Consider the following 57,671-nt stretch of genomic DNA (forward strand, 5'->3'; position numbering starts at 1 on the left):
CGCCTGGCATCGGCAGCCATGTGGCGCTGGTGTTCCTCGTGCTGTTCATCGGCATTCTGACCTACGCCATTCGCGGCCTTTACTGGTCGTTGCTCGACCGCTGCAACGTGCCGGTCGAAACGATGGGCCTCGCGATTGGTTTGATCTCGGTACTGGGCTACTCGCCGGACGTCTTCCTGCCGCTCATCAACGGCTACCTGACACAGACGTATCCCGGCGTATTCGGCTATCAACTCTACTTTGGCTATGTAGCCGCAGTGGCAGCGCTCGGTGGCTTTGCCGCGCTTGCGCTGAGAAACAGGCTTAACAGGAAAGAAGGTGCGTAAATGAAAGTTGTTTCGCTCGAAACGCATATTGTCGCTGTACCGCCGCCGCATCTGGGCGGCATGTACTGGATCTTCGTCAAGCTGAAGACGGCTTGCGGAATTGAAGGTGTCGGTGAAATCTATTCGGCGACGTTCCATCCGGATGCGATGACACACATCATCGACGACGTGTTCGGCCGTTATCTGCAGGACAAGGATCCGCATCACGTCGAGCGGCTGTGGCGCGAGGCCTATTCGAGCGGCTTCACGCAGCGCCCCGATCTGACCATGATGGGCGTGGTCAGCGGTCTCGAGATGGCGTGCTGGGACATCATCGGCAAGGCGGCGGGCAAGCCGGTCTATGAATTGCTGGGTGGCATGGTCAACGAGCGGCTTCGTTCGTATACCTACCTGTACCCGAAGAACAGCCGCGGCGAATACGATTACGACGACCCGGATCTGGCCGCCGAATGCGCGGTGGAGAACGTGAAGCGCGGCTTCACCGCAGTCAAGTTCGACCCGGCGGGGCCGTACACCGCCTATTCGGGCCACCAGTTGTCGATGGAAGTGCTGGACCGTTGCGAGCTCTTCTGCCGCAGGGTGCGCGAAGCCGTGGGCAGCAAGGCCGATCTGCTGTTCGGCACGCACGGTCAGATGGTGCCCTCCTCGGCCATTCGTCTCGCCAAACGCCTCGAGAAATACGACCCCTTGTGGTTCGAAGAGCCGGTGCCGCCAGGACAGGAAGGGGCCATGGCCCAGGTCGCGAAGCACACCAGCATTCCGATCGCGGCAGGCGAGCGGCTGACCACCAAGTACGAATTCTTCAAGCTGCTCGAAGCGGGCGCCGCGTCGATCCTGCAACTGAATGTGGCGCGCGTGGGCGGTCTGCTCGAAGCGAAGAAAGTGGCGAGCATCGCCGAGGTGTATTACGCGCAGATCGCGCCGCATCTCTACAACGGCCCGGTCGGCGCTGCGGCCAGCATCCAGCTGGCGGCTTGCACGCCGAACTTCCTGATTCAGGAAAGCATCGGTACGTGGGGCGGTTTCCACGCGGAAGTGTTGAAGACGCCGATTCGCTGGGAAGACGGCTACATCATTCCGTCGCAGGAGCCGGGTCTCGGTGTGGAGTTGAACATGGACGTGGTGCGGCAGCATTCACCGTACACGGGCGAACGGCTGCATCTGCAGATGGCCGCGAAACCCGCGGACGTCAAGGATCTCGCGCCGGCCAAGGGTTGAGCTTGAGACTTACTTTCGCATTCACTGAAGCGGACGCCGTCGGGCGAGATAGACCATGAACTACGACTACATTATTGTCGGCGCGGGCTCTGCGGGCTGCATCCTCGCCAATCGCCTGACGGCGTCGGGCCAGCATTCCGTGCTGCTGCTCGAAGCGGGCGGCAAGGACAGCTCGTTCTGGTTCAAGATTCCAGTGGGTTTCACCAAGACGTACTACAACGAAACCTATAACTGGATGTATTACAGCGAGCCCGAAAAGGAACTCGACAACCGGCCGATCTATTGCCCGCGCGGTAAAGTCCAGGGCGGCTCCGGTTCGATCAACGCGATGATCTTCGTGCGGGGTCAGCCGCACGATTTCGACGACTGGGCTGCCGCCGGCAACAAGGGCTGGTCGTTCAAGGACGTGCTGCCGTATTTCCGCAAGCTCGAGTCGCATCCGTTGGGCAACACCGAGTATCACGGCGCCGATGGCCCGATTCGCATTTCGCCGATGAAGGACGCCGTGCATCCGATCTGCCACGTGTTCCTCAAGGGGTGCGAGCAGGCCGGGTATCAGCGCACTCAGGACTTTAACGGCGCGCAGTTCGAAGGCTCGGGCATATACGACGTGAGCACGCGCAATGGGCAGCGTTCGTCGAGCAGCTTCGAATATCTGCATCCGGTGCTGGACCGCCAGAATCTGACGGTCGAACGTGAAGTGCTGGTGAGCCAGGTGCTGTTCGACGGCAACAAGCGCGCGACGGGCGTAGTGGTCAAGCAGAACGGCGGCGCGCGCACCTTCACCGCGAACCGCGAGGTGATTCTCGCGGCAGGCGCGGTGGATACGCCGAAGCTTCTGCAACTGTCCGGTGTGGGCGACAAGGCGCTGCTCGCGCAGCATCGCATTCCGCTCGTGCATGAACTGCCGGCGGTAGGGCAGAATCTGCAGGACCACCTGTGCGTGAGTTTCTACTATCGCGCCAACGTGAAGACGTTGAACGATGAAATGCGGCCATTGCTTGGCAAGCTCAAGCTGGGCCTGCAGTACCTGCTGACGCGCAAGGGGCCGCTCGCGATGAGCGTGAACCAGTCGGGCGGCTTCTTTAAGGGCAACGATCAGCAGGTGGAGCCTAACCTGCAGCTCTATTTCAATCCGCTGTCGTACCGGATTCCGAAGAGCAACAAGGCGAGCCTCGAGCCGGAACCGTATTCGGGCTTCTTGCTGGCCTTCAATCCCTGCCGGCCGACGAGCCGCGGTTCGATTGAGATTGCTTCGAACCGGGTCGAAGATGCCGCCAGGATTCGCATCAACGCGCTGACCACGGAGAAGGATATCGACGAGGTCATCCAGGGGTGTGAGCTGGTGCGCAAGGTGATGGCAACGTCCGCGCTGCGGGGCATCACGGTGGAGGAGATTTCGCCGGGGCCGCAGGTCAACACGCGCGATGGCTTCCTGCAGTACTTCCGCGAGCAGTCGGGCTCGATCTATCACCTGTGCGGATCGTGCGCGATGGGGGCGGACGTGCAGACGTCAGTGGTCGACGAGCGCTTGCGCGTGCATGGGCTGACGGCTTTGCGGGTGGTCGATGCCTCCATCTTCCCGAACATCACGTCCGGCAATATCAATGCGCCGACGATGATGGTGGCGGAGAAGGGCGCCGAGATGATTCTCGAAGATGCGCAGGCGGATGCCGTGGGCAAGCGGGCCAAGCCGGAGCTCGTGGCGACGCATTGAATGCCGGCGGCTGGTGAATGAACGCGCGAGGGGCCGTGCCGATTTCGTATCGGGCGGCTCCGTTTCTTTTGGGGCTTGCGTGTCGGCCAGGCTAGCCCGCGCGCTTCAGTCTTCTTCCGGAAACACCGCGCGCCCCTGCGTCATATCCCGCAGCGCCTCACGTGCCCCTTGCACGGCCGTGACGGGCATGGTGACCGTCAGGCGCACTTCCATTTCGTAGCCGCTATTGGCGAGCGTGTAGCCCTCCTGTTCAATCCAGCGGCGCACGCGCGCCTCGTCGGGATACGCGATTTGCACCGTCAGCAAGGTCTGGGCAATCCGTTCGACGCGCGGCGCGTCCTGCAGCACGCGGGCAATCGCGTCTGTATAGGCGCGCACCAAACCACCCGCACCGAGTTTTACCCCACCGTAGTAGCGCACCACGGCCGCTAGCACGCCGTCTAGGTCGTGATGCCGCAGCACTTCGAGTATCGGCCTGCCGGCGGTGCCGGACGGTTCGCCATCGTCCGACATGCCGGACTGGCCGCCCGCCAGCAACGCCCAGCAGACGTGCGTGGCGGTGGGATGCTCTTCACGCAGACGGCGCAGTTCGGCCATCGCCGCATCGCGGTCCGCGACGGGGATTGCGTGGGCGATGAAGCGGCTCTTGCGGATTTCGATTTCTTGTTGGCACGCCGTAGCGAGGGTGTGGCTCATGCGGATTTGCAGTAAAGTTTCCAGGAATATCTACGAGTTCAACATTCCTGGTTACGCTGCCTCGGTACGGGTAGCCACGATTATCCCATTCACCGGATCCGATGCGCCGGCAAGCGCGCATTCGTTGGTGGGCCTGTTCGTCTATCGCAGAGGCGCTACGGGCTTGCTTTCCGTGGCAATCAGTCTTTCAGCGGCGTCCCACGCTTCACTCGCCGCGGTTTTTCTGTCGCCGGCCATCGCCGACAGAATGGCGCCATCCAGCAGCATCACCATCTGTCGGGCCATCAGTTCCGCTGCTGGGCGCCGCGCTATGTCCAGCAGCAGGTTCTTGATGAAAAGCCGAAGGCCGGTCTTCTGGGCAATCGTGATACGCATGATCTCCCCAGGTTGAGAGCGGAACTCGGAAAATGCTCCAGTGAACATGCAACCCGTAAAGTCTCTCGTCTTGAACCACCGTTCATGCCACGCGAACACTTCGCGAATCTTGTCCATCGGATCCGATTTTTTATTCACAGCATCGGTTAGCGAAGCGAGCGATTGCTGCATTCTTTGAGCCAATACTTCGGATACGAGGTCGACCTTCGACGGAAAGTGCCGGTACATGGTCATCTTCGCCACACCGGATTCTTCAATGATCCGGTCCATACCTACCGCGTGATAGCCGTCCATGGAAAAAAGGCGTGTCGCTGTTCTGACGATATCCTGCTTCTTGGCGGTCATGGTCGTGTTGTCAGTTCAATTAAGTAAGAACATCCGTGACAAGAATACTACTGCGGAAAATAATTGAACAGACCGGTCTATCCTTGAGCGGCGCTTCGATTGCGTTATGGCATACGTCTCCTACCGCAATGCAGAAAAGTCCGTCGGCGTCAGAAAGTAATTTTCGACTCGCTCGACAATCGGCCTTTCCGCTTCGGTTGCGATGCGCTTCGCGATCCACTCCGCGTCCGCCTGGAATGCGTTCCACTTCTGCTCGCGCTCCGCGAGGTTCTCCCACTTCACCATGTAGGTCAGCGTGTGATTGCTCGGGCCGATCAGCGTCGTCCAGAAGCCGATCTGCTCGATGCCGTATTTCTCGAAGAAACCGAGCGTTATCGAGGTAAAGCGGTCGAGCAACGCCGGCAGGCGCGTGGGCAAGCAGTGATAGATGCGCATTTCTACGATCATGTTGTTCTCCATGTCAGGTTGTGCATTTACGTGTCATAGCAGTCGACGAGGTCAATCGTCAAGTCCTTCGGGGGCGATTCATCGTTAAGAAAAAACTGCAAACAACAAAACTACATTTGCAAATTACCCCATGCGCATAACCTGAAAACTCGCCGGATGCCATTCGGTATCCTTATTTGTTATGACTGAAATAGCCGATCGAAGCTTCATGTTCCTATTGATTCACGACATGCTCCAGCGAAATTGATCCGCAAGGATCGCCCGAAGAGATCGACACCCACACTAACGAACGGTGAGAGTTATGAGCCGCATCTGGTACACACGCTGCCCGGCCCCCACGCCCTTTGGCATCACGGTGCAAAAGGGTTGGCTACAGGAAGAGTTTGCTGCGGACGGTATCGATATCAAGGCACTGCAGGACGCGGACGACGTGTTGATCCGGCGCTCGCATTTCACGCACAGCCAGCCGTGGTCATTCCGGCAAGGCGGCAACATTCCCGCGTTGTGGGCGCGCGCACAAGGCAGCGATACGCGCCTGATCGGGCTTAGCTGGGTTGATGAATTCCAGGCGCTGATTACGCTCGACAGAGACCTTACCCTGGCACCTGCCGCAATCGCCAGGCGCCGCTTCGGGTTGCCGCGCAATACACATTCGAGCGTGGTGGACTTTCATCGGGCAACCGCTTTGCGTGGCATTTCATCGTTACTTGACGCGGCAGATGTGCCGTTTAACGGCATCGATCTCGTCGATTTACCGCACACCCCTCGTGGACTGGAGGACGTCAAGCCGCCGGACGAAGCGCCAATTGGCGAGTGGCTGGCGAGTCAGCGCACCCATGAGTTTGCGCGCGAGGCTCAGGCCTTGTTGCGGGGAGAGGCTGATATCGTCTTTGTCAAGGGTGCTACGGGGCTCGACATCGCCAATCTGCTCGACGCAAGAATCCTCGTTGAAATCGGCGCACAAACCAATCGCCAGGCACACGCCAACAACGGTACGCCGCGCCCGCTTACCGTGGATGCCCAACTGCTACGCGAACGGCCCGATCTGGTGGAGCGTGTCCTGTCCCGCACATTGGCGACGGGTGATTGGGCACAGGCGAATCCGGACGAAGTGACCGCCTATATCGCCCGTGAGACGCGCAGCGCCGAGCATTGGGTGCAGCACGCATATGGTGCGAACCTGCATCGTCAATTGACGATTGGACTCGATCCGGACGCACTCGCGGCACTCGCTGACTTCAAGACTTTCCTGTTCAGGTGGGGCTTCATTCCCGCGGACTTTGATTTCGACCAATGGGTCGATCCCGCACCGCTTGCCGCTGCTCTCAGACGTCGGCAGGTATCTCAACCCGTGCTGGTCTAGACACGGCAATATATCTTCGCACTTCGAAAAAAATGATCATCAATACGTCGCAGAGTGGTGGATTCAAATATCTCAGGAGCGTGCTGTGGATCGTGTTGGCACTGACGCTGGCACAGGTGGGGCAGGAAGCCGTCGCACAGGTACGCGGAGGGACACTCAATTTCGTCGTGACGCCTGAGCCGACAGCACTGGTCGATCTGACCACCACGGCTATCAATGTTCTCAAGGTCAGCCCGAAGGTCACTGAAGGGCTGCTCGACTACGACCTGAACCTGCAACCGAAGCCGTCGCTAGCAACCTCATGGGAGGTTCGCGACGACGGCCGCCAATACGTGTTCCACCTGCGTCATGGCGTCAAATGGCACGACGGCCAGCCGTTTACTTCCGCTGACGTCGCGTTCTCTCTTCAGACGCTCAGGGCCGTTCATCCGCGCGCAAAGGTCACCTTCGCGAAGGTCACTGACATTGAGACGCCGGATCCATACACCGTCGCGATTGTGCTGTCGAAGCCTGCGCCGTATCTGATCAAAGCGTTTTCCGCATCCGAAACACCGATTATCCCGAAGCATCTCTATGACGGCTCCGAGGTGGGTTCCAATCCGGCCAACAACGCCCCGATTGGCACAGGCCCTTTCCGCTTCGTCAAATGGGTGCGCGGGAGCTACATTGAATATGCACGTAACGACAATTATTGGGGCAAGGGCAAACCGCGGATCGACCGGATTATCGTCAAGATCATCGACGACCCCGCCGCGCGGACGGTCGCATTCGAAACGGGAGCGGTAGATCTGGGCGGCGATACGCCGGTACCGTTATCGGATCTCGCCCGGTTAAGGGCGCAGTCGAAGCTGGGGATCGAGACGCGGGGTTACGATTTCGCGGCCGGCCCGACCCGTATCGAGTTCAACCTGGACAACGCTTACCTCAGGAACCTGACGGTGCGACAGGCCATCGCATCGGCTCTGGACCGGGACGTGATCCGTAAGGTGGTCGCTTATGGCTATGCCGTGCCGGTTGCGAGCCCGATTATTCCCAGTAGTCCGTATTACGATCCTGCACCCAATCCCTATCCCTACAACGTCGAGCGTGCCAATTCGCTGCTGGACGAAGCCGGCTACCCACGCAAGGCCGATGGCACGCGCTTCGCCCTGACGCTCGACCCATTGCCAATGGGCGATCTTCCGGTCCGCACGGCCGCGTACGTGAAAGCCGCGCTGTCACGCGTGGGCATTGCGGTCACCGTGCGCAACCAGGATTTGCCTGCTTATCTGAAGCGGGTCTATAGCGACCGCGACTTCGACTTTACCGTCAATGTGATGAGCAATCTGTTCGATCCGGTGGCGGGCGTTGCCCGGCTCTACACCACCGAAAGTTTCCGGCGCGGTGTGCCTTTTACCAATGGCTCGCATTACAGCAATCCACAGATCGACCAACTGTTTGCGGAGGTCGCACAGGAAACCGACGAGAGCAGGAGAAAGCAGTTGTTCTTTCAGATCCAGCGGATTCTCGAACACGATCTGCCGGACATCAATCTTATGGTGACGCAGTCCGTGACGGTGTACTCGCAGGCGGTGCACGAGCATACGGTTTCGCCCGATGGTACGGCCGGTAGCTTCGCCGATCTGTGGTTGCAGCGATGAGAGGCGCAGGCCACACGATGAGCGTGCTGCCATTGGCGCGCGCTACCCCCGCGCACGACGTATTGATCGAAAAGGCGGGGGAGCTTGGCCGCCTGTTTGGCAACAGTGCGGCTGAGCATGACCTCACGGGCGAGCCGCCCGCGCACCAGTTCGATGCCTTGCAGGCGGCCGGGCTATTACGACTCACCGTCGCCGAGTCGGATGGCGGATACGGGGCGGGTCTCGCCGTGGCATCGGCCGTCGTTGGCGCCGTGGCCCTCGGGGATCCTGCCGTGGCCCTCATCCTGTCAATGCACTACAGCCAGCACGCGGCTATCGTACGATCCGAACGCGTGGGTTCTGACGACTGGCCCGCGCATCTTGCGCGGCGTTTGAGCCGCGAATCCGTCGAAGGTCAGTCGCTGATCAACGCGGCGCAGGTTGAGCCGGCGCTGGGATCGCCCTCGCACGGCGGTCTGCCGGACACGATCGCACGACGGGTTGGGAGCCAGTGGCGGATTTCAGGTCACAAGATTTACGTCACCGGTGTGCCGCTGCTCTCGTGGATCAACGTACTGGCGCGAACCGATGAGGATGAGCCTCGTCTGGGCCATTTTCTCGTGCCCGGCAACGCCGAGGGCGTACGGGTTGTGGAAACGTGGGATCCGATCGGCATGCGCGCCACGGCGAGTCACGATGTTGTTCTTGAGAACGTGACGATTCCGATTGCCGACGTTGTCGCGCTCAAGCCTGCCCGACTCGGATTGCAGCGGGACGCTCACGGAGCCACCTGGTATTTCAGCCTGGTGGGCGCTGTCTACGACGGTGCGGCGCGGGCGGCGCGCAACTGGCTGATCGAGTTTCTCAACGAGCGCCGCCCGAGTTCGCTGGGTGGCGCCTCGCTGGCGAGTTTGCCGACGGTGCAGGAAGTCGTCGGACACATCGAGGTTCTGCTCGCCACCAACGACTGGTTGATGCGAAGTCACGCCGAACACTTCGACGCAGGCGATGCTCCAGACGCGCTATCCGGTGTCGTCAAGCATGTTGTCATCGACAACGCCGTGCGGGTCGTGGAACTCGCGATCGAATTGGCAGGCAACCACGGCCTCGCCCGGCGTAATCCGCTGGAACGGCACTATCGAAACGTGTTGTGCAGCCATATCCATGCCCCCTCCAACGCATTGCTGCGGGGTAACGCCGGGCGTGCGGCGCTCAGTGCGAATCGTCGGCCGGAACATCCTCATCCACAAAGCAGTGCAATGAAGTGCTGAAAGGCGTGGATCTGGCGCATCGCCACCTTTATCAAGGACGTTCATCTTGCGTGAACTATCCTGACGGCACTCAGCGCGCCAGTGCAAGGTCGGAAAAATTACCGAGGAGTACCTGGTTACCGCCGAAATTAAGGACTTCGCACCGGGCCACCGTGACCGTGTGCGGTGCGAGCAGTGGAATTCTCGGCAGGTCTGTCTGCACGATGCGCTGGAATTCTGCGTAGATGGCGCGGCGCCGCTTTGGATCGGTTTCGGTTTGCCCTTCCTCGAGCAGGCGGTCAACCTCAGCGTTCCGGTAGTTCGACGCATTCGAAAATGCCACGCCTCGCTTGAAGTTCTTCGACCAGTAGAAGCGCTGAACACCGATTGCCGGATCGGGACCCGCGTTCGCGCTATAAAAGACGGTGTCGAAATCTCGCGCTGTATAGGTACGGTCGACGAAATTGCCGAAGTCCGATGTGTGGATCTGGACGCACACGCCAATTTTGCGGAGGTTCTCGCGTAGATGCACGGCCAATACGCCAAGTGCGCCCGTAGGCTCAGGATAGGCGGTGAGCGTGAGGCGCACGCCGAGCGCATCGCGCTTGAATCCCGCTGCTTCCAGAAGGGCTTCGGCTCTCGCGAGGTCGAATGCATAACGCGGTACGGCATCGGAGTGGAAAGCGGGAAACGCCGGCGGAATCGGTGTTTCGGTCGCTTCGGCATGGCCGTGCCAGATATCCTTGACGATGACGTCCCGATCGAATGCGTGAGCAAACGCCTGTCGCACGCGGAGATCCTTAAAGATCGGGCGGTCCAGGTTAAATTCGAATGCGGCCACCCACGTGTTATACGTTGAGGGATGGCTGGTCACAACAAGGTTGGGATCGCGGGACAAGCGCGCGATGTTCGGGAAGCTGACGCCGTAGTCGTCGGCCAGATGCAGTTCACCGTTCTCAAGCGCCGAACTTGTCGCAGCGGGATCCGCGATAAACCGGAACAGAAGCTTGTCGAGCCATGGTCGCGGAGCGTCCCAATAGTCGGGGTTTCGTTCAAGCAATACATGGTCGCCGGGTTCCCAGCGAACGAATCGGAATGGCCCCGTGCCGATCGGCGCGGCGTTCGCGGGGTGGGTCCTCACATCGGTACCCGCATAGATATGTTCAGGGATCACCTGGGCTTCGAGTGAAGACGTCAGCGCACCCAGCAGGTACGGTGCGGGCTGACTGAGGCGCAAGACTGCTGTCAACGAATCCGGCGTATCGACCGACACCACGTTTGCAAAAGTAGTGCGTCCCCGGCTGTGATACTTTTTCCAGACTTCCATCGCGGAGAAGGCGACGTCTCGGGACGTAAAGGGTTTCCCGTCATGCCAGGTTACGCCGCGACGCAGATGAAGCGTCAGGGACAGCCCGTCTTCGGCGATGTCCCAGCTCGTCGCCAATTGCGGCTGCGGGCCGAAATGTTCGTCGTATGACAATAGACCGTCGAACAGCTTGGCGGAAATGATCTGCGCCGTACCTGCCGACGTCACCGCGCTTGTGAGACCGCTGTGCATCTCCGGGCCAGCGCCGATAACCAGCGTGCCACCACGTGGAAGCGCCGTCATGCGCGTACCTGTGCTGGCGCTACAGGGTTCGCACCCGGCTGGTTTTGCGGCAACGCAGCCTGGAAAGCGGCATGCTCGAGGCAGTGTTGGGCAATGCGCGGGAGAACGCTTAACGACTCCAGCGAAACGCCATTAGCCAGCGCGCTGACGAACTGGGGAACAATGAATGCGTCAGCGAGCGTCGCTGTATCCCCGTAGCAATAGGCGCCGGTCAGGCCGGACCGTTCCAGGATTGCGTCGATTGCCTGGAGTCCTTCCAGTATCCAGTGTTGGGTCCATGCCTTGCGGCTTTCGGCGTCGATATGAAGCTGGCGCTCGAGATATTTTGTCACGCGTATCGCGTGCAAAGGGTGGATGTCGCAGGCAGCGGCGGCCATCAGGGCTCGAACGTATGCCCTTGCTTCCGCGCCTCGCGGAAGCAAGGGGGGCGACGGATAGCGCTCTTCGAGATATTCGCAGATAGCGCCTGATTGAATCAGCGTGTAACCGTCGTCAGTCACGAGGGACGGGACGAGGTGCTGAGGATTGACCTTGCCATAGGAGGGGCTGTTATTCTCGCCGTCCTCCCTCAGCAGGTTGATCGATATCGTGCGATAGGACAGGCCCTTTAACGCGAGAGCAATCCGCACACGGAAGGAAGCTGTTGATCTGAAGAACGAGTACAACTCCATGACGTGTTCCCCTGTGTTAGTCAGGAAGCCGAATAAGTCAACTGTATCGGCTTGTCTTGATCCGCGCGAGCGAGATTGCCGAGCGCAGCGTTTTGCGGCAGGTTCTGCAAGACGATCAACTCCAGCGGCACCGTACCTGCGCGGTTGTCGATGGCGTGAACGCACCATGCGGGCACGAACAGCCAGTCGCCCGTATGCAGGGACTGCAGGTCCCGCTCGCTATCGATCGCGATATGTCCTTCGCCTCGTTGAACAAAGTACAGATGCCAGAACGAATGGCTATGCACCGGTGCATGCGTGCCCGGCTCGACGATCTGGGCTGTCAGGGACAGGCCCGGAGCGATTGCGGTCTTATCGGCTGCGCTGTCGCGCGTCAATGCAACGGACCCTCTCGCGTGTCCGCCGTGCTCGTTTGCTGCCGCCCAGATGTCGCGGCTGTGCCAGATCACGGGTCGCTCGCGCTGCGGTCGCGCGCGTTCGAGGTACTCGACGAAGGGGATAAGTCTGCCTTCCTGAACGATCATGGATTGCCTCCTTGTTCTCTGGGTTGCCGGTCGGCTATTGAGGACTCACCCGACAACCGGGGCAGTGGATGCGTGTGTGGCCGCCGGGGCAGTTTCTCCCGCAACATCGCCTGCGCCCAGCAACTGGAAAATGCCTTGTACGCAGATCTCCGCGTCGAGGGTCAGGCGTGATTTCCTGCCCGGGCGCGGCAGCTCCTGGGTGTAGTAGTGAGGCCCTTCTACCGGATAGCCGATGGCCCACAATCGTGGGTTCACGTTCCCCTCTTGCCCGATAACATTGTTGGACGGGCTGATATCGATTCCGCCTGGGTGGTACGGTCCGTTGCGGTAGCTGCGTATGAGTCCCCGTGAAACGAGATTCGCAACCAGTTCAGACTGATCCCGTTCGGGGCTGAATACGTCGATGCGCGAAATCACCAGAACGTCCGCGTAGCGCCGTTCCGTCTGCGTGCCGAACGCGGTTTCGATTGCGAACTGTGCACGATCCCGCTGGGGAAAGACGGCGGCGCCGGGACCGCCGGCAATCTCGATCACACCCTGATCGAGCAGCGTCAGCAGCTCAAGGTTTCTGTGCCTGGGCGGCCCGAAGACGATGCGGTTGAGCGTGTTCACGAACTGCCCGCTGAACACCTTGTCCGAGTCGGGGGTGAAACCACGATATTCAGCCGCTCGTCTGAATTGCTCGCGTACGTCACGCAGGACATCGGTTGCCGCTTTGAGCGGGCTTTTTACATTACCCTTTTCGACCTCGGCGAGATCGTCGAGGAGAAACTGCCGAAAGAAGCGGCGGAAATCAGCCAGATCGGAGAAGGTGCGGGCGCCGATCGGATCGAGGATCGCCTGGATGGCGGCCCGCGCGGCATCGTCGAACACGAACTGCTCGGGAGGAGGCGCCGAGCCGGATAAGGCAACATGCCTTGCATAGGCCATATCGGCCATCACCAGCGGCATGACCTCGTTGACAAAGTCGATCTGGGTATTGCCGCGCAACGCCAGCGCGCGCTCACGGAGCGCCGCTATCGCGCTGACGGTGAAGAAGTGCGGGATATAGCGTCCGGCCGCACCCTTCTGATTCACAGCCCGGGCGGAAAACGGCAGGCCGCTGCGGGAGAACAGCAGGATGGCAGGTTCCCGCCCAGACCGTTCGTAGTGCGACTTTCCTGCACGCCGGACGAATCGGCCGCCCCTGCCGACAGTAAGGTGCGAGATGACGTCGTGTGCGGTGAGGCCAATCCCCTGTATCGCAACGGTTGCGTCCGGTGAGATCCGTCCAAGCTGCTCGACGGGATAAGCTCCTGGAAAGAAATCGAGCTTGTCGTTCGAGCTGGCGTACGCCCGTACGAACTCGGCGTGGTCTGCGTCCGTCCCGTCGTACTTGCGTTTTCCATGTCCCGTCGTGAGGATGAGGTAGTCGGTGTGGAATGTTGCGCCACCATCGACATGGACGCTGAAACCGCCTTCGGTTGCGGCGGTGACGTCTCGCGCAGCACGCCGGTGATGATGCACCGAGACGTTGCGAGGAAGCGTTTTCACCACGAGATCGAAGGCAGCGGAGAAGTACCTGCCGAGCAGATAGCGCGGAAGGTAGTGCTGTTCGCCGATCTCTTCGCCATGCGACGACCCGGTGGGATAGAACGCCCCGTCGAAATGCCGGTATCCGGCCTGGCGCGCCCAGTCGATGAAGGACGGTGCGTTGGCGCCTCCCGCGACGCTGTCGGGCGGGAAGATGGTGACCTGGTTAGCCAGCGTGTTGGTGAGCAGATGCGGCGGCTGGGTGTCATAGTGCGTGCCCTGGCCGCATTCGCCCGGATCGACTAGCTCGACACGGATCGCGTCGCGCCAGCCGAGGATGTGCACGAAATGGGCGACACGCTCGAGGACGCTGAGGCCACGTGGACCCATGCCGATAATGGTGAGTGTGATGGGCTTCATTGCACGGCTTCCGGCGATGTCTCTACTGCCGGCTTCAAGTCGGCGCCGAGGGGCGATTCCCGGTTCAGCGGCAGTTCGTGAAGCAGCGCGATATCGCGATCGTCAGGCAAGGTGGGAAAGCGGCTCAGCACGGCGGGATCGTGCCCGGGAATGACGTGGTCGGGCCCATCGGCGAGGGCGTCGATGCGCGCGTACCCTTCGAGCATCAGGGCCACATTGGCGACGAGTGGAAAGGGCTTGCGTTCGCGGATGTTGGACCAGTAGTGCGCACCGTCGCTCGCCAGAACGACCTGACCGCGCTTTGTGTTGACGCGAACCACCTGCTGTCCCAACGTATGACCGCCGATCAGATGCAGCGTCACGCCCGGAAGCAGTTCGGCGTCGCCATCGTGAAACACGATGCGTCCTTCGTACAGGTGCCGCACCGCGGACAGCACATCCTCCACCTCGAACGGGCGTCGCAGCAGATCGTGGCACATGCACCGCCCGGTGCAGTATTCCATCTCACTGTCCTGCAAATGAAACACTGCGCGCGGAAACTGACCGAGATTACCCGCGTGGTCATAGTGCATGTGCGTGATCACAACGTCACGCACCGACGACGCGTCAATGCCTATCTTTGCCAGCGCGGCCACGGGCGTTCGCAGGAACGTGCGCTTGCGCTTGACCGCCATGTCCTCGGCGAAGCCGGTATCGACCACGATCACGCGTTCTCCTGCGCGGATAGCCCAGATGAAATAGTCCTGCGGCATAGGAGCATCGTGTCCGTCGTAGAAGAGATAGTTCTCCCTGGCAGTGCGGTCGTGCTGAACCGCGTAGCGCAGCGCAAAGACCTCATAGTTCGGCGTAGGCTCGGAAACCATCGGGCATCACCTCCTGTCGGGTGCGTCGTTCGGGACGCCTCCTTGTGGCATTGAAAAGAAAGCCGCTGCAGCACGGGGTGCTCCGCTCGCGCAGCGGCGCAGCAGAAAAATTAGTGTTTCCTGAACACGTACAGATAGAGGCTGCTCGAGACCTTGAGCGAGCCGGTTCGCGCGAGGTGCGCCTCGACGACATCGCGGACGGCATTACGCAAGGAATCGTCGCCGAGCCGCAGGGCGACATTCCGGTACCGCATCGTATGGGTGTAGAAGTTGAGCAGGGCGTCGATGTCGGGGAAGTCCATGGTTCCGTCGAACCAGGGTTTGCGGATCAATTCGAGCTTGCTGGGCGCATGGAGCAGGATGTTCGCATCGCAAAAGCGATTGGTGCCCGGTGCGGTAAGAGCGGCATGGTCGTGCGCAAAGCCGAGTTTCAGGAGCGCATGATCCTGAAAGCGGTTGAGTTCGCTCATCCAGTCGAAGTCGGGCGTGAGCAACGCAATGTGGCCGCCGGACTTTAGCAGGCGGGCAAGCTTGTCGAATGCGCCCTTGATATCGGGGACATGGAACAGCACCAGGTTCGCCAGGATCAGGTCGAAGCTGCCGTCATCGAACGGCGCGTCTTCAATGGACGTCTGCAGGAACCGATGTTTTCCCGGCACGGGGTCGATTCGCTCGCGCGCTGCTTCAACCATGGCGTCGGCGATGTCGATGGCAGTCACGTCAAGCGGACGGGAACGGGCAAGCGCATAACTGAACCTGCCGAGACCGCATCCGGCATCCAGCACGTTGCTGAATTTCAGGTCCTTTAGCTGGTCCACATACCACTCAGAGATGGATCGACTCGCCAGCGACTCCCAGGCGTCCGACCGGACCTTGAAGTCTTCCGTCGTGGCGTAACTATGCTGCACCAGATGCTGCCGGTCGAAGTAAACGCTCATGTCCATAATCGATGCTCCTCGTTTAACAACCCGAACGGGTTTGGGTGAATGTAAACAACTTCGACGATTTCGAAACAGGTATACAGATTCGTATACCTGAATATAAATAACCAATGAATGCGCGATGATTTTTTAAGGACGTGTTGCTTGCGAAAGCAAGGCTAAGTACAGCACATATATCCAGGTTTTCAAGGCGTTTTTAAACTTGACATCGATATATCCTGACCTAGAGTAGACGGGCTGGTATATGCGTGGCTGTGAAAGAGAACGATCAATGCGAGTAAATCACGATCTGGTATATCTAAATATTTTTTAGGAGTACATCATGAGTGGCAGGTCTAGTTCAGCAGCATTATTCGCACGCGGCAGGAACAGCATCCCGGACGGTGTCAATTCACCGCTGCGTTCGTTTCAGCTGGTTGGGGGCGATCCGCTCGCGGCACGTGAGGCCCGAGGCTCGCGCGTGATCGACGTTGACGGGAAAGAGTACGTCGACTTCCTCAACGGCTTCGGCGCGCTGATCCTGGGTCATGCGCATCCGGAAGTGGCGGACGCAATCGGACAGCAAGCGAAGCGCGGCACGTCATACGGGTTGTCGACCGAAGCAGAGTATGAACTGGCCGAGCGGATCGTCGCCAGCACGTCCGCTATCGAAGCGATTCGCTTCGTGTGCAGCGGCACGGAGGCGGTCATGACCGCCACACGCATTGCGCGTAGTCATACGGGACGGAACCTCATTCTCAAGTTTCGCGGCTCGTATCACGGTCACTCGGATGCGCTGCTTGCCAGTCCGCTGAATCTTCAACAGGGCGAGTCGAGTTTGAAAAGCGTCAGCCGGGGTATTACGCATAATGCGAACCGGGACGTCCTGCTTGCGGAATATAACGATGAAGAGGAAGTGGCGAAGATATTCAGCGAGCATGGAGATTCCATTGCAGCAGTGCTGGTCGAGCCGCATTCGACCAACATGGGCTTCGTGAAATCGCGCCCGGGCTTTATCAAATCCTTGCGGGATATTACGCATCAGTACGGCGCGCTACTGATCTTCGACGAGGTGGTATCCGGGTTCCGCTTTAATTTCGGTGGCGTCAGCAACCTGTTTGGCATCGATCCGGATCTGACCACATTTGGAAAGATCATAGGAGGTGGGACGCCCGTGGGGGCATTCGCCGGCAAGGCCCTCTACCTCTCCCAGGTGGCTGCCGGCGGCGGGGTCTTTCAATCGGGCACGTTTGCGGGCAATCCCCTGACGACGGCAGCCGGAATCGCCACGCTGAAGGTGCTTTCCCGTCCGGGCTTCTACGACCAGCTCGAAGCAAAGGGCGCGTGGGTCGAGCAGCAACTGACCAGCGGATTCGCCGGGCATCGGATTCCGTTCCGGGTTAGCCGGGTTGGGTCGGTGCTTGGCATCGCGTTCAGGGATAGTAGCGAGCCACTGAAAGACTACCGCGACGTAAAAACTCAGGACTACGAGACTTTCACGCGATTCCATCGGCGCTTGCGCGACGCTGGCTTCCTGCTTGCGCCGTCGCTTGAAGAGCCGATCTTCCTGTCTGCCGCGCATACGGATGCCGATCTGCGAGCGTTTACCGAGGCCACTGTGGACGCATTGCGCGAACTTTATAGCGCCGTCGCGGGATAGGGCAACGTCCCACCCGATGATTTCTGTCTAAACATCTTACGAGGAATGACATGGACGCTGATATTCAGCTTGAGGACGCGCGACTGGAGGAAGCGGTAACTCGCTGGTACGCCAACGCCACGGTGCGCAACAGTCCCCGCATCTTTGTACCCGCCAACATCGCAAGCGAAAACATCTTCCCGAAGTCGCGCCAGCTATTGGCCGGCCACCAGATCGTGACGTCGCTGGGTGGCGATGCAGTTGCTTACGTGCTCGCGCAGTCGACGTACAAATATATGTATGAAATCGGCCTGCTCGAGACGAGGTTCGTGATCGACTGCTCGTTGAAGATCGTGAATGGCGAGATCATCGCGGGCGTGACGGAAGAAGACCGGCGCGAGGCCATTACCATCGTCATCGACGAGGGTTACCACGCCTATGTGGCGCTCGACTTCATTATTCAGCTCAAGAAGAATTCGAGGATCGAGCCGCTATCCGTTCCGCAGACCAATGGCAATCTGGATGCGGTGCACCGCGGATACGCGAGCTTGCCGGCAGCGCTGCACGCCCCTTATCAGCTGCTTGCCACCTGCCTCGCGGAGCACACGTTGACCAAGGACCTGCTGAGCATCGGCCGGGAAAAGGAAGCCACCCGTACTTTCACGCAGGTCATGACCGATCACGTCTCGGACGAAGGCCGGCACGCCAACTACTTCGCGCGTCTGGTACGTGAGCACTGGGCGACGTTGGGCAAGGCGACCCGCGAGCGGATCGGCGTGTTCCTGCCGGGATATCTCGACGACTATCTCGCGGCCGATTTCGAGCGTCGATTCGATCGCGCGGTGCTGTCGCAGCTTCAGCTCTCGGCCAGCGAAATCGACACCGTGCTGCAGGAGACCAACGAGCGGTACGCAGCAAGCGCAACGGACTATATCAAGGTGACCCGCAGCAATCTCGTGAAACTCCTGGAGCGCACTGGTGTGCTTGACGAGGCGGCAGTCAGGCATGCCTTCGTCGACCACGGCCTGCTGACGGCCTAAGGGACCTCGGCGCCCCTGTCCTTGCGACGGACGGCCACACCGCGCTTGAGCGGTCTGGCCGGCGCCCCGCGCATGCAACAAAGACAGCGTTCTTCTGGGAGCACACATGCTGCTGAATCAGATACTTCGTCACTCGCTTGAACAGCCGGATCAGCTCGCCGTATACGATGGAAATCGAGGGCTGACATACGCCGAACTCGAGAGGGTGAGCGCATGGATCGCAGAGCAGATCCATGCGATGCCCGTCACGCGCGGAGCGCTGGTGGCGGTCTACCAGGACCGGGGGGCCCTGATGGTCGCCAGCATCGTCGGAATCTGGCGAAGCGGCGGCGCGTACACGGTTGTTGAAGCCGAGGGTATTGCAGAGGAGCACTACCATCGGCTAGGGGTGATCGGACCGGACGTGGTGCTGACGACCGAGGAGCATGCCACGGCCCTGGTCGAGCGTGGCTTCCGGGTCTGCATTGTTGACCGGAACGAAGCGGCGCGTGCCGGCGTGGCCGCATCGAGCGGTGCGCTAGCTGTCCCGCAGCGGACCGGTGGCGGCGTTCCCGACACGGCCGATCTTGCGTACGTGCTATTCACGTCCGGCTCGACGGGGGTGCCAAAAGGTGTGATGGTCACGCACGGAAATATTGCCCACTATGTCCGCGCGCTGATCGAACGGCTGGACGTGCGCTCCGGGTTGACCTATGCCCACGTCAGTACGATGTCGGCGGATCTCGGGAACACCAGTCTGTTCCTGTCGCTATGGACCGGCGGCACCTTGCATGTGATCGACGACAGTCGTCGAAAGGATCCGTCGGCCTTGCTTGCGTATCTGCAGGACCAGCGGATCAAGGTGCTGAAGATCACGCCGTCGCACTGGGAGGCGATTTTCTCGTTGCTGGGTTCGGCCGGGGCGCCGCAGTTCGCACTCAAGTATCTGATTCTTGGTGGCGAGGCACTCTCGGTGAAGCTGGCGCGAGCGGTGCTCGATGCGGGGATTACTGAGCGGCTGGTCAACCACTACGGACCGACTGAGACCACTGTGGGCATTACGGCCTATCCCATCCCGGATGGCGACCCGTCGGCACTGCCGGCCACAGGGACCGCGCCGATCGGCCTGCCGCTCGGTGAAACGAAGCTGATCGTGCAGACGTCCGACGGCTCATTTGTGGACACCGGCGCACAGGGCGAACTCTATGTCGGAGGTCCTTCCGTTTCAGCGGGCTATCGCAACAACGCGCAAGCCAATGAGAAAGCGTTCGTCGCCGGCCCAGGCGGTCACGGGCGCTTCTATCGAACAGGAGACATCGTCCGCATCGATGAGCGCGGCGTTGTTCACTTTCTTGGGCGGGTGGACCGTCAGGTGAAGGTGAACGGTTACCGGATCGAGCTCGAGCAAATCGAACGGGCGCTGAAGTCGCTCGACGGATGCGAGGGTGCGGCCGCGTTCCTGATCGATGTGCGCGAGCGCCCCTCGATCGCGGCCGCCGTGCTGGCGCGTGGGCAGGTAACAGGCGAGGAATGGAAGACGCAACTCGGCGGGATACTGCCCGCTTATATGATTCCCCGCGAGTTGCAGGTCTTTTCGGATTTTCCACTGACGCCGAATGGGAAGACCGATCTTGCGCGTTTGAGAGCACTGCTTGATGAGCGCATCAAGGTAAGAGGGCAAGCGTCCGTCCGCGATGCGGATGGGAGCGACGATGCAGTGACAGCGGTACGGGAGGCATGGCGACAGTGCCTGGGACATGACAGGTTTACCGACAGCGACAACTTCTTTTCCTTGGGCGGGGACTCGCTCGACGCGATCGGGGTGATAGCAAGACTGCAGGCCGGCGGCTATCGTGTATCGGCACGTTCCTTTCTGAAGGAGCCCACGGTTCGCGCGTTGGCACGCAGCGTTCGTGCGGCATTGGACGATGCGCCGGTATCGGCAGCGGACAACGCGAGCGTCACTGGCGCGATTCAGGCCGAGCGCTTCTCGGCTGCCCAGCGTACCTTTTTTGCGCAGCGCCTGGCCCGGCCGGATCACCACAACCAGGCACTGATGTTCGACGTGGCAGGCCCGCTGTCTGTTGACATACTCAGGCAGGCGTTTGAACGGGTCCGGGACTGGCATCCCTTGTTGTCGACGCGGTATCGGTGGATCGACGACGTATGGACGGCTGAACAGCAGTCGAAAGACCGATTGAAGCCGGTACTGGAAATCACTGAGATTCCAGCGACACAGGATCCCGACGACGTTGCTGTTCTCGTCCGCCGCACAAGTCAGGCTTTGCAGGCGTCGTTGAGCCTGGAAGCGGGACGGGTGTTCGCGGCGCATCTGTTTCGCCGGGAGAGCGGCGCCAGCCACCTGGTGCTTTGTGCGCATCATGTGGTGGTGGACGCGGTATCGTGGCGAATCCTCGTCGACGACGTCTCGCGTCTGTACAGCTCGCTTCTGCGAACGGGGACGGAGCCCACTGCGCCTGTTTCCGGCTCGGCCTGGGATTGGGCCGAACACGTTGCCTCGAGCGGTACGCTAGAGTCCGATCTGGACTTCTGGCGCAAGCTTCCGGCGAGCGTCGTGCAGGAGCGCTTGGGGTTGCGGGTCAAAGGCAATCTCGAACGCCATGCCAAAACAGTATGGCTGTCGTTTTCCCGCGAGCGGACGAGCGAACTGCTCAGGGACCTGCCGGAGCAATTCGGCGCCCCGTTTCATCATGTTCTGCTCGCGTCTTTCCTCCACGCGTTCGATGAGGCGGCGGCGTCGCGACAGAATCATCTGGTCGAAGTGGAGAGCCATGGACGGATGACCTTCGACGACGACATCGACGTTTCGCGTACGGTGGGATGGTTCACCTCCGCCTATCCGGTGGTTGTGTCTTCGGTGAGCGGCGAGCTGGCGGGAACCGTCGGCCTGGTCGACGCGGCGCTCGGCGGCGTGCCGCGCCTTGGCATTGCCTACGGTGTTCACCGGGACATCCTGGAGCGGGAATGGGGTGGCGTTCCGGCGGCGCGCTTTTGCTACAACTATCTCGGGCAGTTCGAGTTCGGAGACGGCGATGCATTGACGCTGAGACCGTCTACGCTGTCTCCCGGCTTCGCACGGGGATACGATAACGATCGCATGCACGAATTCAGACTGACCGGACGGATCATTGATGGACGGCTGATCTGCGATCTGGGGTATAGCGGCGAGCGGCACGATCCGGCCACCATCCATGCGATCGTCGAGCGCACGGCGGTACTGCTGAGCACGGCGTTGACAGCGGATGCAGGTGACCCCGCGGTACGCGAGGGCGCCCGGCCTGGCTCCGAACACGCCCGTGTCGCGAAGGGGTTCAGCACGTTCATCGAGGCCGGAAGTAGCGCCGGATTGCTCACGTATCGTCCCACAGGGCTGCATAGAGGCGAGAGCGATCCGGGAGGTTCGCGCGATCGTCGACGGTATCGCCATGTGCTGATGTCAGGGGCGACGGGGTTTCTCGGCGCCTATGTATTGCGTGAGTTACTGCTGGCGACGGGCGCCCGTGTCCACTGCATTGTGCGCGCGGCGACGGATGACGAGGCCGCCACCCGGCTGGCGGCGGCGTTCGACTGGTACTTCCCGGACACGCCGCTGACGGGCTTCGGTGCGAGGGTGCAGGCCTATTCGGGGGATGTGGCGGAGGAACGGCTTGGGCTCGGGAAGCAGACCTATGAGTCGCTCGATCGGGAGATGGATGCCATTTATCATTTTGCCGCGGATACGCGCCTTTTTGCCGACGAAGACGTACTCGAACGGCAAAACATCACCGGCACGCGCCGACTGGTCGAACTGGCATCAGGAAGGCATCCTAAGGATCTTCATCATATGTCGACGCTGGCCGTCTGCGGCGTCAACCAGAGCGGCAAGGCGATTGTCTTCAGCGAGTCCACGTTAGATGTGGGACAGGACTTCCTGAACGCCTACGAAAGAACGAAGTTCAAGGCCGAAAAGCTGGTGCGGGAGTTTGCATTGCGGGGCGGCCGGGCCTTCATCTACCGGTCCGGCAATGTCTCCGCGGACTCGCGTAGCGCACGATTCCAGCGCAAGGCGGCTGACAACCGTTTTGTGCAGCTTTTGCGCGCGGCGGTGAAAATCGGCAGCCTGCCGGCCCATGTCGGCGAACCGGTCGCGCTGAGCCCGGTCGATGTCGTAGCGCGCGGCATTGTGGCGCTGTCCCTCGACCTCGTGCAGGGTGGTGGTGTCTATCACGTGGACACCCCCTGGACGATCTCGATGGAGGACGTTTTCGACACGCTACGGGAGCTTGGCATCCCCTTCGAAGTCACTTCGCACGCCACGTTCGCAGAGCTCTTTCGCAGCGGCTCGGTATCGAACGACCGGGATGTTGCGTTGGGCTATTTCTGGGCATCGAGGCCGGAGCGAGGTATAGCGTTTGACCATTCGCGAACCCTGCGGATTCTGTCCAGAATGTCCCGCGATTTTGAGCATCCCAAACGGGAATGGCTACGGGCGTTTCTCGCGCATCTGGTGGCGGCAGGGGTGCTATCCGGGCAGTCCGCGCTGCCCGCGTAGTTCGCGGCAGGAGGTTTGTCGCTGCGCACGGCGGCGAGCGTCGACGCTGAGGGCGGCCTCGCCGGGAACCCGCTGAGGCCGCATCGAAGCGGTGGTGAGAACGACTGTCGATTTCGCAAGGAATACGATGAGACAAGAACCAGCAGGCATGGCGACATGGCTTAATGCATGGCAACTGGTGTGGACGTCCACGCTGACGGTTGCCGGTATCGCCGCGATTATCCTGATACGGCAGACTGATCTCGTCGGCGTGCGAAGTGTCATTGCCATGTCGGCACGCACGTCGCTCGTGTTGTTCTGCCTGGCGTTCAGCGGCTCGTCGGTCCACCGGCTCTGGCCTGGCCGCTGGAGTCGATGGCAACTGCGCAACCGGCGTTATCTCGGACTGTCGTTCGCCGCCTCGCACACCATCCACATCGCGGCGCTGATTGTCTTCGGGGTGGTGGCGCCCGCCGTCTACGCGACCGTGGGTACGTGGACGAACGGCATGCTTGCCGGACTCGCATACGTCTTTCTGCTGGCGATGGCCGCGACGTCGTTCGATCGCACGGCGGCGTGGCTGGGGGCCGCTCGCTGGCGGGCACTTCATCTGGTGGGCAGTTACTACATCTGGCTAATATTTCTGATTGCGTTCGGGAAACGCATGATGCGACATCCCGTCTCGTTCTATCCGGTCGCCGTGGCGATTCTGGTGTTGAGCCTGGCCATACGACTGGTTGCCGGCCGGTACGCACGGCGGCGTACCCGCGCGCAATCCTTGCCGCAGACTCTGCCCAGTGACGCGGTCGAACCGCGGTTGAGCCGCGAAACATGAGCAAGAGCGGCCCAGGATTCGATTTGACTCATCAGTTCTCCCTGGCGAATTGGCTCTCGGAATGGCGGCTTTTTGCCCTTCTGGTGGCGACACCGATATCGATGGCCGCAAACGTGGCGCTCTTTCATCGAGACGTGGATGGCGTACGCACCGTGGTCATCCTGACGGTGCGCTATACGTTGGTGCTGTTCTGCCTCATTTTCAGCGTGTCGGCACTGCAGCGTTTGTGGCCGAACGACATCTTCCAATGGCTGTTGCGGAATCGCAGATATATGGGGCTTTCATTTGCAGCGTCGCACAGCGTGCATATTGCCGGCCTCGCCGTATTCGCGCTGATTGCGCCGGCCTCTTACGCGCGGGAGAGTCGGCTCTTTAGCGAAATCGTGGGGGCGATTGGGTATTTTTTCGTGCTCGCCATGGCGAGCACTTCGTTCGACGTGACAAGAGCGTGGCTCGGGGACGCCCGCTGGAGGACTCTGCATTCGGTAGGGGGGTATTGGATCTGGGGCGTCTTTGCGTACATGTTCGGGAAGCGCAGCCTCGCTTACCCGTCTGTTCCGCTATACCGGGTCGCCTTGTTGCTGTTGCTGCTATCCCTCGCGTTGCGGCTGATTGCTCGAGAGCGCCGCCGCAAGGATAGGGGCGGGCTTCCAACGGTGGCGGTCCCCGAGCGAAGATGACAATCGCCCGGTTCGCTGCGCATTCTTAACCGCTGTCCTGGTTACCGTAGCCGTGAATTGGTGATATCATAATTTTATGATATCAGCATTCCAGCATAACAAATCAGGATGGATGATATGCCCACTCTTGACGTCGATTCCGTAAGCGCGTTCGTGCTGGTGGCCGATCTGGGCAGCTTCACGAAGGCTGCCCATGCGCTGGGCACATCGCAGGCCGTCATCAGCGTGAAGGTGAAGCGCCTGGAGGACCGGCTGGGCTACCGGTTGCTGGAACGCACGCCCAGAAAGGTCAACCTGTCGCAACGAGGCAAGACCTTTCTCCGCCCGGCCAGAAACTTTATTGCGGCGCATCAACTGGCGATCGCCGGGCTCACCAGCACCCCGAAGCGGCTGGTTATCGGCATCAGCGACCAGGTGGCCGGCCCCGGTTTGCCGGCTCTCCTCGCGCAGTTGAGTGCCTACGATCCCAGTCTGGTGATGGAAGTCCACATCGATGCCTCGCACACACTCATGGATGCCTTCGATAAGAGCGCGATAGACGCGGCGATCGTGCGGCGGGAGGACGACCGGCGCGACGGCGAATTGCTGGTTCGCGAGCGTTTCGGCTGGTTTGCGTCGTCGCGCTGGGAAAATGGCGAGGGCCAGGCGCTGCGTCTGGCGTCTCTGGCGTCGTCTTGTGCCGTTCGGGCGTTAGCGACGCAGGCATTGGATGCCGCCGGGATCCCCTGGACGGAGGTGTTCATCGGTGGCGGGATGGCGGCGGTGGGCGCGGCGGTGTCGGCGGGTCTTGCGGTCGCTCCGCTCGCGTATAGCGTCGCCCCGGTCGGCACGATCGATGTGGGCGCGCGATATGGCTTACCGCGTTTATCCGAGTCCGATGTCGTTCTTCACGCCGCGGTCACCGATCCGCTCTCGCAAGGTGCGATCAGACGCTTGGCGGCGTCGTTCAGAAGCGGGGAGACCGGGGCGGCAATCGCCCTTGAGCCGGCTTCCAGCGCCATGGTTGCCTGACGTCGCCGGGTACCGCCTTCCTCAGCCGGTCAACCTGTCAGCCGGTCTCTGCCGGCAATCACTCTCAGAGTCTCCGAAGTCGCCGGAACCGGCGCGTGGCGGGCGTCAGCGTCCTGTGCGGGCGCCTTGAGACATCCATAAATGATATTTCTGAAATATCCTTTCATATCTTCCCTTTATAGATCCCGCCCTGCAGACTACAGGCATTCCAGCTAGGGGATGCGGGCGGATGGCCCGGCCGTCCTCGCCAGACTGTCAGGGACAACATGAGCACGAAGGGATACACGGGGGCACTGGAGGCATCTGTCACGGCCGGAGCGGAGCCCGATCCGCGACGGTGGTTCGCGCTCCCGATTCTGCTGATGGGCGCATTTCTGCCGCCGCTCGACTTCACCATTGTGAATCTCGCTTTGCCTTCCATTCGCCAGAGTCTGGGCGCCACGTCGAGCGAGGTGCAGTTCGTAATCTCGGCCTATGCCGCCACGTATGCGGTGTTCCTCGTGACGGGCGGACGGCTTGGCGATCTGCGCGGCCGCAAGCGGATGTTCATGACCGGCATTGTGGGCTTTACGCTGGCATCCGTGCTGTGCGGGGCCGCCTGGTCCCCAGGTGTGCTGATCGCCGGGCGTATCTTGCAGGGGCTGATGGCGACGGTGATGGCGCCGCAGGTGCTGGCTTCGATCCGCGTACTGTTTCCGGCGCACGAGCAGGGGCGGGCGCTGGCCTTTTACGGCGCCACGTTTGGTCTCGCCAACATCTGCGGCCAGATATTCGGCGGGGTGCTTGTTTCGGCTCATCCGTTCGGCTTTACCTGGCAGACCATATTTTTTGTCAACGTCCCCATCGGCATCGCTGCGTTGGCGGGCAGCGCTGTGTTCCTTGGCGACTCGCGGGCACAAGAGGCACAACGGCTGGATCTCGGCGGCGTCGTGCTTCTGTCGGCGACGCTAGGGTTGCTGGTTTATCCGCTTGTCGAGGGGCGCGAAACGGGGTGGCCGGTCTGGATCATCGCCATGCTGGTCGCCTCCGTCTTCGCGTTGGTCGCGTTCATCGGTTTTGAAAAGCGGTTCGCGGCTCGGGGTGGGTCCCCGCTGGTCGATTTCTCGCTGTTCCAGAACCCGGGGTTTGTCGCCGGCATTGCGATGGCGGTGCTGTTTTATATGCAGAACGCCTTTTTTCTGACGTTCTCCGTTTATCTGCAGAACGGGCTGCGCCTGACGCCGTTTGACGCAGGGATGGCGACCCTGCCGTATGTGAGCGGTGGCTTCGTCGCCTCCCTGGCTTCGTCGCGTCTCATGCAACGTCTTGGCCCCCGCGCTCTGACTCTCGGTTTCGTATTCCAGGTGGTGGGCTTCAGCACGGTGATGTTCGCAGTCAGTGGCGGGCCATCAGGAACGCTGGGACTCGGACTGATATGCGCCGGGGTCGGCTTCGGAACCATCATGCCATCCGTCCTCAAGGCCGTAATCGGCGGTGTCGATCAAAGGCATGCCGGCCTGGCGTCGGGCGTTGCAATCTCCGCCTTGCAGATTGGATCGGCGCTAGGCGTGGCGATTGTCGGCGATGCCTTCTATAGCGCGCTGGGTACAAGACAGGACCTGAGGGGCTATGCCCATGCCTTTACCTTTGCCCTCGGATGTAATGTCGTGCTCCTGATCGTTGGCGGGTGCCTTTCTCTTAGGCTCCCAGGCGCGAGGCGCACGTTCGCCTTGAACAGAGGCGGTTGAACGCATGAGCGGCGATGTTCCCCTGTCAACCTGAGGGGCGCGCTTTCGCATAATCGTCCCAGGCATGTACCTGATCCGACTGTTACCGGCCGCAGCCGTTTACACAACAATGCCCGCCTTGCCGGTGGTTCCTGTCAATTCCGAAGGGTAAGCCATGAAATCTGTTCAGCTAAATCAGGATGCGGCCGCGGCCGACGTGGGTTCGGTCTCGCTTCCTCGTGCCGATGCCGAGCTGTCGCTCAAAGAGGGGAAACCTTCCTCTAGTCGGCTGGCGCTAACGGTCTTGCTCACGGGGGCTTTTCTTTCGCCTCTTGATTACTTCATCGTCAATCTCGCTCTCCCCTCAATCCGGACCGGGATCCACGCGAGTTCCGCCGAACTGCAACTGGTTGTCTCCGTCTATGCTTCCGCGTTTGCGGTGCTGCTGGTTACGGGCGGACGATTGGGTGATCTGTTCGGGCGCAAGAAGCTGTTCATGTCGGGAATGGCGGGCTTCGTCATCGCATCGGCTCTCTGCGCGGGTTCGCCGAATGGCATGGTTCTCGTCATTGGCCGGGTGCTTCAGGGCGCGGCGGCTTCCGTGATGGTTCCGCAGATACTCGCCACGATCCGCACCGTGTTTCCGAAAGAACAGCAGACGAAGGTCATGAGTTTGTATGGGTTCGTCTTTGGCATCGCTGCGGTGGTCGGGCAACTGGGGGGCGGCGCGCTCATTACGCTAAGGCCGTTTGGCCTGGAGTGGCAGTCGATTTTTCTGATCAACATTCCGGTCGGCACACTTGCACTGATCGGTGCGTGGAAGTTTGTACCCGAGAATCGATCCGCGCACGGCGCGCGGATCGATTCGGTTGGCGTGATTCTGCTGTCGTTGTTTCTGGGGCTCGTGATCTATCCGCTGACGCAGGGTAGAGAGGCGGGATGGCCTACCTGGACATTCGTTTCCTTTGGCGCGAGTGTGCCTGTCTTCCTCCTGTTCCTGTTGGCCGAGTATCGATTGAAGCTGCGGGGCGGAGACCCGCTCGTCGACCTGCAACTGTTTCGGAATCCGGTGTTTTCGCTCGGATTGCTGCTGGCGTTCTGTTTCTATTGCGACAGCGTATTCTTCCTGACGTATGGCATCTATCTTCAGAGCGGGCTGCACTGGACGCCGCTCGCCGCCGGTTTTGCAATTTTCCCATTTGGTATTGGCGCTGTCCTTGGGCCCTTGTTGTCGCCTGCGTTGGTGCGTCGCGTGGGCAGCCACGTTCTGACCACGGGCTTTGCGTTGCTCGCCATTGGCTTCGGAACTTCCGGCGCGGCGTTGCTTCACGCGCTGGAACCTCATGCGCTGTTCTTTGGGGGCCTGTTCCTTGCGGGAATGGGTCACGGCATCGTCCTGCCGTCTGTCGTGCGGATCGTCATCGGCGAAATCGCGCCTGAGAAAGCGGGTTTGGCGTCTGGTGTCGTGACATCCATGCTGCAGATCGGATCGGCATTCGGTGCAACCGCGATCAGTGGCGCGTTCTTTTCAGTGCTTTCCTCGGGTACGACGTCCGCCGATTACGTACGCGCCTACCAGACAGGCATAGCGATCGTGTCGGTGCTGTTTGTCGTCTGCGTTGCATTGTCGGTTGTACTGACGAGGCTGCAGGGAAAGGCGGAGGGCGCGTGAAACTGATGATCGACGGCGTCTGGCGTGGAGACATTGACCCCACGCCGGAGTTGCAGCGCAAGCGGATGATCCATGCCGGCCAGTTCCGTGAAAAGATCGAGGCGGGGGCGTTCCGTGCAGAGGCGGGTCGTTACCACTTATACCTGTCGTATGCCTGTCCGTTTTCGCATCGCGTCCACGTAGTATGGGCGTTAAAGAAACTGACGGCTGTCATCGGTGTGTCGATCGTGCATCCGCTCTGGGATAACGGTGACGGCTGGACACTGGGTGCAACAGACTGGTCTACGGCTGACGGCGGCCAGAACGGATTCCGCTTCCTGCATGAGGCCTATCGCGCAACCGATCCGGCATACACCGGGAAAGTGACGGTGCCGGTCCTGTGGGACTGTTTGACGAAGCGCATCGTCAACAACGAGTCGATTGAAATCGCCACTTTGCTGAATGCGGAGCCTGATGAGCCGGGGGCCCGGCAGGTCGACCTTTATCCTTATCCCCTGCGTCGGGAGATTGACGTCCTGAATGAACAGATTGCGTCAAGACTAGCCAAGGGTGTGTATGCGGTTGGACAGGCGAGTGATCAGGACGAATACGACGCGGCGGTTGACAGCCTGTTTGGCTTCCTGGACGAACTGGAGGATCGCCTTGGCGATGGCCGGCCGTTCCTGATGGGCGACGAGATGACATTGACCGACGTGCTTGCGTATACCCCGTTGGCGCGCTTCGACGCTGTCTACCATCCCCTGATGAGGGCAAGCCGGAAGCGGTTGGTCGACTATGAACGGCTGGCGTCGCTCGTGCGCCGCATCCACGATCTGCCTGGTGTTGCCGCCGTCACCCGATTCGACCATATTCTCAAGCACTACTACGATGGCGATTGGGCGGTCGCGACCCGCCGCGGCATTGTTCCCGCCGAACCGCAAACCGATTTCCGTAGCGCAGCCGTTCTCAGCGCAGCGCGTTGAGCTTTGCGTAAAGCGCGTCGTAGTAGCCCGCACAGCTTTGAAGTCGTAGCCTGGCGCCGACCAGGATATCGGCGCTGGCAGACGGGGTTTGCTCGACGATCGGGACAATGACGTTCATTAGCCATCCCTCACCGTGCACCACGTCGATAGTGACGTGCTCGTCGTAGTATTCCAGCTCGTTCGCGGTACCGAGTCCAACGCGCCGGCAGCCGCGCGCCAGCTTTTCGTATTGAGGCGGATCCAGCAGTTCGGTCATCGCCAGGATGCCTAATAGCTTGAAGTAATGTCTGCGGTTCAACGCGGTCAGCATGAAGAGGTTATAACCGGCGAGACCTTGCCAATCCAGCGTGGCGGCGTGATTGTCGACGGCCTGCCCGACGCCGACACTATCGAGCAGCCGACGGAACAGCGTCACATGACTGCGCGCCGGTTCTCCTCGACCTGACTCGTCCCAGAAATTCTGCGCGAGTTCTTTGCGGACTTCGATTCTTGAACCGACCATGGAGAAAAGAAGCAGATCGAAGAAGCGGATATTGAGCGCGCTGTCGCTCGTGAAGAACGCGATGATCTGCTCTTTCGAGGCTTCCTTTTCGAGGAAGTCGAATAGCGGGTGGCACGAGGCGGGATGCTCGGACCATAACCGCTTCAGAGCGGCAACCAGTTCGTCGCTGTCCGCCGGACGTGGAACGTGGGCGAATCTCGAGGTCTCAGTGTCGAGCCAGCGCCGTTCTATCTCGCGACGCAGCCGCGTCAGTAGAGGGTCGAATTGATGCTCGCTGCGGGGAGACCCCGCGTCTGCCACATGAAGGTCGTATAGCAAAAAGAGCGCACGGTGAATCTGGTGCAGGGCGGCCTCATCGTGGTATCGAAGCGCTGCGTCCAGGGTTGCATGCGCTTTCGCGAGGAGTTCGCGCTCGTACGACCCGTTGTAACCCGGCACTTGATCGAGCGGTCCACTGTCGCACAACACAGCGACTGCTTCGTCAATGGGCAGCGAGAGGGTTTCGTCGATGATGCCTGGGTTGAATGTGACGAGGGGCGCGTCGTGACGGGCTAATCTCTGATCCGTAGGATTTGGACTCATGGTCTCCACTTCCCGGCAGGTTTCGGAGGCAATTAACGCACGCCACGGTTGGTACTGGCCGGAGTGATGATACGTGTCTGTATCCTGTTTCACCATCGTGAGATGAGCATTTAGATATGCAAAATATGGGAATGTACAGCGCATCAACCAGATCCACTCTTCCCAATTGTACGTAGCATCGGAAACATCCGTGCCACATGGTGTCCATAGAATCTCGGGCTTGTGCTGCGAGGCACCTCCCTTTCTATGCGCAATCGCCGCTATCGCCGCCGCCTTCTCCGCTGCGGCGAGGCCGAACCGGACAACCGATGCCAGACGCCAGCATGCAGACCGACCATCCCGAAGCCGAGCCGTCCGATGCCTGGTCTCCCCTGATCAACGTGCGTGACACAGGCCGCTTTCTGCAGGTTCTGGAAGCGCTGGGCTGCACGTTGGCGATCAGCCGACGGCCGTCAGGGGTCGCCCTCGTCGGCGTAGAGAACGGCGTGCCTACACTCTCGGCTTGCCTGCTGCCGCGTTCGATGGGTCTGGCTGTCACCCATGATCGCATCGCCATCGCCACGGCGCGTGAATTGATGATTTTCGCCAACGTCCGCTCGATCGCCGCGCTGTATCCGGAACGGCCCGATTACTACGATGCGGTCTACGTGCCGCGTCATGCCTTTTACACCGGCGATTGCGACCTGCACGACATGGCCTTCGACGGCCAGCTCGTGTTGGCGGTCAATACCCGTTACTCGTGTATCTGCGTGATCGACGGCTATTTCAACTTCACGCCGATATGGCGCCCGCCGTTCCTCAAGGAACTGACCGCGGACGACCGCTGCCATCTGAACGGCATGGCGATGCACGACCGCAAGGTCAAGTTCGTGACGGCGCTTGGCACTACCGACACGCCCTATGGCTGGCGCGAGGGCATGGCCGGCGCGGGCGTGGTGATGGAAGTGCCGTCCGGGCGTATCGTCGCTTCGGGCCTTTCTATGCCGCACTCGCCGCGTGTCATCGACGGCCAGCTTTATGTTCTCGAAGGCGGCCGTGGCCAGGTGTTACGGCTCGATCCGGTCAGCGGAGCCAGCACGGTGATCGCGACACTCCCCGGCTTTACGCACGGGCTGGCGGCGTATCGCGGCGTGCTGTTTGTCGGGCTGTCGAAACTGCGCCAGAAACGCGGTCCGCAGGGCCTGCCGATTGAGGCTGAAGGCGAACTGATGGCCGGCGTGGCCGCGCTCGATCAGGCCACCGGTGAGGTGCTCGGCATCCTGCACTTCTTCAACGGCGTCGAAGAGGTGTTCGACGTTCAGGTCATTCCGGACATCAAGCGCGCCGAGATCCTCGCGCCGGAACAGTGGTACCGGACCTCGTCGGTGGTGACCATGGAAGGCGGCATGTGGGAGCGGCAACCCCAGGAGCCGGTGGAAGAAGCCAATGGCTGAGGACGATGCCGGCATGCTATCCGCGAGGGCAAGCGCAAGCGCCGTCGAGCACAGCAGTGCTGTCTTCTGGCTGACGGGACTGTCCGGAGCGGGCAAGTCGACGCTCGCCTTCGGGGCCGAGAAGACACTTAAGGCGCTGGGCTACCGCGTGTGCGTGCTGGACGGCGACCGTTTGCGCACCGGCCTTAACCGCGACCTGGGATTCAGCGAGGCGGACCGGATGGAGAATATGCGCCGCGTCGCCGAAGTCGCTACGCTCTTCGCCGACGTAGGCGTGGTAGTGATCGTCGCGCTGATCTCGCCGCTGGCGGAGGGCCGCGAGCTCGCAAGGCGCGTGACAGGACGCCGTTTTCACGAGATCTACCTCGCCGCCGATCTGGGTACGTGCGAAGCCCGCGATCCCAAAGGCCTGTACCGGAGGGCGCGCGCCGGTGAAATCGCCGGGTTCACCGGCATCGGTTCGGCCTACGACATCCCCCTTAGCCCGGACGCCGTCATCGATACTTGCAGCAAGCACGCGGCATCGTCCGTGGCGGATCTCGTCACGTATATCCGCTCGCGAATCGAACTTCGCTAAGTGCGTTTCGCCCGTGAAGCAACGGCCGCGCACGGTGATTGCACACGGCGCGAGGTGCGTAACATCGGACATCGATTCGCCACGGCCGGCCGCTAGTATCGATTCGTTTCGTGCCCCGTGCTGGCTTGCGAGGGGCGCTCCTCACGCTTTGCCGGACAACGCTAACAGCGCGATGCACGCGCCGGGCGGCGGGTTCTGCGCGGCAACGATCGACGCATCGCGGACGAGGCACCATGCGGAACATGTGGCAGCGAGGCGAGCGCGCTGGCGCACGCGGTTTTACCCTGATCGAAGTACTCATTGCGCTCGCGATCGTCGCGATTGCCCTGGGCGCGGTGCTGAGAGCGATCGGCGCGTTGAGTACGAACGTGGAGATGGCGCGTTCGCGTCTGCTGGCAATCTGGAGTGCCGACAACGTGCTCAGCGAGATCTCGATTGGACAGCAATGGCCGGACCCTGGTCAAAGCACGTTCTCCTGTCCGCAAGGGCGTTACCGGTTTGTCTGCCGGCAAACGGTGACCCAGTTGAGCAGCCCATTGATCCGGCAGGTCGAGGTGCGTGTCTACGGCTATGCCGCGAGCGCCGACGTATTGGCCGACGCGGCAACGGTGATCCAGAATGAAATCCGTCGCTAGAGGTATCCGTGTCCGTCCGCGTGCAGCGTTCGGCTTCACGCTGATCGAAATGCTGGTTGCCATTGCGCTGCTGGCTGTGGTGGCGATGCTGTCGTGGCGCGGTCTCGATGCAACCATCCGCAGCCGCAACGACATCGTGGAGAACCTCAGTCAGACACGCGAACTGGGCAAATACTTCGCGCAGTTGCAATACGACGCGCTGAACGTCGTCGCACCGGAAGAAGTGTTCGGGGCGCCGTTGCGGATGCGGCCTAACGAGCTCGTGCTGGTCAGACACCTCGGCACCGGATCTGGCGGATTGACGCAATTACAGGTGGTCCGTTATCAGCTCAAAGGTCACGAGTTATTGCGCAGCGCTTCGCCGCCGCTCTCGTCCCTGTCCCAGTTGAACGACGCCTTGCAGAACATGGACACATTCGCCGGCGTGGTCGTGAGCGACCAGGCGCGCGCTATGGGCATCTCGGTATGGCTGGCGCCGGGCGGCTGGACGGACCGGCAGGCAATCATCTCCGACGAGTACGCGCGCTTTCTCTCTACCCATGGCGTCTCGACGGTCGCGACCCGCGCCATGCCATTGCCCCGCGGAATTCGCCTCACGGTGACAACGGTTGCGCCGGTCGCGGAATACGTTAGAACGGTTCCACTGGGCAGATAGCGCATCGCAGGCGAGTCCCCGAATAATAGTACGTACAACTGGTCATACAGTTGTTGGGATGCAGCCGTTAATCTGCAGAAAGCTGTAGCGAGCAGCCGCAAGACTTAACGACTGCGTGCCGGGCGGCGGTGCCGTGACGAGGCGCGCGACGACATCGAGGACATTGGGAAAATGAATCCGGAACCCTCATTGAACGACCGGGCCAGCGGGTCCGCGTCGGCAGGTGCTGCAAGCAGGCTGCCGCGCGGCGACATGTCGCTTGCCAGAGACCTGCATGGCAAGGGGCAATTCGATGCGGCCGCCCAGCAATACGAAACGGTGCTGGCCGGCCAGCCCGATCACGCCGAAGCGCTGCATCTGTACGGCGTGGTGCAGTATCAGCGAGGGCGGGCGGCGGAAGCAGAAGCGCTGCTGCGCCGTTCGGTGACGCTTACCGCCGAGCCGATGGCGCTCACCGATCTGGGCGCCGTGCTGGCCGCCTCAGGCCGCGTCGACGAAGCCCTCAAGCGCTTCGAGCAGGCGCTGGAGATCGAACCGCGTCACGTTCATGCGCTGGTTCGCCTAGGCAACACGCTCGTCGGCATGCAGCGCTACGAGCCGGCCCTTGCCGCTTATGACCGGGCGCTCGCGGTGTCGCCGCTGGTGCTCGATGCGCTATGCAATCGCGGCAGCGCGCTGCGCGCGCTAGGCCGTTATCTGGAAGCGATTGAAACCTACGATCGCGCCTTGACGGTCGACCCGCGCTCGTATGAATCGCTCTACAACCGCGGTCACGTTCTGCGCGATCTGCGCCGCTACGCCGAGGCACTGCAGAGCTACGACCGTGCCATTGCGATCCGGCCGGGTAACGTCGCGATGCTGTCGATCCGCGGCCGAACCCTGGTGGATCTCGGCCGTCCCGCCGAGGCGCTTGCCAGCTTCAACGAAGCAATCGCGATTCAGCCGGACTTTGTCGAAGCGCTCTACAACAGCGCCGTCGCGCTCGAGCGCCTGGGGCGCGCGGCCGAAGCCGTGCAACGCTGCGAGCGCGTGCTGCTGCTGGAGCCGCAGCATAGCCGTGCGTTCGCCTGCCGCGGCAATGCATGGCTGCAGACGGAGCAGTACGCCGCCGCCTTGCGCAGCTACGATCAGGCGCTCGAAATCGATCCGCGCTCGGTGGAAGCACTCTGTAACCGGGGCACGGCGCTGCGCTTTCTCGAACGCTACGAGGACGCGCTGCAGAGCTACGATGCCGCGCTCGCCGTCGACAAGGGCTTTGCCGAGGCATGGGGCAACCGCAGCAATGTGCTGCAGGATCAGCATCGTTACGAGGATGCGATGGCTTCGCTCGATCGCGCGCTCGCGCTGCGCGCCGATCATCCGACGAGCTGGTTCAACCGCGGCAACGTGCTGTACGAGATGGGCCGCCAGGACGCGGCGGTGCAGGCCTACGACAAGGCGATTGCTCTGGACCCCGGCTATCGCGATGCGCATTTTGCGCGCGGCTCGTTGTACCTGGCACAGGGCGACTTCGCACGCGGCTGGCCCGAATACGAGTGGCGCGTGCGCGACCCGAACGGCGAGCACAGCAGACGGGTTTTCACACAACCGCTGTGGCTCGGCGAGGAGCCGCTGGACAACAAGACCATTCTGATTCATGCGGAACAGGGCTTCGGCGACACGTTGCAGTTCTGCCGCTACGCGGCGCTGCTTCACGAGCGCGGCGCCCGTGTTGTGCTGGAGGTGCAGCCGGCGTTGAAGACGCTGATCGACAGCTTGCGCACGCCTGTGCAAGTGGTGGCGGCAGGTGAGTTGCTGCCGCCCGTCGATTACCACTGCCCGCTGCTGAGTCTGCCGTTTGCGTTCAAGACGGAGTTGCAGAGTATTCCTGGCAAGGTGCCCTATCTTTATGCCGATGCAGAACGGATGAGCAACTGGGACAACCTGCTCGGTCCGAAGCGCGGCTTGCGCATCGGCGTCGCGTGGTCGGGCAACCCCTCGCATCGCAACGACCGTAACCGCTCGATCGCACTCGTGGCGCTTCTGCCGCTGCTGCGGGAGCCGAATGTCGAATGGATCAACCTGCAAAAGGTGGTCCGCGAGCGCGACCGCAGCGTGTTTGAGCAGGCGCCGCTGCGCAGCTTCGATGACGACATCGTCGACTTCGCGGATACCGCCGCGCTGGTGCAATCGGTGGACCTGGTCATCGCCGTGGATACCGCCGTCGCTCACCTTGCCGGCGCACTGGGCCGGCCCGTGTGGGTGCTGCTGGCCGAACCGCCCGAATGGCGCTGGATGCGTGCGCGCAGTGATAGTCCGTGGTATCCCGAGGTCAGGCTTTTCCGCCAGACGGTGGCGGGGCATTGGGGCGACGTCATCGACGCCGTCCGCAGCGAACTCAGGACGCTGTCGTAGCCAAGGAAGTGCAGCAAACGGATCGCCGCGCGACAGCGGTGACAGGTGTGGCTTATCGAGGGATGAAGGATGCGATCAGAGGCGGAAAAAGAGCAGCCGGCTGCACCGCATGCCCAGTTGCAGCCTGGCGCCGCAGGCACGTTGTCGAGAGATGCCGCCTGGGAGGACAGTGTGCTGCGGCATGCACGGGCAGCGCACGAACGAGGGGCGCTCGCCGACGCGGAAGGGGGCTACCTCGAACTGCTTGGGGCTAACCCCCGGCACGCCGAGGCATTACACATGCTCGGCGTTCTGCGGTTTCAGGACGGCAATCTGAAGGATGCCGAAACGTTGATACGGCAATCCATTGAATGGAAACCCGCACCGCTCTCGCTGGCGAATTATGCCGCCGTGGTGGCCGGGCTTGGACGCCGCGAGGAGGCGCTAGGAAGACTCGAAGAGGCGCTTGCGCTCAACCCGGTGCATCCTCGCGCGTTGTTGCAGCGCGCGGGGATTCTCGCGGAGTTGCAGCGCCACGAGGAGGCGGTGGCGGCCTATGATCGCCTGCTGGCGGTGGCACCTGCTTTCGTGGACGGACTGTGCCGGCGCAGCGCTTCGCTGCGTGCCATGGGGCGCCTGGAAGAGGCCCACGCCTCATGCGATCGCGCCTTGACGATAGACGGCCGGTCGTTCGGTGCGCTGGCGGAGCATGGACATGTACTGCGCGCGCTGGGCCGCCACGAGGATGCCGTCACGAGCTTCGGCCGTGCGTTGGCGGTGGCGCCGGGTAACGCCGCCGTGCTGTTCGTACGCGGCATGAGCTTTCTCGAACTGGAGCGGCCCGAACTGGCGCTGTCGAATTTCAACGAGGCCCTCGCGAGCGCGCCTGATTTCACGGACGCGCTCTACAACAGCGCCGTGGTGCTGGAGCGGCTGGGCCGCAACGAAGACGCGCTGGCGCGTTGCAACCGGGTGATTGCCCTCGATCCGCAGCACGCCAGGGCACACGCCAATCGCGGCAACGTGCTGCACAACCTGGGCCGGATTGCCGAGGCCGCCGCCAGCTACGAGAAGGCGCTGGAACTGGAACCCGATTCGATCGAAGTGCTGTGCAACCAGACCAATACCTTGCGGCGTCTGGATCGCCGCGAGGCCGCGCTGCAATCTGCGGAACGCGCGCTCGCGATCGACCCGGGCTTTCTCGCCGCATGGTTTGCCCGCGGCCGGGTGCTGCAAGGGCTGCACCGCTACGAAGACGCGCTTGCCAGCTTCGATAAGGTGCTGGCGACAACGCCGGAAAACCCGTTCGCACAGTTTCATCGCGGCAACATGCTGATGACGCTGCGCCGCCATGACGAAGCGGCCGCGGCCTTCGGGCGAGCCATCGAGATCGATCCGGACTATGTGAATGCCCACTGCAACCTCGCGTTTCTCTGTTTGTCCATCGGGGACTTCGGCCCGGGATGGAAAGAGTACGAGTGGCGCTGGAAAGACCCGCAGATGTTCGGCGATCTCCCCAAATTCGCGCAACCGCGCTGGACTGGCGAAGAGTCGCTGGATGGCAAGGTGATTCTGCTGGGCGCCGAACAGGGTCTCGGCGATACGCTGCAGTTTTGCCGCTACATACCGCTAGTGAAGGCACTCGGTGCGAGGGTCGTACTTGAGGCTCAACCGGAGTTGCGCGGCGTGCTGGCGACGCTGGACGGGGTGGATGAATTCGTCGACCGCAAACGCGGCGCGGTGCTGCCGCCGTTCGATGTGCATTGCACGCTGCTCAGCCTGCCGCTTGCGCTGGGGACGGAGCTTGCGACGATTCCCTGCGACGTGCCATATCTGCACGCCGAGCCGGAGCGCGTGGCGCGCTGGCGAGACAAATTGGGCACACCGACCCGTCCGCGGATCGGCCTCGTGTGGTCGGGCAATCCGCGGCATCTGAACGACCGCAATCGCTCGATTTCCCTCGCCAGCTTGTTGCCGCTGATGAGCGACGCGTTTGAATGGATCAGCTTGCAGAAGGTGGTGCGTGAGGAGGACGAACCGATTCTGGCCTCGTCGGCGCTCAGGCATTTCGGCGACGAACTCGGCGATTTCGCGGACACGGCGGCGCTGCTTGAGACCGTGGATTGCGTATTGAGCGTGGATACCTCCGTCGCCCACCTGGCCGGGGCGCTGGGCCGGCCGCTGTGGGTGATGCTGCCGCATACGCCGGATTTTCGCTGGCTGCTCGATCGCGAGGACAACCCCTGGTATCCCCAGGCTCGGCTGTTCCGCCAGTCCAAACCGGGCGACTGGACGGATGTGTTCGAGCGTGTCGGTCACGCGTTGACGTCGGTGCGGGCGGCAACCGGTGTCGCCACATTTGCATGAAGGCGGCCAACGGTCTGCGGGGGCAACTACTGGGAGAGCAGTGATGAGCGCTGAGCACAAGGGCCTGCAGGGACCCGCGATGTTGGCAGGCACGAGTGCCGTGCGCGCAGCGGTCGGGGATACGTTGCTGCGCGCGCGAGCGCTGCTTCAGCGCCGCGAGACTGCCGCTGCGCAACGGCTCTATCAAGGGGTGTTGCTGATCGATCCGGATAACGTGGAAGCGTTGCATCTGCTGGGCGTTGCCTGCCTGCAGGCGGGTGATGCGAAGCAGGCTGAGCCGCTGATTGTGCGTTCGCTAAAGCTTGGGCTTGGGCGGGCATGGAATATCGCCAACCATGGTGCCGTGCTGGTTGCCCTGGGTCGCTACGCCGAGGCGCTTGCCGTGCTGGACAAGGCGTTGCAGCTCGACGCGAACTGCGCGCCGGCACTCCTCGCGCTTGGCAATGCGCTGCTTGCGCTTGGCCGCTGGCCCGAAGCCCAGGCGGCGTACGAGCAGGCGTTGGCGAATGCGCCTGGATTGCCCGAAGCCTGGTGCAATCGCGGCAAGGTGCTGCGCGCGCTGAATCGACCCGCGGACGCAATGATCAGCTTCGACCGTGCATTACGGCTCGAGCCGGCGAATGACGAGGCGCGTACTCATCGCGGTCATGCCTTGCGCGATCTGGGCCGCACCGAGGAAGCCCTGCGCAGCTATCAGCTTGCTCTGGTGGCGCGACCGAAGGCGCCGGAGTTGCTGGCGCTGTGCGGCTCCTTGCTGACGGATCTGGGCCGCGATCTCGAGGCGCTGGGGTGTCTCGACGAGGCGCTGCTGCAGCGGCCCAACGACGTTCAGCTTCTCTATCAGAGCTGTGTGGCACTTGACCGGCTGCATTCCCACGCGGATCTGTTGACGCGTTGCGACCGGCTGCTCGCGCTTGCGCCCGATCATCCGGTGGCGTGGCTCGCGCGCGGCAACGCGCTGCAAGGGCTGCACCGCTATCCGGAGGCGGTGGAGGCCTATGGCAACGCCGTGGCTCGCGATCCGAGCCTGACCGACGCGTGGCGCAACCATGCCTCGGCGCTGCGCATGCTGGGCCGTTATGCCGATGCCCTCGACGACTATGACCGGGCGTTGGCTAAAACGGGCGCAAATGCAGAACTGCTCTACAACCGGGCAGCCACATTGCAGCAATTGGGCCACTACGACGAAGCGCTGACGAGTTATGAAGCGGCCGCGCTCGTCCCAGCCGAAACCGCACAGGCCCTCTACTCGCAAGCCATGGCGCTGCAGCAGCTACGTCGCGATAGCGAAGCGCTGGCGTGTTACCGGCAGGCGCGGGAGACCGACCCGAATCACGGCATCGCGCGCCGCTCGGAAGCGTTTTGCCGTCTGCTGACCGGCGACTTTGCTCAAGGCTGGTTGCAACACGAAAGCCGCTGGTCCGCCGGCGACACCATTTTTCACCGGCGCTATACCGACCGGCCGATGTGGCTGGGCGCGGAACCGGTGACCGGTAAAACCGTGCTGCTGCATGCGGAGCAGGGCTTCGGCGACACCTTGCAGTTCTGCCGGTATGCGCCGCTCGTTGCGGCGCTCGGCGCGACCGTTGTGCTTGAGGTCCCCTTGGCCCTGAAGCCGTTGCTCGGCTCGCTGCGCGGCGTCGACCTGCTGGTTGCTCAAGGAGGCGTCACGCCTCCCTTCGATCTGCATTGCCCGCTGATGAGCCTGCCGCTGGCGTTCGCTACGAACCTCGATACGATTCCCGCCGAGGTGCCTTATCTGCAAGCCGATCCGGGGCGACGTCAGGCGTGGCGGCAGCGTCTGGATGAGGTGTCCGCCCCGGGGCGTTTCCGGGTGGGTCTCGCATGGTCCGGCAATCCGCGCCACAACAACGACGAAAACCGCTCGATTCTGTTGGAACACTTTGCGCCGCTGTATGGTCTGGACGCCACGTTCATCAGTCTTCAGCCCTTGGTGCGTGAACGCGATAAGGCTTGTCTTGCGCAAAGCGGCATCGTGAATCTTGGTGCTGAGCTGAGCGACTTCGCCGATACGGCCGCATTGATTGACGCGCTCGACCTGGTGATCTGCGTGGATACCTCCGTGGCGCATCTCGCCGGTGCGCTAGGCAGGCCGCTCTGGGTGCTCCTGCCGAGGGTGCCGGACTGGCGCTGGCTGCTCGACCGGGACGACAGTCCGTGGTACCCAACAGCGCATCTTTTTCGACAGGATAAACCCGGTGATTGGCCGGCCACGATAGGGAACGCTGCGCAGGCGTTAAGCGGATGGATAGCGGAGAAACGCGCGCAGCGCTAACACCCGCGCAGCCTGGCGAAAGAATTGTCCAGGTATACGAAATATGAAAAGTTCTACGTACAAATTCTGGAGTCCAAAAGGTATGTAACATCCGAAATACGGTTGCCACGCCGGATAAATAACATGCGGCCAGTTAACGCGGCCCTTGGGGTCGCTATCTGGCCGTATCCGTAACAACGACGTTCGGGGCGTTGAGGGGTGCGGTTATATCTCCTCTTTGCCCAGGATAGTCGGCGATGAAAGCACGTGGACGCGCACAGAAACAGACCAGCCCTTTCCCTGAGACGATCAGATCAGATATTCGCCCGCTATGCCGGGCCATTGCGATGGTGGTAGCGGCAAGTGCTGTGTCCGGTGCGGCGCATGCAGCAGGTCTTGTCAATCTCTCCAACATCAGTTCGCAGAGCGGTACCGCGCGCGCCGCGGCCGGCACGCCTGGCCTTGCGAACCTCGGCGTGGGGGTGTCCCCGCAACAGGCGCTGCAATCGAGTGCGCCGTCCATCCGTAACCTCGCCACTGCCGCACAAGGCATCGCGCAACAGATCGCCGCGCAACAGGCCGCTGCCGCTGCGGGCGCAACGACGCCGTCGAATGTGCCGAACGGATTGGCAGTGGGTGGCTTGCAGGTGGCGCCGGGCATCACGTTTGTGCCGGAGTTAAACGGGAACCAGACTGTCCTGGTCAGCCAGAACACCAATATCAGCAGTCCGCTGCTGTGGGTCAACGCGTACGGGCCGCAACAGACGGTCAATCCAAACGGCTCAGTCACCGTCAATGTTCAGCAAACCTCGCAGAACGCGGTGGCGACGTGGCAGACGATGAACGTCGGCAAGCAGACCACGCTCAACTTCGATCAGTCGGGCGGCACGCAATCGAACGGCGCCAACAACTGGATCATTCTTAACCGCATCGAGGACCCCAGCGGCGCGCCGAGCCAGATTCTCGGCAACATCACGGCCCAAGGCACGGTGCTCGTGATCAACCGTAACGGCATCCTGTTCGGCGCGGGTTCGCAGGTCAACGTGCATTCGCTGCTGGCGTCGTCGCTGGACCTGCTCAATAGGGACGACTACATCGTTGCGAACGCCCCGACGATCTTGGGCGGCGCGCCGCTGGTTTCCGGCAACCTGGTGCAGGACGCGGCGGAAATTGTCGCGAGCAACCAGTTGTTTCTGAATCTGCCCGGTACGACCGACGGCGGTCTCGCGGCACTTGAAGCGGGGACGTCTTCGACGACAACATCGGGTAAGGGCAATCCCAACGAGATACTGGGACTCGGCAACAATGTGTCGGTATCGTCGGCGAACCAGCTTCAGACGCCTGGCAATATCACCATCGCGCCAGGCGCGTCAATTACGACGAGCGCGGATGGTTCGGCCAGCGACGGTGGCTTCGTGCTGATCGCGGCACCGAACGTGAACAATGCCGGCAGCATCACCGTCGCGCCCGCCGGCCAGGTCGTGCTGGCGGCGGGCATCGGCGTCAGCCTGATTCCCGAGACTAGCAATCCGCAGGTGCTGATTCCTCTATTGAGCGGCAGGGTGGGGATCCCGACGGGCACGTCGACTTCAATCGATATCACGCCGGCTGGATCGCTAGTCAATACCGGCATCATCCGGGCCGACCGCGGCAATATCGACTTGCTGGGCAGTAGCGTTGCGCAGAATGGTGTGGTCGGTGTTACGACGAGCGTCAACACGCCCGGCAACATTTCGATCTCGACTGTCGACGAGTACGTGGCCAACACCCCCACAGGGACCGCTTACACGGGCAGCGGCGGCGTCGTCACGGGCAGCAACACGGGACTCCCTACCAGTCGCGCTGGACAGTTGACTTTCGGCCCTGGATCGGTGACTGCGGTGTTGCCCGACACGGACGGCGAGACGGCGACGTCCACACCGGGCGAGAGCACCTTCACGCCCGGCGGCGTTTCAATGACGGCGGGATCAGTGTGGTTCCAGTCCGGCTCGCTCGTCGAAGCGCCCGGATCAACCGTTTCAGTTGTGGCGCTGACGCCATCCGCCGCAGGGGACATCACGCCTCCCGGCGATACCGCGGTGCAGGGACGTATCTATCTGGATACCGGCGCGATCATCGATGTGTCGGGACGTGCCAACGTCGAGTTGCCGATTTCCGATATCTTGCTCGATGTCGGAACGATCAATGAGAACGACCTCGCCAACTCGCCGCTGTTGCGTAACACCTTCCTGAATGGGTTGAGCGGCGTCGTGGTGGACAGCACGCTCTCGGGAACCTCGAGCGACGGCGTGCAGTGGGTAGGCAGTCCCATCCTCAATCTCGCGGGCGCCGTCGACCTGATGCCGCGCACCGTAGACCAGCTCCTGATCAACGGCGGCACGATTACGCTGAGCGGCAACCAGGTGATGACGGCTGACGGCTCGTCGCTCAACCTGAACGGCGGCTACATTCATTACCTCGGCGGCGTGGTCAACACCACGCGGCTGGTCGACGCAAACGGAGCAATCGTGCCGATCGGCGAGGCGAGTCCTTACGATACCTATGTCGGGATTGCCGGAGAGTTTGTCGATAGTCACCCGCGCTGGGGTATCACCAACGAATGGTTCAATCCGCTCCTGAGCGGCGGCGCGTACGAGTCCGACTACATTGTGGGCGGCAACGCGGGCACCTTGAATGTGTTCGCTTCGCAGGCGATGGTGCTGGACGGCGATATCACGGCGCAGTCCTTGAGCGGTGAGAAGCAGGTACAGGGCAACGACCAGTCCACGGGCGGCTCGTTCAATCTGGGAAGCCTGGCTCTGGCGTCGTTGACACAGGGTCCCAATTCGTCCACCACAGGTGAGAGCGGCACGGTGATCCTGCAGGGGAGCGCGCCGGAACTGAACGACCTCCCATCCAGCACCGGAACCGCGTTTACCGCCAATACGCCGCTGGATTCAGCCGCGCTAGGAACCTTGTCCAGCACCGATCCGCAGAACGTCCTTGCGACCACCGTCGTGCCGGTCAATACGCTCAATAGCGGCGGATTCGCAAACGTCAGCGTCACGGAGAACGGCACGGGCAGCGGCATTGTGGTCGCGCAAGGTACGCAACTCGCCGTGCAGCCAGGCGGCTCGATCAAGTTCGTTAGTCCCGGCGCGGCCGTCAGCGTGTTGGGCAGTCTGATTGCGCCGTCCGGCGTTATTTCGATTTCGACTGGCGGTGGCGGCGGTAGCGACCCGGCTGGCGGCGGAATTCTTGTCGGACCAGACGCTGTTCTCAGTGTGGCCGGACAGTGGGTCAACAACGACGTTGCCGCGGCGCCAGGCACGACGCTGGGTGACAGCGAGTACATCAACGGCGGCACGATTACTCTGACCACGGGGTTGGCGAGCGCGGTCAACAGCAACGGCACGGTGGTGACCGACCGGACGGGCTCGATCGTGCTGCAGTCGGGAAGCGTGGTCGATGTTTCCAGTGGCGGAGAGATCCAGTCCAACGGCCAGATGCTGATGCAGAACGGCATCCCGGATGGCACCGGCGGCAGTCTTGCGATGATCACCTACTCGACCAATACGACCGATTCCTACGGGGGCGGCGGCGGTCCAGATCTGCCCACCACCCAGCCGACGGCCGGCCAGATTGTGATGGATGGCACGATCAAAAGCATGGGATTCGCGGGAGGCGGAACCCTGACATTGCAGGCGCCCGGTTTTCAGATCGGCGGTGATCCGGCTCAGGCACCGGCTGGCGATCTCTACCTGCCGACGGATTTCTTCGCGCAGCAAGGTTTTGGCAAATACATCCTGAACGCCCTGTACGACGCGACGGTTGCTCCTGGCGCCACGGTGCAACTTACCCAGCAGAACCTGCTGCCTGATTTCGTCGCCTTGCAGCAGACGGCAACGGGCGCCGATATCACGGCAGCCGGCCTGACAACGCCCGGAACGCTTGATCCTTACCACCGCCAGGCAACCAGCCTTGTGATGACTGGCGGCGCCTATTTGGATTGGGAAAACAAGGCGAAGTTCACCCCCGATTACGCCGGCGTAACGGGCGGGGTGACCGTGGGCGCGGGAGCATCGATCGTCGGCGACGCGGGTGCGAGTATCGGCCTGGGCTCGCCCGCGCAGGTGACGGTTTTAGGTTCAATCGTCGCGCCGGGCGGCTCGATTACCCTTTCGGCGGACTCGGGGGGGAATGGGTTTGCGATGCCGGGGCAGTTGTCGTTGGACTTCACGTCGCCGAGCCAGTCGGTCTGGCTCGGCCCGAATGCCGTACTCGACGTGGCTGGTGTGGCGCTTACTAATCCGCTCGCTGCACCGGTGAAGAACGGCTTGCAGACCGTCGTTCCCGACACAGGCAAGGTACTGCCTGGCGGTTCCGTAACAATCTCGGACGACTCGGGCTATGTGGTGGCACAGGCAGGCTCCGTGATCGATGTCTCGGGCACGTCGGCGAACTTCGACGAGCTGCAGTCCAACGGCCGCTATGCTTCGCAGCAGGTATGGAGCGACGCGGGTTCGATCACGCTGGGCGCGGCGAGCGGCCTGATGTTCGACGGTACCTTGCAGGCGCAGCCCGGTGCGGCACAGGCGCAAGGCGGTACGCTGACCATTTTGCCCGATACGACGGCGGTTACTCTGACTGGACACCCTGACGAGTCTAGTCCGGGCGCGCAGATCCTGATCCTGCAACAGAGCGGCAATTTCGTCCCTGCCGGCCTCATGCCAGGACAGAGCATTGCCGGCGTGGTGGGGGCCGGTGGCGAAGCCACGGGTGTACTGCAGTTCGCAGCAGATCGGCTGACGGGTTCCGGGATTGGCACGCTGGTGATCGGCATCCTCGGGAACAGCGCGTCAATACCGGTTGCCTTTGCCGGCAATGTCGACCTGAATCTTTCCAATGCGGTCGAGATCAATACCCCGCAGATAACTGCATTGAGCACCGCCCAGGTCTCCTCCCTGGAGAAGGGAACGGCTAACGTCGCGTCACTGCTGGGCGACGAGCCTGGGGCGACAGCACCGACCTCAATCGGCAGCACTGTGACGATCAATGCCCCGTATGTGGCGCTCATCGGAACAACGCTGTCAGCTTCGTCTCCAACCGCGCTGGTGGAAGCGGCGGCGGACAGCACGCTGAACGTCAACGCGTCGTTTATCGATCTGGAAAATCAGTTCGAGTTGAACAACTTTGGGCAGGCCAACTTCACGAGCAGCGGCGATATCCGCCTGAGCTCGACGAACGTGGCCGCGAGCGGAGCGAATGCCTTGGCGCCGGGCGAGCTGTTTACGCCCGGCAATCTGACCTTCAAGGCCGCAGACCTGTATCCGTCCACGGGCAGCGCCTTTATTCTCGATGCGGTCGGACCGACCGAGAGCGGCGCTCCGGCGCCGACGACCATTACATTCCTCGGCAACGGTTCGTCCGGGGTGCCTCTGTCGGCGGGCGGCGCGCTGCTGGTTGACGCGACGGATATCGTGCAGGCAGGCACGGTGCGTGCGCCCTCGGGCAGCCTGATTTTCGGGGTAGGCAACACGACCGATACGACGACACAGAGCGAGTTCAACGCGCTGCCGCTGGTCGCAACGAATTCGGTCTCGCTCGCCAACGGCAGCGTGACCTCCGTGTCGCTCGACGGCACGATCATTCCTTACGGCACAACGGTCGATGGAGTGGAATGGCAGTTCAACCCCATTCCCGGCCTGAATGCCGGGCCCGATGTTACGGCACCGCCCGCCAAGTTCGTCAGCGTCAACGGCAGCAACGTGTCGCTTGATCCGGGTGCGACGGTCGACCTCTCCGGTGGCGGCGACCTGCAGGCCGAAGAGTGGGTCTCGGGCACAGGCGGTACTCGCGACGTGCTGTCGCAATACAACATCAGCTATGCGACGTCGACGACCGGCACGGCCGTCCCGGTGAATGTGGGTGCGGCCAATGTGTACGCCATCCTGCCCGGCGCCCAGTCGTCGGTGGCTGCCTATGATCCGGTGTTCGCACAAACAACCCAGCCTCAGACGGGCACAAGCGGGACGGTCGGCACGATCACCGACAGCATCGGGGTCGGCAAAGCGGCGCTGAATGTTGCCACAGGCACTTCGGTGTACCTGTCCGGCGTACCGGGTCTGGCCGCCGGTTACTACACGCTGCTGCCGGCCGAGTACGCGACGCTGCCGGGTGCGTACCGTGTGACGGTGTCGAGCAGCAGCGGCACGGTCACGCCGGGGGCGAGCATGACGTTGCCCGACGGCACGGTGCAGGTGGCCGGCTACACCGGCAATGCGCTCACCGGCACGCACAGCGCGACGCCCACAGTGTTTGACGTGCAGTCCTCCGCTGTGTGGCAACAGTATTCGCAATACACGCTGACCAGCGCCAACAGCTTCTTCCCGCCGCTTGCTTCGAGCGCCGGCGATGTCACGCCGCCGCTGCCGATGGATGCCGGTCAACTGGTGCTGGCGGCCGCCCAGGGGCTGACGCTCGGCGGCACGCTCAAGACGGCGGCCGCGCCGGGTGGTGCGCCCGCCGAGGTGGATATCGCCTCGCAGGCGATCCAGATTGTCGGCAGCGGCGAAGCGGCCTTGCCCGGCTATCTGCAGATCAGCGCGGGGCAACTCGATGCACTTGATGCCGGCAGTCTTCTGTTGGGCGGTATCCGCACCCAGACGACCAGCGGCGTGACGATCGATCCGGTTGCGACAAGCGTGGTGTTGTCGAACGACGCGGCCAACCCGTTGAGCGGGCCCGAGGTGATGCTGGTTTCGGCGAACACTGTGCAGGTCGACTCGGGCAGCGTGATCGCAGCACAAGGCGCCTATCCGGCGGCGAAGGATGCGCCGATCACGATCAGCGCTAATGCCGCCACGAATACAAGCGACGGCGCCTTGCTGATTGTCACGAATGGTGCGGATTCGGTGGTCACGCGATCGGGCACCGTGAACGGCACGGGCTTACTGACGGTAGGAGCCGGCGCGACGCTCACGGGCGGCCAGGCACTGACGCTCGATTCATCGGGCAACCTGAGCTTCGATCCCGCCGCGACGCTATCGGGCAATACGATTGCCATCGACGGTTCGGCGATCAGCTTTACGAGCCAGACCGGCGCAGCCGCGGCGGCACTGCCCGGCTTCGTAGCCGGGCCGACGCAACTCGCGCAACTGGCAAACGCTCAGGATGTGATCCTGCGCAGTACAGGGACGATGTACTTTGACGGCACGGTCGATGCAACCTTCGGCAAGGACGTCGATTTGAGCGCCGGCTCATTCTCGAGCAATGGCGGAGCGGTCACGATCAATGCGCAGGAAGTCGCGTTCACCAACGAAGTCGGGGCAACCGTGCCGACAGCCACCATGGGGTCAGGCACGCTCACGGTCAATGCGGGCGAGATCGACTTCGGCACGGGTGACAAGACGACGGCGGGTTTCGGTTCCGCAACCTTTAACGCAACGGGTGGCATAGTCGGTCAAGGCAACGGAAGCTTCGGCTTCGGCGCGCAGCCCGTCACGCTCAACGCACCGATCTATCTGGCCGATACCGGTTCGAGTTCGACGTTGACTACAACCGGCACACTGAATCTGAACAGTGGTGGGGGGACCGCCCTCACGCTGCAGCCGTTAGGCGGCGCATTCTCGTTCATTGGCGGCACGGTGAACGTCAACGGTGCGACCATCGATGCGCCGGCAGGCAATGTCAGCATGGAAGCGACCAGCGGGAATTTGAACGTCAACAGTGGTTCGACCATCAGTTCGGCGGGCTTTTCGTTTCCGTTCTTCGACATAACCGAATATGTACCGGCCGGCTCGATTTCCCTGACGTCCGATGTGGGTTCGGTCAACGTCGCAGCGGGGTCGACACTGAATTTCTCGGGAGCGAACGGTGGCGGGACGGCGGGCAGTTTGACACTGTCAGCACCAGATCAGACGGTGAACCTGGCGGGCACCATCAAGGGCAACGCGGCGAGCGGTTATCTGGGCGGTTCGTTCTCGTTGAACACGGGCGGTGCGGTCGATCTCGACAATCTCTCTAACGAGCTTGCGTCGAGCGGGGTGAATGACGCGATCACGGTGCAGACCAATGCCGGCAACCTGACACTGTCGGCGGGCAATACGCTGACTGCCCATGTGGTTTCGCTGACGGCCGATGGTGGGGCAGGAGGGCAGGACCCGAACAACGGTAACGTGCAGATTCTCGGCACGATCGACGCGAGCGGCAACGCAGGCGGGATAATCGACCTGTACGGCAAGAGCGGTGTCAATCTGCAGGGCTCGCTGATCGCGACGGGCTCGAGCGCGACCGAGCAGGGTGGCACCGTCAACATCGGCACGACGGGTAACGGCAGTACCACCAGCCTGAATTCGAACTACGGCTATGAGAACGTGCTGCCGGCGGACTCGGGTGTCATCACGGTAGGCAACAACGCGCTCATTGACGTTTCGGGCGGCACGGCAGGCGGCCTGTCGGGCGGCACGGTGAACTTCCGCGCACCGATCCTGACTGACGGCACCGTGAACGTGACGATCGCGCCGGGCGCGCAGATCAAGGGCTCACGCGCGACGACGCTGGCGGCCTATGCAGTATGGAGTACCGACGATCAGAGCACCAACGCCGCGCAGCACTTTGACGGCATCGTCGATCCGGCGGGCTGGTACGACAGCAGTGGCAATCTGGTTGCGGGTACGTTCACGAGCCAGGACGGCACCACCACCATCACCTACACGCCGGCGAACGGCACCACGCCGGCCAGCCTGTCGAACGAACCGGGCGCAACAGCCGCTCAGGTGGCCGCGGATCTGGCCTTGGATCTGGAGACCGATTATTTCGCACCGGCGAGTGGTGCGGCCGACACAAACCATCAAGTGTTCTATGGTTACCAGGCGGACGGTACGACGCCCGGCACGCTGATGGGCTTCGTGGAAAAAGGCGTACAGAGCGTAGCGAACCAGTTTGCGGGGACGAACGTCGCGAACTTCGCGGTGGCGCCCGGTATCGATCTGGACAACCCGGATCCCAATATCAACGGCGGCAATATCTCGATCCTGACGAACTGGAACCTGGGTGCAGGAAGCTCGCCCACTAGCCTGGCATTCCGCTTTGACGGTCAGGCGCCGATCATCACATTCCGGGCCGAGAACAATGTTGAAGTGAAGGCGAGCCTCACGGACGGGTTCTTCCAGATCGCCAATCCAACGGGTACGGGTTTAACGGCGACCGCTCCGGCCTATTCGAACCTCTACACGCAGGATGCGGCGTTATATACCCCTGGTTCGAATGGGTTCTACTACGGCGGATACTATCTGCAACACGGTCGCGCCTCACCCATTGCGGCTCCCGCCAGTAGTCTCAGTGTTCCACAAACCTCTAGCCAGGCCGAGGAGTACTACGGCCTCTACAGCGCATACCTCGCATATTTGCTTCAGCCGCTCGATGGTACCGAGAGCGCATTTAGCGGCCTTTCCGGGACCACCCCAGTTGCAATTCTCGACCTGTCTGGTGCTAGCGGCCGTGTGACTGGCTGGACGTTGAATCCGATTGCCAGCAATCAGCCGACACTGACGAACCCGGCTCCATCGGCGGATGACCCAGCTGCCTACCTGAAATACCTCGCAACCTACAACACATATCTCGATAGCGAAATCACGTACTTTGAGACCACCGGCGTCGCTCCGAATCTGGTGTGGGTGCAACCTCCTCCGCTGCCGGTTGCCAACGGCAGCGTGCTCCCTCCGGGGACGAGCATCACCGTTACTCCGGCCGCAACCGAGAACTCGCCGTCGCCGGTCGCCACTGCCGGCAATATCCTGCCGCTTCTGACGGCGTCACTGAACAAGGGCAACAGTTCCACGTTTAATGTCGTCGCCGGAGCGAACCTGGCGAGCGCCAACCCGCTCGCTTTGCAGGCCGCCGCGCTTTTCTCGGCATCATCCACCAGCACTCCGTCTGGCTCAGTCATATTGAGTGGAAATTTCGCCTACGACAACGCCAACAATCCCAACACGCCAAATGATCTGACGTTACTGGCCCCGACGATGATACGCACGGGTACCGGCTCGATCAGCGTGGCGGCGGCGAACGATGTGTGGCTGTTCGACCCGACCGACACACCGACATCGTTGCTGGGACAAACTGCGCCGTTGCTCATGTCCGCACCGGGGGTGATCTACACAGCCGGTGCACCTGCACTGGGGGCGCCGCTTGGCAGCACCGATTCAATAGTCCTTGGATCATCGTCGAGCCAGGTGCCCGATCTGATTGTCACGTCTGCGGTCAATCCTGACGGTGCCGGGAACGTCTCTATCGTGGCGCAGAACAACATCACGGGTATGGAAAACGTCGTCGATGCGACGGGTGCCGTGACCGGTAAGGCGGGCCAGAGCCTGAGCCAGTTCTGGTGGCAATGGATGGAGGTCACCGGTACCCCGACCGTGGTTCAGATCGGAGGTAATAACACATACTTGCCGATTGATCAGACCTCCATCGATTTCGGTGCATTCGATCAGGGCGTGATGAGCGTGGGGGGCAACGTTTCCGTCTCGGCCGGTGGCAATATTTCCGACCTGGCTGTGTCGTTACCGACCACGTGGTACCTGAGCAGCAACGGCACGCCCGTTACCGTCGGCGGGGGTAACCTGACCGTAAGCGCTGCCGGCAACATACTCAGTGGCGATTACTTCGTGGCGAAAGGCACAGGGACAATTACGGCAGGAGGTCAGATTGCTGCGGATTTCAGCACGTTGAACGGTTCATCAATGACTCCCGTGGCCACATTGTTCGCGACCCAGGATGGGGTTCTCGACATCAGCGCCAGGCAAGGCGTCGATATCGGTGGCGTGCTCGATCCGTCTTATGTTGAAGGCAATACGCTGATCAACAGTTATCGTCAGCATGCCGATTTTCAAGGGTATTCTTCGACCTCCGCAGTGAACGTCTCGTCGACGACGGGCGATATCGATTTCGGCACGTTGAGTGCCATTGGGTTTATCGGCGGTGGCAGTAGCGTTACGGGAGCCCCCGATTTCTCATACGTTCTGCCCGCGACCGTCAATCTGACGGCTTTTACTGGTGGCATAACCGTGGCGTCCGGTGGGGAGCTCTATCCGTCAGTGACGGGCAATCTCAGCCTGATTGCCGATCAGTCGATCAATCTATCGAACCAGAGCGGATCGCTCACCGCATTCGGCATGCTCGACATTGATCCATCGTTAATGCCTTCGCCGACGGATTTTGACGCGACCGTTCCGGAGCTAGGTACGGCAGCGAGCGATAGCGATGCGGCACACGCTCAGACTCCCCTCCATGAGTATGACCCGGTCCCCGCGCGCATCTACAGTCTGACCGGCAGCATCGTGGATGGTTTTCTCGAGCCGCCGGGAGCACAGTTCGCCGGCTTCTATGATGACCTGGTTAATGTCGTGGTCGATAAGCCCGCGTCGATCGAGGCCGGCCTGGATATCGTCAATCTGTCGTTCGAGGGACAGAATCTGCGAGACGACGACGTTACGCGCGTTGTGGCAGGACGGGATATCTACGACACGCCATTAGTCAACAACCCTGTTGTATTGCCGAATCTACAGCTCGGTGGGCCGGGCTATTTTGACGTCGAAGCTGGACGCAATATTGGTCCCTTGACTAGCCAGCTACAGGTGACCGACGCTGGTTACATTTCTCCGGTCGCAGGCAACGCCGCCACCACCGGCATCGACGCCGTGGGCAACGCCAATAATCCGGAGTTGCCGCACGAAAGCGCCAACGTCGAGGTATTGTTCGGCGTTGGGCCAGGCATCGCCGATGCGAACTTCATCTCAACCTATATCAACCCCTCGAGCGTGGTGCCTGGAATCACAGGAACCACGCAGGCGTTGATTGCCTTCATGGAGCAGTACGATGAAGGACAGGTCGTGGATACAGGATTGAAGTCCCAACAGGACGCACTGCAGAATCGGTTTGGTACGCTGGACGCCGCGCGAGCGTGGGCACAGTTCCAGACACTGCCGGCCTATGTTCAGCAACTGTTTGTCGAGCAGGTTTTTTTCAGCATCCTGACGCAGGTCGGGAACGAGATCAACGATCCTACCAGTCAGTATTTTAAACAGTATGCGAGAGGCTTCCAGGCGATCAACACGCTGTTCCCTGCTTCATTGGGATACACGGCGAACGATCTTGGAGGCGGGGCCAACGGAGCGAACGCACCGGTTCAAACAGGCAATCTCGACATTCGCGGCTCGACGATCCAGACGCAGCAGGGTGGCAATATCTCGATCCTTGGGCCGGGCGGAGAGGCGTTGGTCGGCAGTTCCTCGGCGCCACCTGCTACCGCCAACGCCGGTCCCGGCACGCAGGGCATCCTGACGCTGGAGCAGGGCGATATCGACATCTTCACCGATCAGAGTCTGTTGCTCGCACAGAGTCGCGTGTTCACCGAGCAGGGCGGCAACATGACGATCTGGAGTTCGAACGGAAATATCGATGCGGGCAAGGGTTCAACCACCGTGGCGGATGTCCCGCCACCCGAATACGTGTGCGACGCGAATCACTTCTGTACGCTGGACGCCAAAGGAGAGGTGACGGGCGCAGGGATTGCCACGCTGCAGACCATTCCCGGAGCGGCAGTGGGTAACGTCAACCTGCTCGCGCCGCGGGGTATTGTAGATGCGGGGGCGGCGGGGATACGCGTGTCGGGTGATCTGAATGTGGCGGCGCTGCAGGTGCTGAATGCAGCCAATATTCAGACTCAAGGTAAGCAGACCGGTGTACCTACGCCGCCGGCGTCGAACGCGGGTGCGCTGACGGCAGCGAGTGCCGCGACCTCGGCCGTGACGCAGATCGCTCAGAACCTGGTGAATAACAATGCTTCGGGTATCGCGTCGCGTCAGTGGGTGATTTCGGTGGAAGTCGAAGGGTTTGGCGACGATGCGTCGTCGGATTCGGATTCGGACGCGGCACGCAAGCGCAAGCAGCGTCAGAAGTAGCAGGCATTAAAGCATCGCGCTGGTCGATCGGTGACCTGCGCGATGCTTGACGCTGCTGCACGAGCAGTATTCCTGATCTTCATGTGAAGTTCCTCCACGATCAATACGACCGTGAGCGAATAGCACAAAAGAAAAATCTCCCGCCCCGAGACGTTACGGGGCGGGAGATTGGAGCGCGATACCGAAGCGGCTAGCGCCATGTGGTGCGCATCAGATTAGCGGCCCGAGCCGGACGTACATTCGGTGCCGTTGATGTTGAGATTGAAGCCGCTCGTGTTGCTCAGGAAGTCGGCCGTGATCGCCGACACATAGGCCGTCGGCACGTCAAAGCCGTTGCCATTGACGACCGACGTAAACTCCGCGGTCGAGTAGTGGTCTGTCAGGAAGTTCACCAGGCTGGAGGCGACGGCAGGGGTAGCGTAGCACTCGCTGAGAATGATCTGGCTTGTTCCGGACACCGGATAACCCGTGGTCGGATTGGCGGAATTCGGTACCCAGTTCGACTGGTTCGCCGCTTTCAGCGCGGTGTTCGGAATGCTGGTTTCCACGGTCTTCACAGCAGCATCAGCCTGCTGGTACGTCGGAGCGATGTCAGCCGTGCCCAGCGGGGAGTTGGTGATGAAGCGGTTCACCAGGCTGGCGACTGCCTGGGTAGCCGTAGCCGACGAGCTCTGCGGTGCGAGGAACGTGTTGGTGTAGTCCGGGCTGATATACGCCACGCCGCTGGGGCTGCCCGACGTCGTTTGCGACGCGAGCGACACGAGTTCACCCTTCACATTGCCGCTGCCGCTTTCGCCGACGAAAGTAGCACCGGTCGGGAAGCCGCTCGGGAAGTTGGACGTGAACGTCTGCGTTTCCAGGAAGGTGATACCTCCTGTTTGGGCGGTCGTGCAGACCTGAGCCAGGTGGCGCGTCAGCAGATCAGTCGTGCCGCTGCCATCCGAACGGTAGATCACCTTGATCGGTGCGCTGAGCGCGAACAGGGAACCCGTATCCGGGTTGGTCACCTGATGCCAGTTGGTCAATGCGCCCGAGAAGATGCCGCACAGATCGCTGTCGTTCAGCGCGACGCTGTGCGTTTGATTCGGGGTCGTTTGCGGTCCCAGGAGCGTGTCGGTCGACGACGTGGGGCCATTCACGTAGGCGATCGTAATCGGCGTCGTGATGAAGGGAATCTGGATCAGCGGACCACCCTTGTCCGTCGTCGCAAACGTGCTGTTGTCGTAAGACGTGATTTGCGTCGTCGACAGAGCTGCATCGCTGTTGGCGTAATCAACAGAGCCGGTCAACGTGGCGTTGAAGAACGTCGCGTTGTCGTTCAGGAAGGCGTTTTGGCCCGTGCCCGAGCTGGTGATGAAATACGTCAGCGCGAGCGTGTCTGCGCCGAAGTCGCCGATTTCCGTCGTGATCGACGGGCCGACCAGCGACGAACCGCCGCCGAGAACAACCGACTGAGCCATCGCCGAAGATGCGCTAATAGCCGAGAACACCAGAGCAGCAGCAATACAGGATTTACGCTTGTTGAAATTCATGACACATCCCTCGAAGTTGAGAATGGCAGAAAAGCATCCAGTGCAGCCCGCGACGTCGGCGAACCGCAGAGCAAATATAGATTTGAGTTCCCTGCCGGGGAGTTAATCTTTTACGAAAGATTAAAGTCGCTTTGGCAACCGAAGGTACGGACAATTACGTTTCACATACGGTGTTACGCAACATGAGAATAAAATTCGCGATTTTTATTTGCAGTGAATAAATTTCCGAAAAATAGAAAGTCAGATAATGAAATTGTCCGTACTTTTATTCACCGTCTTTTAACCGTTCGTCCGGCCGGAGCCGACCTCATCGGGTCTCAATCGTCGAACAGCCGGCTTTCGCCCGGCTGGCTGCTCGCCTGAGCGTCCAGATCCATGAACTGCGCGAAGGTCGCCGCCTCCGCCACCATGACGCTGGCGAAGGTCTCATGCAGGAACGCGCCGCTCATCGGAACCTCCGCCCAATCGAGCAGATGGCTGGCGTTCGGGAACATGGAATGGTGCGAGGCCCGATAGCGCAGGCGGAACAGCCGCGGCGCAGCGCTGCGCGGCTGGCGCAGATCGGCAATGTTCTGCACCGAGGCATCGAACACAAAACGAAGCCACGAAGGGTGCGCGGCGCCGGGGTTCTGCGCAATGAATGCCGAGAGCACGAGCAGCACGTACGGAATGTCCTGCTGGGCGAGCGTGGGGCACGACCACATGTGCAACACGTCGGCTTGCGCAATGCCGTGCGTGAGCCTCACCACGCTGAAACTGGGCACGTGCCGGCGGATTTCCGCGAGATGCTGTTGCCAGTGCTGGGCGAACTCGTTGCGGCGCTGATGCCCGAGCGCCGCGTCGTACGGATAGATTGTCGTGAACGTGCTGGTGACCGGCAGCATGCTGTTCACGAGCGGACACTGCGCGCGTTCTCCCGCAATGTGAACGAAGTGAGCGGTATGCGCACGGTCCTGCATGTGCGCAGCGTGGACGTTTTCGCCACACACGGGGCAGCGCAGCGGCGGGTGCTCGAGCGGATCGTCGCGGCCGGCAGCGTCAAGACACTGCTCAGCGGTGACGCGCCGATGGTCCGTCGCATCCAGCGCGTACGTCAGGATCGGCTTCTCTTTCATGGTAATGAGCCACGGCTCGCGCGGAGAGACAGGCATTTATAAATGTTTCGTCCCGCCATAGGCTTCGCTTTTAGTTGATTTAAATGTCGATAATCGTATCCACCGGTCAAGTCTCTTGCGTGAAAGATAGTACGTATACTTTAATTTGACTACGCAACCGGCATATTTCAGAAAATATGAAAATGGTACTTAAAATTCGACATGCATTTGACGCACGGTGGGCCTAAGTTATCGAAAAATCCGTCTAAAGCGATTTCATTCCTATGAAAGCCACGAGGTCTGGTTGTTCCGGCATCCGTCGCGCAGTGGGCGTATTGTTCGCCGTTGGCGCCATGACCGCGCATGTTGCGCATGCGCAGGTCAATCTGAGTTTTTCGAATGTCGATATCAGTCAGGTCGCAAGGGCGATCGGCTCCGCGACGGACACGACGATCATCGTCGACCCCCGCGTCAAGGGACAGCTCAACATCGTCTCGGACAACCCCGTCAGCAAGGAGCGGGCGCTGAAGACGCTCGAAGCGGCTTTGCGCATGCAGGGATTCGCGCTGCTGCAGGACAACGGCATCCTCAAGGTCGTGCCTGAAGCGGACGCGAAGCTGCAGGGCGTGCCTACCTATGTCGGCAATGCGCCGCAGGCGCACGGCGATGTCGTCATCACCCAGGTCTTCCGCTTGAAGAACGAGTCGGCCACGGCCCTGATGCCGATACTGAGGCCGCTCATCAGCCCGAACAACACCATTGCCGCCTATCC

At 61.6% G+C, this 57,671-nt stretch carries 36 protein-coding genes (2 of these 36 cut by a window edge); 24 read left to right on the forward strand and 12 right to left on the reverse strand.

Annotation, left to right across the window (positions count from 1 at the left end; genetic code table 11):
* The 3 genes in view from BUS12_RS04225 to BUS12_RS04235 are tightly spaced (at most 55 nt apart) and all read left to right on the forward strand, a layout consistent with a single transcriptional unit that may run on beyond the window.
* Positions 1 to 326, forward strand: partial view of an MFS transporter gene (locus tag BUS12_RS04225; RefSeq protein ID WP_074294383.1) — the 3' portion only. It extends 997 nt beyond the left edge of the window; 326 of the gene's 1,323 nt are visible here — the last part of the coding sequence; the start codon falls outside the window, past its left edge; it ends in the stop codon at positions 324 to 326.
* Positions 327 to 1,544 carry a mandelate racemase/muconate lactonizing enzyme family protein gene (locus BUS12_RS04230; protein WP_074294384.1) on the forward strand — a complete coding sequence of 406 codons (1,218 nt, stop codon included), beginning with the start codon at positions 327 to 329 and terminating at the stop codon, positions 1,542 to 1,544. It begins immediately after the preceding gene.
* A gap of 55 nt (positions 1,545 to 1,599) precedes the next feature.
* A complete protein-coding gene (locus tag BUS12_RS04235; RefSeq protein ID WP_074294385.1) occupies positions 1,600 to 3,261 on the forward strand; it encodes a GMC family oxidoreductase in 1,662 nt (553 codons plus the stop codon).
* 105 nt (positions 3,262 to 3,366) lie between these two features.
* Here BUS12_RS04235 and BUS12_RS04240 read toward each other — a convergent pair whose 3' ends face one another.
* From BUS12_RS04240 to BUS12_RS04250, 3 genes are all read right to left on the reverse strand, one after another.
* Positions 3,367 to 3,957 (reverse strand): IMPACT family protein, encoded by a 591-nt coding sequence (locus BUS12_RS04240; RefSeq protein WP_074294386.1) that lies wholly within the window; start codon positions 3,955 to 3,957, stop codon positions 3,367 to 3,369.
* Positions 3,958 to 4,098: 141 nt separating this feature from the next.
* Positions 4,099 to 4,677: a TetR/AcrR family transcriptional regulator gene (locus tag BUS12_RS04245; RefSeq protein ID WP_074294387.1), complete on the reverse strand. Its 579-nt coding sequence runs from the start codon at positions 4,675 to 4,677 to the stop codon at positions 4,099 to 4,101.
* A gap of 120 nt (positions 4,678 to 4,797) precedes the next feature.
* Complete coding sequence (locus BUS12_RS04250) at positions 4,798 to 5,124, reverse strand: NIPSNAP family protein (RefSeq protein ID WP_074297075.1); 327 nt, start codon at positions 5,122 to 5,124, stop codon at positions 4,798 to 4,800.
* A gap of 301 nt (positions 5,125 to 5,425) precedes the next feature.
* Between BUS12_RS04250 and BUS12_RS04255 the strand changes: the two genes are divergently transcribed.
* From BUS12_RS04255 to BUS12_RS04265, 3 genes are read left to right on the forward strand one after another with little or no spacing between them, the layout of a single operon-like run.
* Positions 5,426 to 6,487: an ABC transporter substrate-binding protein gene (locus tag BUS12_RS04255; protein WP_074294388.1), complete on the forward strand. Its 1,062-nt coding sequence runs from the start codon at positions 5,426 to 5,428 to the stop codon at positions 6,485 to 6,487.
* Positions 6,488 to 6,519: 32 nt separating this feature from the next.
* Positions 6,520 to 8,127, forward strand: coding sequence for an ABC transporter substrate-binding protein (locus BUS12_RS04260; RefSeq protein ID WP_074294389.1), 1,608 nt, complete (start codon positions 6,520 to 6,522; stop codon positions 8,125 to 8,127).
* Between the two features lie 17 nt (positions 8,128 to 8,144).
* Positions 8,145 to 9,377, forward strand: a complete 1,233-nt coding sequence (locus BUS12_RS04265) for an acyl-CoA dehydrogenase family protein (protein WP_074294390.1) — start codon at positions 8,145 to 8,147, stop codon at positions 9,375 to 9,377.
* Between the two features lie 70 nt (positions 9,378 to 9,447).
* Here BUS12_RS04265 and BUS12_RS04270 read toward each other — a convergent pair whose 3' ends face one another.
* The 6 genes from BUS12_RS04270 to BUS12_RS04295 all read right to left on the reverse strand — a co-directional run bounded on the left by BUS12_RS04270 (position 9,448) and on the right by BUS12_RS04295 (position 15,899).
* Positions 9,448 to 10,965 (reverse strand): ABC transporter substrate-binding protein, encoded by a 1,518-nt coding sequence (locus BUS12_RS04270; protein ID WP_074294391.1) that lies wholly within the window; start codon positions 10,963 to 10,965, stop codon positions 9,448 to 9,450.
* The gene (maiA, locus tag BUS12_RS04275; RefSeq protein ID WP_074294392.1) at positions 10,962 to 11,636 is read right to left on the reverse strand and encodes a maleylacetoacetate isomerase; all 675 of its coding nucleotides are present in this window, start codon (positions 11,634 to 11,636) and stop codon (positions 10,962 to 10,964) included. The genes BUS12_RS04270 and maiA overlap by 4 nt, the downstream gene beginning before the upstream one ends.
* Before the next feature lie 20 nt (positions 11,637 to 11,656).
* Positions 11,657 to 12,160 (reverse strand): cupin domain-containing protein, encoded by a 504-nt coding sequence (locus BUS12_RS04280; RefSeq protein ID WP_074294393.1) that lies wholly within the window; start codon positions 12,158 to 12,160, stop codon positions 11,657 to 11,659.
* Between the two features lie 45 nt (positions 12,161 to 12,205).
* On the reverse strand, positions 12,206 to 14,092 hold the full coding sequence (locus BUS12_RS04285; protein ID WP_074294394.1) for an FAD/NAD(P)-binding protein: 1,887 nt from the start codon (positions 14,090 to 14,092) through the stop codon (positions 12,206 to 12,208).
* The gene (locus BUS12_RS04290; RefSeq protein WP_074294395.1) at positions 14,089 to 14,955 is read right to left on the reverse strand and encodes an N-acyl homoserine lactonase family protein; all 867 of its coding nucleotides are present in this window, start codon (positions 14,953 to 14,955) and stop codon (positions 14,089 to 14,091) included. The genes BUS12_RS04285 and BUS12_RS04290 overlap by 4 nt, the downstream gene beginning before the upstream one ends.
* Positions 14,956 to 15,065: 110 nt before the next feature.
* Complete coding sequence (locus tag BUS12_RS04295) at positions 15,066 to 15,899, reverse strand: class I SAM-dependent methyltransferase (protein WP_074294396.1); 834 nt, start codon at positions 15,897 to 15,899, stop codon at positions 15,066 to 15,068.
* Between the two features lie 319 nt (positions 15,900 to 16,218).
* Here BUS12_RS04295 and BUS12_RS04300 point away from each other — a divergent pair, with 319 nt between their 5' ends.
* The 9 genes from BUS12_RS04300 to BUS12_RS04340 all read left to right on the forward strand — a co-directional run bounded on the left by BUS12_RS04300 (position 16,219) and on the right by BUS12_RS04340 (position 29,930).
* Positions 16,219 to 17,535, forward strand: a complete 1,317-nt coding sequence (locus BUS12_RS04300; protein ID WP_074294397.1) for an aspartate aminotransferase family protein — start codon at positions 16,219 to 16,221, stop codon at positions 17,533 to 17,535.
* A 50-nt stretch (positions 17,536 to 17,585) separates the two neighbouring features.
* A complete protein-coding gene (locus BUS12_RS04305; protein WP_074294398.1) occupies positions 17,586 to 18,554 on the forward strand; it encodes a diiron oxygenase in 969 nt (322 codons plus the stop codon).
* Positions 18,555 to 18,660: 106 nt separating this feature from the next.
* On the forward strand, positions 18,661 to 23,085 hold the full coding sequence (locus BUS12_RS04310) for a non-ribosomal peptide synthetase (protein WP_074294399.1): 4,425 nt from the start codon (positions 18,661 to 18,663) through the stop codon (positions 23,083 to 23,085).
* A gap of 127 nt (positions 23,086 to 23,212) precedes the next feature.
* Positions 23,213 to 23,899, forward strand: coding sequence for a hypothetical protein (locus tag BUS12_RS04315; RefSeq protein ID WP_074294400.1), 687 nt, complete (start codon positions 23,213 to 23,215; stop codon positions 23,897 to 23,899).
* Positions 23,896 to 24,579 carry a cytochrome b family protein gene (locus tag BUS12_RS04320; protein ID WP_074294401.1) on the forward strand — a complete coding sequence of 228 codons (684 nt, stop codon included), beginning with the start codon at positions 23,896 to 23,898 and terminating at the stop codon, positions 24,577 to 24,579. The genes BUS12_RS04315 and BUS12_RS04320 overlap by 4 nt, the downstream gene beginning before the upstream one ends.
* Positions 24,580 to 24,696: 117 nt before the next feature.
* Positions 24,697 to 25,590: a LysR family transcriptional regulator gene (locus BUS12_RS04325; RefSeq protein ID WP_143788254.1), complete on the forward strand. Its 894-nt coding sequence runs from the start codon at positions 24,697 to 24,699 to the stop codon at positions 25,588 to 25,590.
* A gap of 266 nt (positions 25,591 to 25,856) precedes the next feature.
* Complete coding sequence (locus BUS12_RS04330) at positions 25,857 to 27,317, forward strand: MFS transporter (RefSeq protein WP_074294403.1); 1,461 nt, start codon at positions 25,857 to 25,859, stop codon at positions 27,315 to 27,317.
* A gap of 154 nt (positions 27,318 to 27,471) precedes the next feature.
* Complete coding sequence (locus tag BUS12_RS04335; protein WP_074294404.1) at positions 27,472 to 28,968, forward strand: MFS transporter; 1,497 nt, start codon at positions 27,472 to 27,474, stop codon at positions 28,966 to 28,968.
* Positions 28,969 to 28,973: 5 nt separating this feature from the next.
* A complete protein-coding gene (locus tag BUS12_RS04340; RefSeq protein WP_253190112.1) occupies positions 28,974 to 29,930 on the forward strand; it encodes a glutathione S-transferase C-terminal domain-containing protein in 957 nt (318 codons plus the stop codon).
* On the opposite strand, the gene BUS12_RS04345 is transcribed toward BUS12_RS04340, so the two are convergent.
* Positions 29,914 to 31,110 carry an iron-containing redox enzyme family protein gene (locus BUS12_RS04345; protein ID WP_253190002.1) on the reverse strand — a complete coding sequence of 399 codons (1,197 nt, stop codon included), beginning with the start codon at positions 31,108 to 31,110 and terminating at the stop codon, positions 29,914 to 29,916. The genes BUS12_RS04340 and BUS12_RS04345 overlap by 17 nt on opposite strands.
* A gap of 212 nt (positions 31,111 to 31,322) precedes the next feature.
* On the opposite strand from BUS12_RS04345, the gene BUS12_RS04350 reads away from it, so the two are divergent.
* The 8 genes from BUS12_RS04350 to BUS12_RS04385 all read left to right on the forward strand — a co-directional run bounded on the left by BUS12_RS04350 (position 31,323) and on the right by BUS12_RS04385 (position 54,273).
* Positions 31,323 to 32,447: a TIGR03032 family protein gene (locus tag BUS12_RS04350; RefSeq protein WP_074294406.1), complete on the forward strand. Its 1,125-nt coding sequence runs from the start codon at positions 31,323 to 31,325 to the stop codon at positions 32,445 to 32,447.
* Positions 32,440 to 33,024 carry an adenylyl-sulfate kinase gene (gene cysC, locus BUS12_RS04355; RefSeq protein ID WP_074294407.1) on the forward strand — a complete coding sequence of 195 codons (585 nt, stop codon included), beginning with the start codon at positions 32,440 to 32,442 and terminating at the stop codon, positions 33,022 to 33,024. The genes BUS12_RS04350 and cysC overlap by 8 nt, the downstream gene beginning before the upstream one ends.
* 233 nt (positions 33,025 to 33,257) lie before the next feature.
* Complete coding sequence (gene gspI / locus BUS12_RS04360) at positions 33,258 to 33,659, forward strand: type II secretion system minor pseudopilin GspI (RefSeq protein ID WP_074294408.1); 402 nt, start codon at positions 33,258 to 33,260, stop codon at positions 33,657 to 33,659.
* Positions 33,643 to 34,314, forward strand: coding sequence for a PulJ/GspJ family protein (locus BUS12_RS04365; protein ID WP_074294409.1), 672 nt, complete (start codon positions 33,643 to 33,645; stop codon positions 34,312 to 34,314). Before gspI ends, BUS12_RS04365 begins: the two co-directional genes overlap by 17 nt.
* Positions 34,315 to 34,485: 171 nt before the next feature.
* Positions 34,486 to 36,708, forward strand: coding sequence for a tetratricopeptide repeat protein (locus tag BUS12_RS04370; protein ID WP_074294410.1), 2,223 nt, complete (start codon positions 34,486 to 34,488; stop codon positions 36,706 to 36,708).
* 69 nt (positions 36,709 to 36,777) lie between these two features.
* Positions 36,778 to 39,054 carry a tetratricopeptide repeat protein gene (locus tag BUS12_RS04375; RefSeq protein ID WP_083640239.1) on the forward strand — a complete coding sequence of 759 codons (2,277 nt, stop codon included), beginning with the start codon at positions 36,778 to 36,780 and terminating at the stop codon, positions 39,052 to 39,054.
* Between the two features lie 43 nt (positions 39,055 to 39,097).
* Positions 39,098 to 41,350: a tetratricopeptide repeat protein gene (locus BUS12_RS04380; RefSeq protein ID WP_074294411.1), complete on the forward strand. Its 2,253-nt coding sequence runs from the start codon at positions 39,098 to 39,100 to the stop codon at positions 41,348 to 41,350.
* Between the two features lie 236 nt (positions 41,351 to 41,586).
* The gene (locus BUS12_RS04385) at positions 41,587 to 54,273 is read left to right on the forward strand and encodes a filamentous haemagglutinin family protein (RefSeq protein WP_083640240.1); all 12,687 of its coding nucleotides are present in this window, start codon (positions 41,587 to 41,589) and stop codon (positions 54,271 to 54,273) included.
* Positions 54,274 to 54,488: 215 nt separating this feature from the next.
* Here the strand turns inward: BUS12_RS04385 and BUS12_RS04390 are convergent, their stop codons facing one another.
* Both BUS12_RS04390 and BUS12_RS04395 read right to left on the reverse strand, forming a co-directional pair.
* Positions 54,489 to 55,805 (reverse strand): substrate-binding domain-containing protein, encoded by a 1,317-nt coding sequence (locus BUS12_RS04390; RefSeq protein WP_074294413.1) that lies wholly within the window; start codon positions 55,803 to 55,805, stop codon positions 54,489 to 54,491.
* A gap of 317 nt (positions 55,806 to 56,122) precedes the next feature.
* A complete protein-coding gene (locus tag BUS12_RS04395; RefSeq protein ID WP_074294414.1) occupies positions 56,123 to 56,956 on the reverse strand; it encodes a hypothetical protein in 834 nt (277 codons plus the stop codon).
* Between the two features lie 296 nt (positions 56,957 to 57,252).
* Between BUS12_RS04395 and gspD the strand changes: the two genes are divergently transcribed.
* Positions 57,253 to 57,671, forward strand: the beginning of a protein-coding gene (gene gspD / locus BUS12_RS04400; protein WP_074297081.1) for a type II secretion system secretin GspD. It continues 1,888 nt past the right edge of the window; the window shows 419 of its 2,307 coding nt (coding positions 1-419); its start codon is at positions 57,253 to 57,255; its stop codon lies off the right edge, out of view.

The sequence above is a fragment of the Paraburkholderia phenazinium genome, assembly GCF_900142845.1.
In the GTDB taxonomy this organism is placed as follows: Bacteria; Pseudomonadota; Gammaproteobacteria; order Burkholderiales; family Burkholderiaceae; genus Paraburkholderia; species Paraburkholderia phenazinium_A.

Bases quoted from the DNA above. Each gene is read 5' to 3' on its own strand.
- BUS12_RS04230 (WP_074294384.1), top strand. From the start codon at position 327: ATGAAAGTTGTTTCGCTCGAAACGCATATTGTCGCTGTACCGCCGCCG.
- BUS12_RS04235 (WP_074294385.1), top strand. From the start codon at position 1,600: ATGAACTACGACTACATTATTGTCGGCGCGGGCTCTGCGGGCTGCATC.
- BUS12_RS04240 (WP_074294386.1), bottom strand. From the start codon at position 3,957: ATGAGCCACACCCTCGCTACGGCGTGCCAACAAGAAATCGAAATCCGC.
- BUS12_RS04245 (WP_074294387.1), bottom strand. From the start codon at position 4,677: ATGACCGCCAAGAAGCAGGATATCGTCAGAACAGCGACACGCCTTTTT.
- BUS12_RS04250 (WP_074297075.1), bottom strand. From the start codon at position 5,124: ATGATCGTAGAAATGCGCATCTATCACTGCTTGCCCACGCGCCTGCCG.
- BUS12_RS04255 (WP_074294388.1), top strand. From the start codon at position 5,426: ATGAGCCGCATCTGGTACACACGCTGCCCGGCCCCCACGCCCTTTGGC.
- BUS12_RS04260 (WP_074294389.1), top strand. From the start codon at position 6,520: ATGATCATCAATACGTCGCAGAGTGGTGGATTCAAATATCTCAGGAGC.
- BUS12_RS04265 (WP_074294390.1), top strand. From the start codon at position 8,145: ATGAGCGTGCTGCCATTGGCGCGCGCTACCCCCGCGCACGACGTATTG.
- BUS12_RS04270 (WP_074294391.1), bottom strand. From the start codon at position 10,965: ATGACGGCGCTTCCACGTGGTGGCACGCTGGTTATCGGCGCTGGCCCG.
- maiA (WP_074294392.1), bottom strand. From the start codon at position 11,636: ATGGAGTTGTACTCGTTCTTCAGATCAACAGCTTCCTTCCGTGTGCGG.
- BUS12_RS04280 (WP_074294393.1), bottom strand. From the start codon at position 12,160: ATGATCGTTCAGGAAGGCAGACTTATCCCCTTCGTCGAGTACCTCGAA.
- BUS12_RS04285 (WP_074294394.1), bottom strand. From the start codon at position 14,092: ATGAAGCCCATCACACTCACCATTATCGGCATGGGTCCACGTGGCCTC.
- BUS12_RS04290 (WP_074294395.1), bottom strand. From the start codon at position 14,955: ATGGTTTCCGAGCCTACGCCGAACTATGAGGTCTTTGCGCTGCGCTAC.
- BUS12_RS04295 (WP_074294396.1), bottom strand. From the start codon at position 15,899: ATGGACATGAGCGTTTACTTCGACCGGCAGCATCTGGTGCAGCATAGT.
- BUS12_RS04300 (WP_074294397.1), top strand. From the start codon at position 16,219: ATGAGTGGCAGGTCTAGTTCAGCAGCATTATTCGCACGCGGCAGGAAC.
- BUS12_RS04305 (WP_074294398.1), top strand. From the start codon at position 17,586: ATGGACGCTGATATTCAGCTTGAGGACGCGCGACTGGAGGAAGCGGTA.
- BUS12_RS04310 (WP_074294399.1), top strand. From the start codon at position 18,661: ATGCTGCTGAATCAGATACTTCGTCACTCGCTTGAACAGCCGGATCAG.
- BUS12_RS04315 (WP_074294400.1), top strand. From the start codon at position 23,213: ATGAGACAAGAACCAGCAGGCATGGCGACATGGCTTAATGCATGGCAA.
- BUS12_RS04320 (WP_074294401.1), top strand. From the start codon at position 23,896: ATGAGCAAGAGCGGCCCAGGATTCGATTTGACTCATCAGTTCTCCCTG.
- BUS12_RS04325 (WP_143788254.1), top strand. From the start codon at position 24,697: ATGCCCACTCTTGACGTCGATTCCGTAAGCGCGTTCGTGCTGGTGGCC.
- BUS12_RS04330 (WP_074294403.1), top strand. From the start codon at position 25,857: ATGAGCACGAAGGGATACACGGGGGCACTGGAGGCATCTGTCACGGCC.
- BUS12_RS04335 (WP_074294404.1), top strand. From the start codon at position 27,472: ATGAAATCTGTTCAGCTAAATCAGGATGCGGCCGCGGCCGACGTGGGT.
- BUS12_RS04340 (WP_253190112.1), top strand. From the start codon at position 28,974: ATGATCGACGGCGTCTGGCGTGGAGACATTGACCCCACGCCGGAGTTG.
- BUS12_RS04345 (WP_253190002.1), bottom strand. From the start codon at position 31,110: ATGGTGAAACAGGATACAGACACGTATCATCACTCCGGCCAGTACCAA.
- BUS12_RS04350 (WP_074294406.1), top strand. From the start codon at position 31,323: ATGCCAGACGCCAGCATGCAGACCGACCATCCCGAAGCCGAGCCGTCC.
- cysC (WP_074294407.1), top strand. From the start codon at position 32,440: ATGGCTGAGGACGATGCCGGCATGCTATCCGCGAGGGCAAGCGCAAGC.
- gspI (WP_074294408.1), top strand. From the start codon at position 33,258: ATGCGGAACATGTGGCAGCGAGGCGAGCGCGCTGGCGCACGCGGTTTT.
- BUS12_RS04365 (WP_074294409.1), top strand. From the start codon at position 33,643: ATGAAATCCGTCGCTAGAGGTATCCGTGTCCGTCCGCGTGCAGCGTTC.
- BUS12_RS04370 (WP_074294410.1), top strand. From the start codon at position 34,486: ATGAATCCGGAACCCTCATTGAACGACCGGGCCAGCGGGTCCGCGTCG.
- BUS12_RS04375 (WP_083640239.1), top strand. From the start codon at position 36,778: ATGCGATCAGAGGCGGAAAAAGAGCAGCCGGCTGCACCGCATGCCCAG.
- BUS12_RS04380 (WP_074294411.1), top strand. From the start codon at position 39,098: ATGAGCGCTGAGCACAAGGGCCTGCAGGGACCCGCGATGTTGGCAGGC.
- BUS12_RS04385 (WP_083640240.1), top strand. From the start codon at position 41,587: ATGAAAGCACGTGGACGCGCACAGAAACAGACCAGCCCTTTCCCTGAG.
- BUS12_RS04390 (WP_074294413.1), bottom strand. From the start codon at position 55,805: ATGAATTTCAACAAGCGTAAATCCTGTATTGCTGCTGCTCTGGTGTTC.
- BUS12_RS04395 (WP_074294414.1), bottom strand. From the start codon at position 56,956: ATGCCTGTCTCTCCGCGCGAGCCGTGGCTCATTACCATGAAAGAGAAG.